The sequence below is a fragment of the Frondihabitans sp. PAMC 28766 genome (genome assembly GCF_001577365.1).
Classification (GTDB): Bacteria; Actinomycetota; Actinomycetes; order Actinomycetales; family Microbacteriaceae; genus Frondihabitans.
The window spans coordinates 2028595-2084718 of the sequence record NZ_CP014513.1 but is presented as its reverse complement, the minus strand read 5'-3'; the positions used below and the strand labels follow the sequence as shown (position 1 = coordinate 2084718).

At 69.1% G+C, this 56124-nt stretch carries 54 protein-coding genes, 2 tRNA genes and 1 pseudogene (2 of these 57 cut by a window edge); 29 read left to right on the top strand and 28 right to left on the bottom strand.

What is annotated here, in order from left to right; all coding sequences use genetic code 11:
* From AX769_RS10125 to AX769_RS10110, 4 genes are all read left to right on the top strand, one after another.
* Window positions 1–1125 carry the 3' portion of an ABC transporter substrate-binding protein gene (locus AX769_RS10125; protein WP_066278807.1) on the top strand. Its footprint begins 525 nt before the window's first position, so only the last 1125 of its 1650 coding nucleotides appear in the window; the start codon falls outside the window, past its left edge; its stop codon occupies window positions 1123–1125.
* The gene (locus AX769_RS10120; RefSeq protein WP_369824086.1) at window positions 1122–2111 is read left to right on the top strand and encodes an ABC transporter permease; all 990 of its coding nucleotides are present in this window, start codon (window positions 1122–1124) and stop codon (window positions 2109–2111) included. The genes AX769_RS10125 and AX769_RS10120 overlap by 4 nt, the downstream gene beginning before the upstream one ends.
* Window positions 2108–3004: an ABC transporter permease gene (locus tag AX769_RS10115; RefSeq protein WP_082763670.1), complete on the top strand. Its 897-nt coding sequence runs from the start codon at window positions 2108–2110 to the stop codon at window positions 3002–3004. Before AX769_RS10120 ends, AX769_RS10115 begins: the two co-directional genes overlap by 4 nt.
* Before the next feature lie 219 nt (window positions 3005–3223).
* On the top strand, window positions 3224–4879 hold the full coding sequence (locus AX769_RS10110; protein ID WP_239452004.1) for an ABC transporter ATP-binding protein: 1656 nt from the start codon (window positions 3224–3226) through the stop codon (window positions 4877–4879).
* On the opposite strand, the gene AX769_RS10105 is transcribed toward AX769_RS10110, so the two are convergent.
* On the bottom strand, window positions 4840–6357 hold the full coding sequence (locus tag AX769_RS10105) for an MFS transporter (RefSeq protein ID WP_066278804.1): 1518 nt from the start codon (window positions 6355–6357) through the stop codon (window positions 4840–4842). The two genes, AX769_RS10110 and AX769_RS10105, sit on opposite strands and share 40 nt — an antisense overlap.
* Before the next feature lie 185 nt (window positions 6358–6542).
* On the opposite strand from AX769_RS10105, the gene AX769_RS10100 reads away from it, so the two are divergent.
* Genes AX769_RS10100 through AX769_RS10080 form a run of 6 tightly spaced genes read left to right on the top strand, consistent with a single transcriptional unit; the run spans window position 6543 to window position 13263 of the window.
* On the top strand, window positions 6543–8204 hold the full coding sequence (locus AX769_RS10100; protein ID WP_066278801.1) for an ABC transporter substrate-binding protein: 1662 nt from the start codon (window positions 6543–6545) through the stop codon (window positions 8202–8204).
* Window positions 8201–9982, top strand: coding sequence for an ABC transporter ATP-binding protein (locus AX769_RS10095; RefSeq protein WP_082763669.1), 1782 nt, complete (start codon window positions 8201–8203; stop codon window positions 9980–9982). Before AX769_RS10100 ends, AX769_RS10095 begins: the two co-directional genes overlap by 4 nt.
* Window positions 9979–10920: an ABC transporter permease gene (locus AX769_RS10090; protein ID WP_066278796.1), complete on the top strand. Its 942-nt coding sequence runs from the start codon at window positions 9979–9981 to the stop codon at window positions 10918–10920. The genes AX769_RS10095 and AX769_RS10090 overlap by 4 nt, the downstream gene beginning before the upstream one ends.
* Window positions 10917–11525, top strand: coding sequence for an ABC transporter permease (locus AX769_RS26000; RefSeq protein WP_239452003.1), 609 nt, complete (start codon window positions 10917–10919; stop codon window positions 11523–11525). The genes AX769_RS10090 and AX769_RS26000 overlap by 4 nt, the downstream gene beginning before the upstream one ends.
* Window positions 11420–11914 carry an ABC transporter permease gene (locus AX769_RS25995; protein ID WP_239452027.1) on the top strand — a complete coding sequence of 165 codons (495 nt, stop codon included), beginning with the start codon at window positions 11420–11422 and terminating at the stop codon, window positions 11912–11914. The genes AX769_RS26000 and AX769_RS25995 overlap by 106 nt, the downstream gene beginning before the upstream one ends.
* 2 nt (window positions 11915–11916) lie before the next feature.
* Window positions 11917–13263: an MFS transporter gene (locus AX769_RS10080; protein WP_066278793.1), complete on the top strand. Its 1347-nt coding sequence runs from the start codon at window positions 11917–11919 to the stop codon at window positions 13261–13263.
* A 124-nt stretch (window positions 13264–13387) separates the two neighbouring features.
* On the opposite strand, the gene AX769_RS10075 is transcribed toward AX769_RS10080, so the two are convergent.
* Window positions 13388–13693: a hypothetical protein gene (locus AX769_RS10075; RefSeq protein WP_157887557.1), complete on the bottom strand. Its 306-nt coding sequence runs from the start codon at window positions 13691–13693 to the stop codon at window positions 13388–13390.
* A 121-nt stretch (window positions 13694–13814) separates the two neighbouring features.
* Here AX769_RS10075 and AX769_RS10070 point away from each other — a divergent pair, with 121 nt between their 5' ends.
* Complete coding sequence (locus AX769_RS10070) at window positions 13815–14273, top strand: hypothetical protein (RefSeq protein ID WP_066278789.1); 459 nt, start codon at window positions 13815–13817, stop codon at window positions 14271–14273.
* A 106-nt stretch (window positions 14274–14379) separates the two neighbouring features.
* Here AX769_RS10070 and AX769_RS10065 read toward each other — a convergent pair whose 3' ends face one another.
* Together AX769_RS10065 and AX769_RS10060 are read right to left on the bottom strand one after the other, a co-directional pair.
* A complete protein-coding gene (locus tag AX769_RS10065) occupies window positions 14380–14835 on the bottom strand; it encodes an SRPBCC family protein (RefSeq protein WP_066278786.1) in 456 nt (151 codons plus the stop codon).
* A gap of 165 nt (window positions 14836–15000) precedes the next feature.
* Window positions 15001–16260 carry an MFS transporter gene (locus AX769_RS10060; RefSeq protein WP_066278785.1) on the bottom strand — a complete coding sequence of 420 codons (1260 nt, stop codon included), beginning with the start codon at window positions 16258–16260 and terminating at the stop codon, window positions 15001–15003.
* 64 nt (window positions 16261–16324) lie between these two features.
* On the opposite strand from AX769_RS10060, the gene AX769_RS10055 reads away from it, so the two are divergent.
* The gene (locus AX769_RS10055; RefSeq protein WP_066278783.1) at window positions 16325–17323 is read left to right on the top strand and encodes a DUF5937 family protein; all 999 of its coding nucleotides are present in this window, start codon (window positions 16325–16327) and stop codon (window positions 17321–17323) included.
* Between the two features lie 50 nt (window positions 17324–17373).
* On the opposite strand, the gene AX769_RS10050 is transcribed toward AX769_RS10055, so the two are convergent.
* A complete protein-coding gene (locus AX769_RS10050; RefSeq protein ID WP_239452002.1) occupies window positions 17374–18105 on the bottom strand; it encodes an NAD(P)-dependent oxidoreductase in 732 nt (243 codons plus the stop codon).
* A 142-nt stretch (window positions 18106–18247) separates the two neighbouring features.
* Between AX769_RS10050 and AX769_RS10045 the strand changes: the two genes are divergently transcribed.
* The gene (locus tag AX769_RS10045; protein ID WP_066278776.1) at window positions 18248–18802 is read left to right on the top strand and encodes an HAD family acid phosphatase; all 555 of its coding nucleotides are present in this window, start codon (window positions 18248–18250) and stop codon (window positions 18800–18802) included.
* Window positions 18803–18857: 55 nt separating this feature from the next.
* Here AX769_RS10045 and AX769_RS10040 read toward each other — a convergent pair whose 3' ends face one another.
* On the bottom strand, window positions 18858–19739 hold the full coding sequence (locus tag AX769_RS10040; protein ID WP_066278774.1) for an oxidoreductase: 882 nt from the start codon (window positions 19737–19739) through the stop codon (window positions 18858–18860).
* A gap of 141 nt (window positions 19740–19880) precedes the next feature.
* Between AX769_RS10040 and AX769_RS10035 the strand changes: the two genes are divergently transcribed.
* Together AX769_RS10035 and AX769_RS23885 are read left to right on the top strand one after the other, a co-directional pair.
* The gene (locus AX769_RS10035; RefSeq protein WP_066278772.1) at window positions 19881–20288 is read left to right on the top strand and encodes a helix-turn-helix domain-containing protein; all 408 of its coding nucleotides are present in this window, start codon (window positions 19881–19883) and stop codon (window positions 20286–20288) included.
* A 567-nt stretch (window positions 20289–20855) separates the two neighbouring features.
* Entirely contained in the window at window positions 20856–21014 is a 159-nt protein-coding gene (locus tag AX769_RS23885) for a hypothetical protein (protein WP_157887555.1), read from the top strand.
* Window positions 21015–21032: 18 nt separating this feature from the next.
* Here AX769_RS23885 and AX769_RS10030 read toward each other — a convergent pair whose 3' ends face one another.
* From AX769_RS10030 to AX769_RS10020, 3 genes are all read right to left on the bottom strand, one after another.
* Window positions 21033–22532 (bottom strand): SulP family inorganic anion transporter, encoded by a 1500-nt coding sequence (locus AX769_RS10030; RefSeq protein ID WP_066278770.1) that lies wholly within the window; start codon window positions 22530–22532, stop codon window positions 21033–21035.
* Window positions 22533–22672: 140 nt separating this feature from the next.
* Entirely contained in the window at window positions 22673–23200 is a 528-nt protein-coding gene (locus AX769_RS10025; RefSeq protein WP_369824085.1) for a GNAT family N-acetyltransferase, read from the bottom strand.
* A gap of 27 nt (window positions 23201–23227) precedes the next feature.
* Complete coding sequence (locus AX769_RS10020; RefSeq protein WP_066278765.1) at window positions 23228–23950, bottom strand: MgtC/SapB family protein; 723 nt, start codon at window positions 23948–23950, stop codon at window positions 23228–23230.
* Window positions 23951–24056: 106 nt separating this feature from the next.
* Between AX769_RS10020 and AX769_RS10015 the strand changes: the two genes are divergently transcribed.
* Window positions 24057–24611 (top strand): histidine phosphatase family protein, encoded by a 555-nt coding sequence (locus tag AX769_RS10015; RefSeq protein WP_066278762.1) that lies wholly within the window; start codon window positions 24057–24059, stop codon window positions 24609–24611.
* On the opposite strand, the gene AX769_RS10010 is transcribed toward AX769_RS10015, so the two are convergent.
* Window positions 24577–25290, bottom strand: coding sequence for a TetR/AcrR family transcriptional regulator (locus tag AX769_RS10010; protein ID WP_204249358.1), 714 nt, complete (start codon window positions 25288–25290; stop codon window positions 24577–24579). The genes AX769_RS10015 and AX769_RS10010 overlap by 35 nt on opposite strands.
* A gap of 87 nt (window positions 25291–25377) precedes the next feature.
* Between AX769_RS10010 and AX769_RS10005 the strand changes: the two genes are divergently transcribed.
* The 4 genes and pseudogenes from AX769_RS10005 to AX769_RS09990 all read left to right on the top strand — a co-directional run bounded on the left by AX769_RS10005 (window position 25378) and on the right by AX769_RS09990 (window position 30076).
* Window positions 25378–26529 carry an NAD(P)/FAD-dependent oxidoreductase gene (locus AX769_RS10005; RefSeq protein WP_066278761.1) on the top strand — a complete coding sequence of 384 codons (1152 nt, stop codon included), beginning with the start codon at window positions 25378–25380 and terminating at the stop codon, window positions 26527–26529.
* A gap of 63 nt (window positions 26530–26592) precedes the next feature.
* Window positions 26593–27057: a GNAT family N-acetyltransferase gene (locus AX769_RS10000; protein WP_066278756.1), complete on the top strand. Its 465-nt coding sequence runs from the start codon at window positions 26593–26595 to the stop codon at window positions 27055–27057.
* 132 nt (window positions 27058–27189) lie between these two features.
* Window positions 27190–29813: pseudogene (gene valS / locus AX769_RS09995) on the top strand (valine--tRNA ligase).
* The gene (locus tag AX769_RS09990) at window positions 29813–30076 is read left to right on the top strand and encodes a hypothetical protein (protein WP_066278754.1); all 264 of its coding nucleotides are present in this window, start codon (window positions 29813–29815) and stop codon (window positions 30074–30076) included. Before valS ends, AX769_RS09990 begins: the two are co-directional and overlap by 1 nt.
* A gap of 120 nt (window positions 30077–30196) precedes the next feature.
* Here the strand turns inward: AX769_RS09990 and AX769_RS09985 are convergent, their stop codons facing one another.
* Genes AX769_RS09985 through AX769_RS09980 form a run of 3 tightly spaced genes read right to left on the bottom strand, consistent with a single transcriptional unit; the run spans window position 30197 to window position 31859 of the window.
* Window positions 30197–31006: a methyltransferase domain-containing protein gene (locus AX769_RS09985; RefSeq protein ID WP_066278752.1), complete on the bottom strand. Its 810-nt coding sequence runs from the start codon at window positions 31004–31006 to the stop codon at window positions 30197–30199.
* A 53-nt stretch (window positions 31007–31059) separates the two neighbouring features.
* Window positions 31060–31236 carry a hypothetical protein gene (locus AX769_RS23880; RefSeq protein ID WP_157887554.1) on the bottom strand — a complete coding sequence of 59 codons (177 nt, stop codon included), beginning with the start codon at window positions 31234–31236 and terminating at the stop codon, window positions 31060–31062.
* On the bottom strand, window positions 31233–31859 hold the full coding sequence (locus AX769_RS09980; RefSeq protein WP_082763666.1) for a helix-turn-helix domain-containing protein: 627 nt from the start codon (window positions 31857–31859) through the stop codon (window positions 31233–31235). Before AX769_RS09980 ends, AX769_RS23880 begins: the two co-directional genes overlap by 4 nt.
* A gap of 114 nt (window positions 31860–31973) precedes the next feature.
* On the opposite strand from AX769_RS09980, the gene AX769_RS09975 reads away from it, so the two are divergent.
* A complete protein-coding gene (locus tag AX769_RS09975; protein ID WP_082763665.1) occupies window positions 31974–34037 on the top strand; it encodes a M3 family metallopeptidase in 2064 nt (687 codons plus the stop codon).
* 196 nt (window positions 34038–34233) lie between these two features.
* Here AX769_RS09975 and AX769_RS09970 read toward each other — a convergent pair whose 3' ends face one another.
* The 3 genes from AX769_RS09970 to AX769_RS09960 are packed head-to-tail and all read right to left on the bottom strand — an operon-like array spanning window position 34234 to window position 39289.
* The gene (locus tag AX769_RS09970; RefSeq protein WP_066278745.1) at window positions 34234–36624 is read right to left on the bottom strand and encodes a M60 family metallopeptidase; all 2391 of its coding nucleotides are present in this window, start codon (window positions 36622–36624) and stop codon (window positions 34234–34236) included.
* 9 nt (window positions 36625–36633) lie between these two features.
* Window positions 36634–37335 (bottom strand): lytic polysaccharide monooxygenase, encoded by a 702-nt coding sequence (locus AX769_RS09965; RefSeq protein WP_066278743.1) that lies wholly within the window; start codon window positions 37333–37335, stop codon window positions 36634–36636.
* A 31-nt stretch (window positions 37336–37366) separates the two neighbouring features.
* A complete protein-coding gene (locus AX769_RS09960; RefSeq protein WP_066278742.1) occupies window positions 37367–39289 on the bottom strand; it encodes a fibronectin type III domain-containing protein in 1923 nt (640 codons plus the stop codon).
* 99 nt (window positions 39290–39388) lie between these two features.
* On the opposite strand from AX769_RS09960, the gene AX769_RS09955 reads away from it, so the two are divergent.
* Window positions 39389–40549: a sensor histidine kinase gene (locus AX769_RS09955; protein WP_066278740.1), complete on the top strand. Its 1161-nt coding sequence runs from the start codon at window positions 39389–39391 to the stop codon at window positions 40547–40549.
* 8 nt (window positions 40550–40557) lie between these two features.
* Entirely contained in the window at window positions 40558–41202 is a 645-nt protein-coding gene (locus AX769_RS09950; RefSeq protein ID WP_239452001.1) for a response regulator transcription factor, read from the top strand.
* 74 nt (window positions 41203–41276) lie between these two features.
* Here the strand turns inward: AX769_RS09950 and AX769_RS09945 are convergent, their stop codons facing one another.
* The 6 genes from AX769_RS09945 to AX769_RS09920 form a co-directional block, all read right to left on the bottom strand.
* Complete coding sequence (locus tag AX769_RS09945) at window positions 41277–44189, bottom strand: DUF5979 domain-containing protein (protein WP_157887553.1); 2913 nt, start codon at window positions 44187–44189, stop codon at window positions 41277–41279.
* 164 nt (window positions 44190–44353) lie between these two features.
* Entirely contained in the window at window positions 44354–45634 is a 1281-nt protein-coding gene (gene clpX, locus AX769_RS09940; protein ID WP_066278734.1) for an ATP-dependent Clp protease ATP-binding subunit ClpX, read from the bottom strand.
* Window positions 45635–45850: 216 nt separating this feature from the next.
* Window positions 45851–46528, bottom strand: a complete 678-nt coding sequence (locus tag AX769_RS09935; RefSeq protein ID WP_066278731.1) for an ATP-dependent Clp protease proteolytic subunit — start codon at window positions 46526–46528, stop codon at window positions 45851–45853.
* A 36-nt stretch (window positions 46529–46564) separates the two neighbouring features.
* A complete protein-coding gene (locus AX769_RS09930; protein ID WP_066278729.1) occupies window positions 46565–47152 on the bottom strand; it encodes an ATP-dependent Clp protease proteolytic subunit in 588 nt (195 codons plus the stop codon).
* A gap of 166 nt (window positions 47153–47318) precedes the next feature.
* The gene (gene tig / locus AX769_RS09925) at window positions 47319–48674 is read right to left on the bottom strand and encodes a trigger factor (RefSeq protein WP_066278727.1); all 1356 of its coding nucleotides are present in this window, start codon (window positions 48672–48674) and stop codon (window positions 47319–47321) included.
* A gap of 45 nt (window positions 48675–48719) precedes the next feature.
* Window positions 48720–48792 (bottom strand) — tRNA-Pro (locus AX769_RS09920).
* Window positions 48793–48965: 173 nt separating this feature from the next.
* Here AX769_RS09920 and AX769_RS09915 point away from each other — a divergent pair.
* Together AX769_RS09915 and AX769_RS23875 are read left to right on the top strand one after the other, a co-directional pair.
* Window positions 48966–49036, top strand: a tRNA-Gly gene (locus AX769_RS09915).
* 211 nt (window positions 49037–49247) lie between these two features.
* Window positions 49248–49394, top strand: coding sequence for a hypothetical protein (locus AX769_RS23875; protein WP_157887552.1), 147 nt, complete (start codon window positions 49248–49250; stop codon window positions 49392–49394).
* 3 nt (window positions 49395–49397) lie between these two features.
* On the opposite strand, the gene AX769_RS25700 is transcribed toward AX769_RS23875, so the two are convergent.
* The 3 genes from AX769_RS25700 to AX769_RS09900 form a co-directional block, all read right to left on the bottom strand.
* A complete protein-coding gene (locus AX769_RS25700) occupies window positions 49398–49787 on the bottom strand; it encodes a tyrosine-type recombinase/integrase (RefSeq protein WP_066278725.1) in 390 nt (129 codons plus the stop codon).
* On the bottom strand, window positions 49775–50002 hold the full coding sequence (locus AX769_RS25990) for a hypothetical protein (RefSeq protein ID WP_369824096.1): 228 nt from the start codon (window positions 50000–50002) through the stop codon (window positions 49775–49777). Before AX769_RS25990 ends, AX769_RS25700 begins: the two co-directional genes overlap by 13 nt.
* Window positions 50003–50480: 478 nt before the next feature.
* Window positions 50481–50819, bottom strand: coding sequence for a hypothetical protein (locus tag AX769_RS09900; protein WP_157887550.1), 339 nt, complete (start codon window positions 50817–50819; stop codon window positions 50481–50483).
* Window positions 50820–51782: 963 nt separating this feature from the next.
* Here AX769_RS09900 and AX769_RS09895 point away from each other — a divergent pair.
* Entirely contained in the window at window positions 51783–52262 is a 480-nt protein-coding gene (locus AX769_RS09895; RefSeq protein ID WP_157887549.1) for a hypothetical protein, read from the top strand.
* Window positions 52262–52507 carry a hypothetical protein gene (locus AX769_RS09890; RefSeq protein WP_066278710.1) on the top strand — a complete coding sequence of 82 codons (246 nt, stop codon included), beginning with the start codon at window positions 52262–52264 and terminating at the stop codon, window positions 52505–52507. The genes AX769_RS09895 and AX769_RS09890 overlap by 1 nt, the downstream gene beginning before the upstream one ends.
* A gap of 43 nt (window positions 52508–52550) precedes the next feature.
* On the opposite strand, the gene AX769_RS09885 is transcribed toward AX769_RS09890, so the two are convergent.
* Entirely contained in the window at window positions 52551–53042 is a 492-nt protein-coding gene (locus AX769_RS09885; RefSeq protein WP_066278708.1) for a Dps family protein, read from the bottom strand.
* Between the two features lie 105 nt (window positions 53043–53147).
* Window positions 53148–53894 (bottom strand): SGNH/GDSL hydrolase family protein, encoded by a 747-nt coding sequence (locus AX769_RS09880; RefSeq protein ID WP_157887548.1) that lies wholly within the window; start codon window positions 53892–53894, stop codon window positions 53148–53150.
* Between the two features lie 73 nt (window positions 53895–53967).
* Here AX769_RS09880 and AX769_RS09875 point away from each other — a divergent pair, with 73 nt between their 5' ends.
* Complete coding sequence (locus AX769_RS09875; RefSeq protein WP_066278702.1) at window positions 53968–55149, top strand: low temperature requirement protein A; 1182 nt, start codon at window positions 53968–53970, stop codon at window positions 55147–55149.
* 9 nt (window positions 55150–55158) lie between these two features.
* Window positions 55159–55431, top strand: coding sequence for a hypothetical protein (locus tag AX769_RS09870; RefSeq protein WP_066278700.1), 273 nt, complete (start codon window positions 55159–55161; stop codon window positions 55429–55431).
* A gap of 23 nt (window positions 55432–55454) precedes the next feature.
* Here AX769_RS09870 and AX769_RS09865 read toward each other — a convergent pair whose 3' ends face one another.
* On the bottom strand, window positions 55455–56124 hold the 3' portion of the coding sequence (locus AX769_RS09865) for an acyltransferase (protein ID WP_066278697.1). Its footprint extends 602 nt past the window's final position; the window shows 670 of its 1272 coding nt (coding positions 603–1272); its start codon lies off the right edge, out of view; the stop codon is at window positions 55455–55457.

Sequence of the window (56124 nt, the reverse complement as noted above, 5' to 3'; positions counted from 1 at the left end):
CAGCCGTGGCTCGCGATCGAGTCGCCGACGGCGCTCAAGCGGTCGATGGCCGTCAACTGCGACTCCCCCGTCGGCACCGGCCCGTTCGAGGTGACGAAGTGGGTCAAGCAGCAGGCCATCACGATGGTGCGGAACCCGCACTACACGTCGTCCGTGCACGACGCCGCCCACACCGGCGAGCCCTACCTGTCGAAGATCGTCTGGCGCTTCATCCCCGACTCCGCCACCCGCTATGCCGCCCTCCAGTCGGGCGAGGTCGACGTGATCGACAACGCCCAACCCGACTCGCTCGTCGCCGCCGCCAAGAGCTCGACGATCAAGGCGATCGACGCCCCGCGCCCCGGCGCCTCCGACCGCATCGAGCTGAATTCGTCCCAGGCCCCGTTCAACGACGAGAAGGTGCGCCAGGCGTTCATCACCGGCGTCGACGTCGACGCCGGCATCAAGAGCCTCTTCTTCGGCACCGCCAAGCGCTCGTACTCGCTGCTGTCGAGCGTCGAGCAGGACGGCTACTCCGACAAGTCGCTCTTCACGGTGAACACGACGAAGGCGAACAAGCTGCTCGACGAGGCTGGTTGGACGAAGCGCGACGCCGCGGGCTACCGCGAGAAGGACGGCAAGCAGCTCACGGTCCGCTTCCCGGTCAGCACCAACCAGTCCATCCCCGCCGAGATCTCGGTCTTCACGCAGATCCAGGAGGAGGCGAAGAAGCTCGGCTTCGACGTCGAGATCAGCCAGCTCGACCTCGCCTCCTGGTACGGCGCTCTCGCCGCGCACAAGTACGAGCTCGTCGACGCGCCGTACACGAAGGTCGGGCCGGGCGTGCTCGACATCCTGTACAACTCGTCGGGCATCACCCCGGCGCCGAGTGGCTACTTCGCCAACAACGCGCAGGTCGACGACCCGAAGCTCGACGCGATCCTGACCAAGGCGGGCGAGGAGTCGAACGCTTCGACCCGGCAGGATCTCTACGACCAGGCCCAGAAGATCGTGCTCGGCGGCTATTACGTGCTGCCGCTCTACGACCAGCAGAACCACTTCCTCTACCGCACGAGCGTGCACGGTCTCCGGGCCTTCCCGTCGGTATCGACGCCGAGCCTGTACGACGCCTGGCTGCAGAAGTGACCGCGGCCGGGCTGCCGGCCTCCTCTGCCGGGTCGCGCAGTGGCGCCCGGTGGGTCGGCGTGGCCCGGTGGCTCGGCGTGCGAGTGCTCGGGGCGATCGTCGTGCTCTGGGCCGTCGCCACGCTGATCTTCTTCGCCATCCGGCTTGTGCCGGGCGACCCGGCGCAGGCCATCCTCGGCGGCCCCGGGTCGCAGGCGTCCGCGGCCTCCCTCCGGCTGGTGCGCGAGCAGTACGGCCTCGACAAGCCGCTCGTCGTCCAGTACTTCCTGCAGCTCGGGCACCTCGCGGGCGGCGACCTCGGCACCTCCTATTCGCTGAAGCAGAGCGTGGCGAGCGTGCTGGCGGCCCAGGTGCCGCCGACACTCACGCTGGCCGCCGTCTCGCTGGCGGTCGCCTGGCTGCTGGCGCTCCTGCTCGCGTGGTGGTCGTCGCGCGGCGGCCGAGTCGCCGCGGCCGTCGGCTCGAGCCTCGGCGTGATCGCGTCGGCGGTGCCGCAGTTCTTGCTGGCGAGCGTGCTGATCGTGATCTTCTCGACGCAGCTGGGCTGGCTGCCGCCGGTCAGCACCGGCGGGGTGGCCGGCATCGTCCTGCCGGTCGTGACGCTGGCGATCCCCGTGGCCGGATTCCTCGGGCAGGTCACCCGCGACTCGCTGCTCGATGCCGCTGCGGCGCCGTTCGCCCTGTCGGCTCGGGCGCGCGGCGAAAGCGACACCGGAGTCTTCGGTCGCCACCTCCTCCGTCATGCCGCACTGCCGGGCCTGGCGCTGTCCGGCTGGGCGTTCGGCTCGCTGCTGAGCGGCGCCGTCGTCGTCGAATCCGTGTTCGCGCGGCCCGGTCTCGGCCGCACCCTCCTCCAGGCGGTCACCCTCCGCGACATCCCTCTGGTGACCGGGGTCGCTCTCGTGTCCGCCCTCGCCTACGTGGTGGTGGTCGCCCTGGGCGACCTGGCCGAGAAGGCCGTCGACCCGCGGGGGCGCGCGGCATGACGGTGCTGCCCACGCTGCCGACGACCGACGCCCGCGCAGCTCGGCCCGGTGCCCCCGATCCTGACGGCCGCAGGATCTCGTCGGCGAGGCGACGCTGGCCACTGACGGTCGTCGAGACGGTCGCCGCCGCGACCGTGCTGCTCATCGTCGTCGCGGCGCTGGCCCCGGGGCTGCTCGCGCCGCGGGACCCGCTCGCGATCGACCCCGCCTCCGCCTTCCAGGCCCCGTCGCTCGCTCACGTCTTCGGCACCGACGACTCGGGGCGCGACCTCTACACGCGAGTGGTGCACGGAGCCGGGGCGTCGCTGCTGATCGGCATCGCAGCCACCGTCATCGGAACGGCGCTCGGGCTGCTGCTCGGCACGGCGGCCGGCATCGGGCGTCGGGTCACCGACGTCGCCGTGGGGCGCCTGCTCGAGGTGCTGTTCGCGCTGCCGGGGCTGTTGCTCGCGCTCGTGATCATCGCATTCACCGGGCCGGGGCCGATCCCGGCCACGATCGCCGTGGGGCTGGCGACGGCGCCGGGCTACGCGCGCATCTTTCGCACACAGATCCGTCGCGTGCGCTCGTCGGAGATGGTCGAGGCGGCCAGGGTGCTCGGGCGGTCGCCGCGCGTGCTGCTGTTCCGTCACATCCTGCCGAACGCGCTCGCGCCGGTGCTCGTGCTCGCCACGCTCGGGGTCGGCCAGGCCGTCGTCTGGGCGTCGTCGCTGAGCTACCTCGGGCTCGGGTCGCCGCCGCCGGCGCCCGAATGGGGTGCGATGCTCGAGGCCGGGCGAACGTATCTCGGGGTGGCGTGGTGGATGACGGTCTTCCCCGGCATCGCCATCGTGCTCACCGCCGCCTCGACCACTGTGCTCGGCCGCGCCCTCACCCGGCGGGCTCCCCGATGACCGCGGTACGCCCCGCGGTACGCCCCGCGGTACGCCCCGCGGAGGCCGGTGAGTGGCACTTTCGTGCGGCTTTTCGGCGCTCATCCCGCACGAACATGCCACTCACCTCGCTCGGGCCGGAGGGTGGGCGATGAGCGCGCGCGGTGAGTGGGCACAAACGGCAAAGAATCGGGGCGGAAGCCTCGCTTTCTGCCCACTCGGCAGCCGGGGAGGAGCCCTGTGATCGGCAGCAGCAGCAGCAGCAGCAGCAGCAGCAGCAGGATCGTCGTGGAAGGGCTAAGCGTGGCGTTCGGCGGCGTCAGCGCGGTGCGCGACGTGTCGTTCACGCTGGGCGCGGGCGAGTGCGTGGCGCTCGTCGGCGAGTCGGGGTCGGGCAAGAGCGTCACCGCGCGGGCACTGCTGGGGCTCGCCGGCGGCAGCGTCACCGCAGCGGCGCTGAGGCTCGACGACGACGACCTGCTGCAGCTGTCCGGCCGTGCGTGGCGGCGCATCCGCGGGCCCCGCATCGGCCTCGTGCTGCAGGACGCCCTCGTGTCGCTCGATCCGCTGCGGCCCATCGGGCGGGAGATCGACGACGCTCTGCGCCTTCACACCCGCCTCACGGCAGCGGAGCGCCGCGCCCGCGTGCTCGACGTGCTCGCCGAGGTGGGCATGCCGGATCCTGCGACCCGTCGGGGCCAGCGCTCGGGCGAGCTCTCGGGAGGCCTGCGTCAGCGCGCCCTCATCGCCGCCGCTCTGGCCCTTCGGCCCGGCGTGATCATCGCCGACGAGCCGACCACGGCCCTCGACGCCGAGGTGCAGCGGCAGGTCGTCGACCGGCTCGCCACCCTGCGCGACGAGGGCGCCGCCGTGCTCGCCATCAGCCACGATCTCGGCGCGGTGCGGCGCCTGGCCGACCGCGTGGTGGTGATGCGTGACGGGCGGGTCGTCGAACAGGGGCCGACCGCGGCGATCCTCGATTCGCCCGCCGACCCGTACACGCGGGGGCTCGTCGCGGCCCTGCCCGCGGGCAAGCCTCGTGGTACGCGCCTCTCGGCCGTCGGCAATTCAGGTCAGAGGGTGGTCGCGAGGTCGAATTCGGATGCGAATCGGGCGCCGAGCCTGAATAACCAACCGCCCGTCCTCCGAGCGCGAGGCCTCACCCGCCGGTTCGCAGGACGCGGCAACACGACGCTCGCGGTCGACGACGTCTCGCTCGACCTGCACCCCGGCGAGACGCTCGGCCTCGTCGGGGCCTCCGGCTCGGGCAAGACCACCGTGGCCCGGCTGCTGCTCGGCCTCGACACCCCCGACGCGGGCACCGTCGAGCTGCGCGGCGAGCCGTGGAACCCCCTACCCGAGCGAGAACGCCGGGCGAGACGACACCACCTCGGCGCGATCTACCAGGATGCCCTCAGCTCGTTCGACCCCCGCATGACGGTGGGCAGGATCCTGGTCGATGCGCTCAGCGACGGGCGCGCCACGCGGGTGGGCGGCCGGGCCGCAGACGTGCGGCAGCTGCTCGCCGACGTCGGTCTCTCGGCCGACATCGCCGAGCGCTACCCGCGGACGCTCTCGGGCGGTCAGCGCCAGCGCGTGGCGATCGCCCGCGCCCTCGCGCCGCGCCCCGACGTGATCGTGTGCGACGAGCCGGTGTCGTCACTGGACGTGACGGTGCAGGCGCAGGTGCTCGACCTGCTCGACGAGCTGCAGCGCGAGCACGGGCTCGCCTATCTCTTCATCACGCACGACCTCGACGTGGTGCGGCACCAGAGCGACCGGGTCGCTGTGATGCGCGCCGGGCGGATCGTCGAGCAGGCGCCGGCCGAGCAGCTCTTCACGGCACCGCAGCACGACTACACGCGGGCGCTGCTCGCCGCCTCTGCGGGCTCCTGACCGTCGACCGACGGCTGCACGATGTCGATCGGCCCCGACTGTGCGAACTCCACCGCCCAGTCCGACTGCGCGACCTCGCTCGACTCGTCGGCGTAGGCCTCGATGAGCTCCTGCGCCTCCTCGTCGGTCGCGACCGACGGCCCCGACCCGAGCAGCGGCACGTTCGCCGTCTCCTTCGTGAACCACACCGACACGAGCCCGATCACGGCGGCGATCATCAGATAGAACGCCGGGATGTCATTCGCCCACGCGAACCCGCTGCGATGCGCCCACGCGACGAGCGCCTCGGTGGCGAGCGGCGTCGTGCCGCCGAAGAGCGACACCGACACGTTGAACGCGATCGCCAGGGCTCCGTAGCGGATGATCGTCGGGAAGAGCGCCGGCAGCGTCGAGGGCATCGTCGACGTGAACGTGACGAGCACCAGGCCCAGGATCAAGAGGCCCACGAACACGAGGAAGGTCGAGTCGGTCTGCACCAGCTTGAGCGCCGGCCAGGACAGGAACAGGAAACCGAGGCACCCCGCGAACAGCACCGGACGTCGGCCGAAACGGTCGGACAGTCGGCCGCCGAGCGAGATGACGGCCATCATCAGCACCATGACCACGATCACCAGGATCAGCCCGTTGGTCGCGTCACGCCCGAGGGTGGTCGTGAGGTAGGTCGGCATGTACGACAGCAGCATGTAGTCGGTCACGTTGAAGACGAGCACCAGCCCGATGCAGATCAGCAGCGCGCGCCAGTTCTCGGCGAAGAGGCGGACGAGGGGCAGCTTGACCGCTTCGCGTGACGCGGCCAGCTCTTGCTGCCGGGCGAACGCGGGGGTCTCTTCGAGCTTCAGGCGAAGGTACAGCCCGACGATGCCGAGCGGGCCTGCGACGAGGAAGGGAATGCGCCAGCCCCAGGAGAGCAGGGTGTCTTCGGGCATCGCGAACTGCAGGATCGTGACGAGCGACGCCCCGAGCACATAGCCGCCGAGGGTGCCGAACTCGAGGAAGGAGCCCATGAAGCCGCGGCGCTTGTCGGGTGAGTACTCGGCGATGAAGGTCGCCGCCCCGCCGTACTCCCCGCCGGTCGAGAAGCCCTGCACGAGGCGGGCGAGCAGCAGGAGCATCGGCGACCAGATGCCGATCGTGTTGAAGTCGGGCAGGAACCCGATGGCGAAGGTGCCGGCGGCCATCATGATCATCGTGACGGCGAGCACCTTCTGGCGGCCGATGCGGTCGCCGAGTGGCCCGAAGACGGCGCCGCCGATGGGACGGACGACGAACGCCGCCGTGAACGTGGCGAAGGTCAGGATCACGCTCAGGGTCGGGTTCAGGTCGGGGTAGAAGACCTTCGCCAAGGTCGTGGTGAGGTAGGCGAAGACACCGAAGTCGAACCACTCCATCCCGTTTCCCAGTGCGGCCGCAGCGACCGCTCGTTTCAACAGGGACTCTTCGACGACCGTCACGTCGTCGCTCGTCAGACTTCTGCGCATAAAAAATTCACTCCGGTTTCGTGACAAAAAACTCCACGAGCTTACCAGATGGCCAAAATGTCAGTGGACCCGTACCGTAGAGCAAGCCTGGGGAATGCCACGGGGCGTCATCTGATTTGGCTCTGAGTGTCGTCTCGTGAAGCATGGTCGACCGATCCGCACAGCACTTGAGTCAGGGGCTCCACATGAATAGATTCGTCCGCGCCGGGGCAGTGGCAGTCGCCGCCGCACTCCTCATCACCGGGTGCACGTCGCACTCGACCACCTCGAGCAGCACCGGGTCGTCGAAAGGCGGCACGCTCACGATCCTGTCCGACCAGAACCAGATCAGCCTCGACCCGGCCAAGAGCCAGGGTCTCGCGATCACCTCGCTCGGCCTGGTCTTCCGCCGCCTGACCACGTGGAAGATCGTTCCAGGCAAAGACCCGAAGGTCGTGCCCGACCTCGCGACGAACACCGGCACCCCGAGCGACGGCGGCAAGACCTGGACATACACGCTGAAGAGCGGCGTGAAGTACGCCGACGGCGACCCCATCACCACGGCCGACATCAAGTACGGCATCGAGCGCTCGTTCGCCCCGGCTCTCGCCGGCGGCCTGAGCTACCACAAGACGCTCCTCGTCGGCGGCTCGGCCTACACCGGCCCCTACTCGGGCAAAGACCTCTCGTCGATCGAGACCCCGAACGCCAAGACGATCGTCTTCCATCTGAACAGCGCCTACGGCGACTGGCCGTGGATCGCCTCGATGCCCGCGTTCTCGCCGGTGCCGAAGGCCAAGGACACCGACCCCGCGACCTACGGCAACGACCCGGAGGCGTCCGGGCCGTACCAGGTCGCCTCCTTCCAGCAGGGCACCGCGATCACGCTGAAGCGCAACCCGAACTGGAGCGCGAAGACCGACTCGATCCGCACCGCCGGCCCCGACAAGATCGTGCTCGGCATGAACGACAGCACGTCGACCACCACGCAGAGCCTCATCGCCGACTCCGGCTCGGCGAAGGACAGCTTCGGCGCCAGCTATCTCGGCGCCGCCGACCTCGCCCAGGTGAAGGCCAACCCGGACGCCGCGAAGCGCCTCTCGACAAGCAAGGCCGGCCCGCTCACCTATCTCGCGATCAACACTCAGAAGGGCGCGCTGAAAGACCTGAAGGTGCGCCAGGCTCTCGAATACGCGGTCGACCGCAAGTCGTACCTGATCGCATCCGGCGGCCCCCAGGCGGGCGAAGACGCGTCGACCCTCATCACGCCCGGCATCGCCGGCCGCAAGGCGTACAACCTCTACCCCGCAGGAGCCGACGGCGACGTCACCAAGGCCAAGTCGCTCCTCAAGTCGGCGGGTCAGTCGAGCGGACTCTCGCTCACGCTGCTCACGCAGAACGACACCTCGTCGCTCGCCCAGGCCCAGGCCCTCCAGCAGGGCATCGAGCGCGCCGGCATCAAGGTGACGCTGAAGCCCGAAGACCCGACGTCGTTCTACACCGACGCCACGGCGAACACGGCGAACTACGACCTGGCCCTGTACAGCTGGCAGCCCGACTTCCCCAGCGCGAACTCGAGCATCCAGCCGCTGTTCGCGTCCAGCGAGATCGGCAACGGCGGCAACAACGTGTCGCGCTACTCGAGCCCGGCCGTCGACAAGCTGATCGACCAGGCCACGGCGACGGTCGACGAGACCGACGCCCAGGCGCTCTGGGCCCAGGCCGACAAGCGCATCATGCAAGACGCGCCGGTCGTTCCGCTCACCTACGCCAAGCAGTCGTTCTTGCGCGGCTCGGGCGTGCAGAACTTCGGCATCGCGTCGTTCCCGGCCTACCCGAACTACCTCACCCTCTCGCTCCAGCAGTGACGACAGCACCAGCCCCGACCGGCGACGCCCCCGTCGTCCTGACCGCGCGTGATCTCGAGATCTCGTTCGCGGCAGCGTCCGGGGGCGTTCGCCCGGTCGTCCACGGCATCGGCTTCGAGCTGCGTCGCGGCCGCACGCTGGCCCTGGTCGGCGAGTCGGGGTCGGGCAAGAGCGTCACGGCCATGTCGCTGCTCGGGCTGCTGCCGCCGTCGGCTTCGGTGTCGGGCAGCATCCGGCTCGGCGACGACGAGCTCGTGGGTGCGCCGACGGCCCTGCTGCGGCAGGTGCGGGGCGGGCGGATCGGGACGATCTTCCAAGAGCCGATGAGCGCGTTCAACCCGGTGCTGCCGATCGGCTGGCAGATCACCGAGGCCCTCAGGGCACACGGCCGCGGCGGCTCGCACGACGCAGCTCGAGACCGGGTGACGGCGTTGCTCGAGAGCGTCGGCCTGCCCGACCCCGAGCGGGTACGCCGCGCCTTCCCGCACGAGCTCTCGGGCGGCCAGCTGCAGCGCGCCATGATCGCGATGGCGCTCTCGGGCGACCCCGAGATCCTGATCGCCGACGAGCCGACGACCGCGCTCGACGTGACCGTGCAGGCGGGCATCCTCGACCTGCTGCGGAGCGTCCGCGAGCGCTTCGGCACCGCCATCCTCCTGATCACCCACGACATGGGTGTCGTCGCCGACCTCGCCGACGACGTCATCGTCATGCGAGAGGGCTCGATCGTCGAGCGCGCGGACGTCATCGGCCTCTTCGCGAGCCCGCAGGCCGACTACACGCGAGCCCTGCTCGACGCCGTGCCGACCCTCGCCCCGCTCGACCTCGAGGGGGCGAGCACCAGCCGCACCACCGCCGAGGGGGCGCAGGATCCGCGCGGCCTCTCCCCCCGTGAGGCCTCGACGGCGACCCCCGCCGCCCTCCTCGACGCCGTCGACATCTCGTACGGCTCGAGGCGGGGCTCCTCGGCCAACGCCGTCGACGGAGTGTCGCTCACCGTTCCGGCCGGCCGGATCGTCGGGCTCGTCGGCGAATCCGGTTCGGGCAAGTCGACCATCGGCCGGGCCCTTGCCGGGCTCGTCTCGCCGCACGCCGGGCGAGTGCTCGTCGGCGGCACCGACCTCACGCGAGCATCGAGGCGGGATCTGCGGAAGGTGCGGGCCTCGATCGGCTACGTCTTCCAAGATCCTGCGTCGTCTCTCAACCCCCGCTCGTCGATCGGCGACAGCATCGCCGAGCCGCTGCGCCTGCACTCCCCCCTCGACGCGGCTGGCCGCAGCGCCCGCGTGCGCGAGCTGCTCGACGCCGTGCAGCTGCCCCGCGACGTCGAGGGCCGCTTCCAGCACGAGCTCTCGGGCGGCCAACGGCAGCGCGTCGCGATCGCCCGCGCCATCGCACTGCAGCCCGCGCTGCTGATCGCCGACGAGCCGACGAGCGCCCTCGACGTCTCGGTGCAGGCGCGCGTGCTCGACCTCTTGCGCGAGCTGCAGCGCGACCTCGGCTTCGCCTGCCTCTTCATCAGCCACGACCTCGCCGTCGTCGGCGACCTCGCCGACGAGGTCGCGGTCATGCACCGCGGGCGCATCGTCGAGCGCGGGCCGACGGACGACGTGCTGCGCCGACCGCAGGACGCCTACACGCGGCGACTGCTGGCGGCGGCCCCGGTCGCAGACCCTGACGCCCAGCGCGTTCGGCGCGAAGCGTGGCGCGAGCTGACCCCTGATCCTGCCGTCGCAGACGCCGCTCTGCCGGGCACCGCCCCGGGGGCCGCCGCATGAGCACCGACATCACCGTGCAGGACACCCCGGTCGACTCGTCGCGCGGATTCCGCGGCCTGGCCCGCCGTGTCGGGCGCGACCACTGGGCGGCGGCGGGCGCCATCATCATCGTGGTCATCGTGCTCGCGGCGATCCTGGCGAATGTGCTCTCGTCGATCACCGGGCAGGACCCCTACAAGTACCACCTGTCGACGCTCAGCGACTCCGGCGTGCCGCTCGGCGCGTTCGGCGGCATCTCGCCCACGCACTGGTTCGGCGTCGAGCCGTCGACCGGGCGCGACCTCTTCGCCATCGTCGTCTACGGCGCGCGCACCTCGCTGCTCGTCAGCATCTCGGCGACCGTGCTGGCCGTCGTGGTCGGGGTCGTCGTCGGCGTCACCACCGGGTTCTTCGGCGGCTGGTACGACCGCGTGATGAGCCGCTTCGTCGACGTGCTGTTCGGCTTCCCCAGCCTCGTCTTCATGATCTCGCTCACCGCCATCGTGCCGACCGCCTTCCCCAAGACCCTCCTCTTGGTGCTGGTGATCGGCTTCTTCGGCTGGCCGTCGATCGCGCGCGTGGTGCGCGGGCAGGTGCTGTCGCTCCGCGAACGCACCTTCGTCGTGGCCTCCACCGCGATGGGGGCCGGGCCCTGGCACGTGATCCTGCGCCAGGTCGTGCCCAACGTGTCGGCGACGATCGTGGTGTTCGCGACGATCTCGATCCCAAGCATGATCGGCGTCGAGGCCGCGCTCTCCTTCCTCGGCGTCGGGGTGCCGCCGCCCACGCCGTCGTGGGGCCGCACCATCGGGAACGCCATCCAGTGGGTGCAGACCGACCCGATGTACCTCGTCTTCCCCGGCCTTGCGCTCTTCCTCGTGACGCTGGCCTTCAACGTGCTGGGCGACGGGCTGCGCGACGCCCTCGACCCCCGCCGCCGTCAGGGAGGCCAGAGATGAGAACCGCTCGCTTCATCGCCTTCCGGCTGCTCGCCATGATCGTCGTGCTGCTCGTCATCGCCGCGATCACGTACGCGATCTTCTACCTGCTTCCGACCAACCCCGCGCGCCTCAGCTGCGGCAAGCCCTGCACCCCCGAGAACCTCGCCCGGGTCAAGGCGTACCTCGGCTACGACCTGCCCTGGTGGCAGCAGTTCGGCGAATACCTGCGCGGGGTCGTCGCCGGGCGCACCTACGGCTCGGGGGCGTCGGCCGTCGTCTGCGGGGCGCCGTGCTTCGGCTACTCGTTCCAGCTGAACGACACCGTCACCGACCTCATCGTGCAGCGGCTGCCCGTCACCGCGTCGATCGCCATCGGGGCGGCCATCGTCTGGCTCGTCTTCGGCGTCGCCGGCGGCGTCGTGTCGGCCCTCCGCCGCGGCACCCTGCTCGACCGCGGCATCATGACCATCGCCATCGCGGGGTGTCGGCGCCGGCATACCTGGTGGGCCTCCTCGCGATCCTGCTGTTCGGGTTCACCTGGAAGATCCTGCCCACCAGCGGCTACATCGCGTTCGGCGACGACCCCGTCGGCTGGTTCTCGCACCTCGTGCTGCCGTGGCTGACGCTGGCGTTCATCAGCGGCGCGATCTACGCGCGACTCACTCGCGGGCAGATGCTCGAGGTGATGAGCGAGGACTACATCCGCACCGCGCGCGCGAAGGGCCTCGGCGAGACGCGCGTCGTCGTGCGGCACGGGCTGCGCAACGCGCTGATCCCCGTGGTGACGATCTTCGGGCTCGACCTGGGGTCGCTGCTCGGCGGCGCCGTCATCACCGAGAAGGTCTTCTCGATGCAAGGCCTCGGCTCGCTGTTGATCAACGCGGTCGAGACGCTCGATCTGCAGGTCGTCGTCGGTTTCACCCTCTTCGCAGCCTTCCTCATCGTGCTCGCCAACTTCGTCGTCGACCTGGTCTACGGGCTGATCGACCCGCGCGTGACGGCTCGGGTGTGAGCATGGCGTCTCTCGGGGGCCCGGAGGCTCTCGCCCTCGGTCGGCGCGCCTGGCGGCTGACGCTCGTCGGCACGATGGTGTCGTCGCTCGGCTCGGGCCTCACGCTGCCCTTCCTCTTCGTCTACCTGCACGGGGTGCGAGACCTGACCCTGCCGCTGGCCGGCACGATCGTGGCGGTGGGCGCGGTCGCCGCGTTCGCGCTGGCGCCGGTGAGCGGCGCACTGGGCGACAGGATCGGGCTGGGTCGGCTACTGCTCATCGGCCTCCTGATGCAGGCGCTCGGCACCGCCCTTCTCGCCGTGCCGAGCGGCGCCCCGGAGGCGTTCGTCGCCGTGGCGCTCGAGTCGGGCGGCGCGGCCGTCACCTACCCGACGCTGAACGGTCTCGTCGCGCACCAGCTGCCACCGGCCGAGCGGCCGCACGCGTTCGCGCTGCGGTTCGGGGTGCTGAACGCCGGCATCGGGCTCGGCGGGCTCATCTCGGGGCTGTTCGTGTCGGTGCAGCACCCGGCGACGTTCCAGGTCGTCTATCTGCTCGACGCCGTGTCGACGCTGGTGGTGGTCGGGATCGTGTTCTTCGGGATGCGGCACAGCCCGGGGTATCGGGCCGATCGCCCTGCCGCCGCTGCTGCTTCGGCCGCCGCCGGCGAGGGCGCCAGCGCGGGGTCGGGGTCGGGGTCGGGCGACCGTGCTCGTCGGCGCGGTTACGGTGCCGTGCTCACCGACCGGGTCTTCGTGGCCTTCCTGGCCCTCAACTTCCTGCTCTACCTGTTCGGCTACGCGCAGCTCAACGGGCCGTGGGCCTCCTACGCGACCGGCGTTGTCGGTGCGAGCCCCCGCGTCGTCGGCATCGGCTTCGCGGCCAACACCGCCGTGATCGTCGTGTGTCAGCTCTTCGTCTCGCGGCTCACGAAGCGGTGGCGCCGCAGCCGGCTGCTGCTGATCGCGGGGCTGATCTGGACGGCCGCGTGGGGCATCTCGCTGCTCGCCCACCTGCCGATCCTGCACGGGTTCGGCGCCGCGGTCGCTCTGGCTCTGTCGCTCGGAGTCTTCGGCCTCGGCGAGACCCTCTTCGCCCCGCTCGAGGGCGGCCTGCCGAACGAGCTCGCGCCCGAAGACCTGCGCAGCCGGTACAACGCCCTCGCCTTCACGATGTCGTCGGTCGCCGGCTTCGTCGGGCCGCCGCTCGCCGGCGTGCTGCTCGGCAGTCGGGTGCCCGCGTCGTGGGCGCTCGTGATGACGCTCGGCATGGGCGTCACCGCGCTCGGGGCGATCGTGCTGGGGCGGGTGTTGCCGACGGCGGTCGATCGGCCCACGGTCGCCGTCGCGTCGGGCGAGCCTGCGGCCTGAGCCGCGCCCGCGGCGCCTTCCGTTGCGCCGCGCACCGCGGTGCCCGTGCCCGAGTGCCGGACTAGCCGCCGCGACGCGTCGCGGAGCGCCGTCCGATCCGGGGGCAAACCGGCGCCCGGCTCCGCTACTGCGCGGGCAAAGCGGCCTCGACGCTCGCCGACTGGGCTTCAGCGCGTCGCGTGACCAACCAGGTGCCGCACGCGACACTCACGACGACGATGGCCGCGAGCAGGATGCCATACGGCACGACTGCCACGAGCACCGCCCCGAGCGCTATGGAGACCGTCTGCGGCACACTCGTCGCCGTGTCGAAGGCCGCGAAGACACGCCCCTGCAACGCCGCCGGGGTGAGCCGCTTCGCGCGGGTCGAGGTGCCGGGCGGCTGCCCGGAGCCGCCGCGTCGCCGCCCTGCCGCTTCTGAAAGCGACAAGCGCACGCGGTTGTCGCGCCGCACTTGTCGCTTTCGGGAGCCACGAGTCGGGAGCAGCGATAGTTTTGACCGAACGGCTCCACGGTGATCAGACCGGGCCGCCGAGTGGACCGGGGGACACATGTCACGCCAGAGAAGTCTCGTCACGTCGAGCGCCGTCGTCGCTGCATCCCTCGCCCTCGCCTTGGCATCCTGCAGCACCCACTCCGACCCTCCCGGCCCCGTCCGCAGTGACGCGGTGAGCATCTCGACTCCGACCACGCCGTCGCAGGTGCGCACCCCGGCGGCGACGCCCACGCCGGCGCCCTCCTTCGACGTCGCCCACGATCGCGGGCCGGCCTCTGGGGCGACAGGCACGGTCGTCACGAACGCCGAGGGCGTCCCCACCAGCTACACCGTCGCCAGCGGCGACACGCAGGGCGATATCTGCCACCGTCTCGGCGTGCGCTGGTGGCAGCTGAAATCGGGAGGCCAGTTCCTCGGCACCTACCCCGACCTGACCGTCGGCGAGGTGATCGACGTCGTCGACATGCCCGAGTCGGCTGCCGGCGACGTCTCGTCGAACAATGCGCTCTGCTGAGCCTGGCTGCGTCGCGGCAACACCCTGCGCTTCGGCCGAGGTCCCAGCGCCGCGGCGCTGGGAGGTCGCCCGAAAGATAGGGTGTCGCAGATGCCGGGCCGACCGCTCAGGCCGAGACGTCGCCGCGGTAGGCTCCGTCGGCTGTGCCCTTCGACTCGATGTACTCCTTGAAGTTCTGCAGGTCTTTCTTGATGGCGTGGTTGTCGGCGCCGAGAGTCGAGCCGACCTTCTCGAGGAAGCCCTGGGGCTCCCAGTCGAGCTGCACGGTGAGACGCGTCTCGGTGTCGGAGAGCTTGTGGAAGGTGATGACGCCGGCGTGGTCGACCTCGCCGCCGGTGGAATTCCACGCGACGCGCTCGTCGGGGTGCTGCTCGGTGATCTGCGCCTCGAACGTCTTCTCGACCGGGCCCACCTTGACCGTCCACACGGTGAGGATCTCGGTGACCTGCTTGATCGACTCGACCTCGTCGAGGAATTTCGGGAACTCTTCGAACTGAGTCCACTGGTTGTAGGCGACGGATACGGGGACGTTCACGTCGATGGTCTCGATGGCCTGTGCCATGGGGTGCTCCTTCGCTCTTCACGCGAGCGCGAGAACCGCGCTTCGCGACCGGCGCGAAACGCGCCGGAGTCGCACGGTAGGTCGATGCGACCGTGCGTGCGCGGTCTCGTCGGCATGCACGGGCAGTTGGCAGGAGGCCGTCCCCCGTCGTGCGCGCTCGACCCTCTACGCCTCGAAGGCTGACGGGTCGCTCAGCCTGAACGGCCGCTCGGCCCGACGCACCATCGGCCTGAAGACGAGCGCGGCGACGAGCACCAGCGCACCCATCACCGCCATCGTCGGCCCGACGCCGAACCCGGTGGCGAGTGGGCCGGCGATGAGCGGCCCGATGCCCTGACCCGTCATCATGCCGACGCCGAGCAGGCCGAAGCCGAGCCCCTCCCTCCCGGCGGGCAGCGCGTCGCGGAAGGCGGTCTGACGGCCCAGCTCGTAGGCGAGCCCCATCGAGGCGACGCCGAGCAGCACGGCCGCGACCGGCACCGGCGGGTTCAGCGCGAGCGGCAGCACCGCCACGCCCAGCAGCCCGAGCAGCGGAAAGACGAGCCGCTCACGGGTCGCCGGGCTGCAGAGCCGACCGACGATCAGCTCGCCGACCAGCGCGCCCAGAGGCACCGACCCGATCAGGATCGCGGTGGTCGCCCCGTTCGCGTGCGCTTCGCCCGCGTAGGCCACGGCCAGCGACTCCGCGCCGACCATCAGGGCGAGCGGCGTCCACCACAGCAGCAGCAGCGTGCGGACGATGGGCACGCGCATCAGGGTCGCGTAGCCAATCAGGGTGTCGCCGAGGTGCCAGCGGGACGCAGCGGCGGGCCCGACCGCCGAAGCCGAGGCCGCGAGCCGCGGCAGCCCGACGATGCCGACGACGACGCCGGCCAACTGCAGCCCCGCGACGATGGCGAAGGCCTCCCGCGTCGAGAGGATCTGCAGGACGACCCCGCCCGCCGCGATCCCGACCAGCTGCGAGATCATGCTGGTGATCGTGAAGAGCGAGCGCCCGAGCACATAGCGGTCGCCGTCGAGCAGCCGCGAGACCAGCCCCGAGTTCGCCGCGCTGAACAGCGGCGCCACCATCGCGGCCGCGGCCACCACGGCGACCGACCCGACGAGGCCGAGCGCGCCCGTCGCCAGCAGCACCGCCACCACGAAACGCACGACGGCGCCCGTCACGATCAGCAACCGCGGAGGGAACCGGTCGGCCAGCGACGTGAGGAGCGCCCCGCCCACCACCTGCGGTAGGAACCCCGCGGCGAAGGCGATCGACGAGGCGGCCGGCGAGTGCGTGGCGGCGAACACGGACACCGAGAAGACCAGCATCTGGAAGGAGGCGCCCAGCATGGCCAGCGTCGTCGACAGGTAGACACCCGTGTAGCCGGTCGCGGCGAAGACCGACCCGTAGGTCGTGCGCGGCGGCGTGGTCGTGGTCATGAGGCAAGCATCCGGGCTGGACGCCGCGCAGAGTACTGTTTCGTTCACGAACGAAAGGTGAGGTGTGCTGCACTTCGAGACGGGCCCCGGCGACGTCGCGGCGTCGCGCTTCGCGGTCTCCCCTGCCGGCGAGACCGTGCGGCTCATCGGCTTGCTCGACCGGGCCCCGCGGCGCCTCCTCCCCTCGCTCATGCCTCGCTTCCAGGAGGCCTTCGCCCCGCTCGCAGCCCTGCCCGACGTGCGCCTGGTCGCCTGGCTGAGCGGCCCGTCGTACGGCGCCGACTTCGCGTCGCCGCCCCCGACGAGCATGGCGCAGACCATCGAGCAGGATGCCGAGGCGGTCCGGACGACCCCGCCCGCGAACGTCCGAGCCGAGGTCGCCGAGATCCGCAGCCGCCGTGCCGCCCCGCCCGACCTGGCCACGGCCCTCGACGACCCCGCTCTCGCCGACCGCGTGGCGTCGGCGATCCTGCTCGTGTGGCACGCCGTGCTCGCACCCGAGTGGCCGCAGCTCTTCGCCGTGCTGCAACGAGACGTGCGGTATCGCGCCGAGCGCCTGGCCGAGTCGGGCTGGGGCGCGGCCCTCGGCGGCCTGCACGAGCGCCTGCACTGGCGAGACGGCGAGATCACGATCGAGCGAGTGCCCGACGCGTGGATCCACCTCGACGGCAGGGGCCTGCTGCTCGTGCCGTCGGCATTCGTCTCGCCCGGCATCGCCGTCAACTACGACGAGCCGTGGCAGCCGAGCATCGTGTACGCGGCGCGCGGCGTCGGGCTGCTGGGCGAGCGGGTGGGGGCGAATTCGGGCGCCGGGGATGCGGCCCTGGCGGGCCTCCTGGGGCCGTCGCGCGCGCGGATCCTGCAGCTTCTCGCCGACCCGGGGTCGACGACGCAGCTGGCCACCCTCACCGGCTTCTCGGTGGGCGGCGTCGGCGACCACCTCGCGACGCTGCTCGCCGCGGGGTTGCTCACCCGCGAGCGGGCCGGGCGCTCGGTGCTCTACCGCCGGTCGCCTCTGGGCGACGCCCTCGTGGCCCCTCGTGAGGAGATGCCGACCCCTTAGGGGCCTGCGGCGGCGCTACGGTGCACTTTCTTTTCCCGACCGCACCGGGCTCAGCGCTGGTTGCCGGACCGGAGCCACGCGATGTAGTCGACCGCAACGCGCTCGGTGTCGTACTCGGGCTCGTACCCCGTGTCGTCGTGGATGCGCGTGATGTCGAGCCACTGCCGCGGGCGGGCGTCACCCTCGAGCAGATCGACCCGGAAGTCGGGCACGACCTGCGTGATCGCCGCGATGATCTCGGTGTTCGAGGTCGCGCGGCCCGAAGCGACGTTGTACGTGCGGTGGTTCAGCCTCTGGGCCGTCTGCAGCAGGGCGATGGCGCGGCCCGTTTCTTTCACGTAGGTCAGGTCGAGTGCGTCGCCGGCGTGGACGGGCACCAGGATGCCACTCAGGTCGGGCGCCGTGCCGGCAGCAGCCCCGTGGATCAGGGCCGGCGCCGCAAAAAACGGGTCCTCGTGCCCGAGCGGTCCCCACGTCCCCGAGATCCGCAGGTTGACGATCTCGACGCCGCTGGCCTCGGCGAGCTGCTCGCCGAGCAGCTCATCGATCTTCTTGTAGCGAGGGATGGGGTGGGGCGCCGAGAGCAGCACGGGGACGTCCTCACGAAGAGCGCCCGCGGTCGTCAGGCCACCGTAAACGCCGATCGTGCTGGCCATGGCGATGCGCTTCACGCCCCACTCCTCGGCCACCTGCACCACGTTGAAGAGCCCGTCAAGCGCCCTGCGCGCGTCGTCGACGGCGGAGCCGAGCCTGGCCGCGCGGTGTGAAAAGCCCCGTGGCATGGACGCGAGTGGCGAAAACTTCCTGCGTTCGCAAGCCGATCGCCCGTTTTTAGAGCGCCGGAATCGCAGCCGAGGAAGCGCTATCGCGCGTCCGCGCGGGGCAACGACGTCACCGAGCCGCCGACGGGATAGCGTCGAGGCGATGAGCGACGCAGGATCGACGACGGGGCCGGGCCGCCGCGACGCCGTCGTCTTCGACATCGACGGCACGCTGTGCGACGTGCGCGGCATCCGCCACTACGTCGAGGGGCCGGCGGGCGCGCGGCGGTTCCGGCCGAACTTCGACCGCTTCCATGCGGCGTCCATCTGGTGCCCGCCGCACCCCGACGTCGAGCGTCTCGCTCACGCTGCCCGCGAGGCGGGCCTCGCGATCGTCGTCGTGACCGGCCGGGGCGCCAAGTGGGCCGACCTCACCCGAGCGTGGCTGAGCAAACACGACATCCCGTTCGACGAGCTCTGGACTCGCGGGGCGACCGACCAACGACCGGATCACGTCGTCAAGACCGGGATCGAGCGCAAACTCTCGAAGCGGTTCCACGCGCTCCTGGCGCTCGACGACCGCATGGACATCATCGACGTGTGGCAGGCGGCCGGCATCCCGACGGTCCTGGTGGGCCCGGAGGGGAAGCTCGCCGAGCCGAGGCTGCCGCCGGGCGTGCCACTCGACCCGCGGGTGGCGGGGCTGCTGGCCGGCTGAAGCGCGACGCCGTGATCCTGCACCCCGCGGTCTCCGGCCCCGACAGTCCCGGCGACTACTGGTCGACCGTCGACCCCGCGATAGCGCTCAGCTCGGTGAAGTCGGCGTCCGAGAGCTGGAGCGCCGCGCCCGCGACGTTTTCGCGCAGGTGCGCCACCGACGACGTGCCCGGGATCAGCAGGATGTTGGGCGAGCGCCGCAGCAGCCACGCCAGCGCGACCGACATCGGCGTCGCGCCCAGCCGCGCCGACACGGCCGTCAGGGCATCGGTCTGCACCGGGCTGAAGCCGCCGAGCGGGAAGAACGGCACGTACGCGATGCCCTCCGCCGCCAGCTCGTCGATCAGCGCGTCGTCTCCTCGGTTGGCGAGGTTGTAGAAGTTCTGCACGCCGACGATCGGCGCGATCGCCTTCGCCTCGGCGACCTGCTCAGGTGTGACGTTGCTGACGCCCAGGTGCCGGATCAGCCCCTGCTGCTGCAACTCGACGAGCGTCGCGAACGCCTCCTCGATGGGCTCGGGCACGGGGCCCATCGGCCCGCCGGCGCGCAGGTTGACGACGTCGAGCACGTCGACTCCGAGCGTCTCGAGGTTGGCGTGGACGGCGTCGCGCAGCTGGTGCGGCGCTCGGGCGGGAGGCCAGCCGCCCTCGGCGTCGCGCAGGGCGCCGACCTTCGTCACGACGTGCAGCGACTCCGGGTACGGGTGCAGGGCCTCGCGGATCAGCTCGTTGACCACCCGGGGGCCGTAGGCGTCGGCGGTGTCGATGTGCGTGATGCCGAGGTCGACCGCGGCACGGAGCACCCGGATCGCCTCGTCGTGATCCTGTGGCGGGCCCATCACCCCGGGGCCGGCCAGCTGCATCGCGCCGTAGCCGACGCGGGTGACGCTCAGGTCGCCCAGGGTCCAGGTGCCGCCGGGAAGTGTCGTGTCGCTCATGTGCGTGCCTCTCGAGATATCAGGATGCGATGGGCCGGGTGGCGCCCTCGGCCCTCTTGCTCCACTATGGAGGGGTAGCTTCCTGCAGGGAAGCACGCACTCGCGAGTGCGTAGGTCACCCCGAAGTGCGAGGAGCAGGCCATGACGACCATGACGGCGGCAGCGAAGAAGGCCGAGGCCGCGGCGAAGTACAACGCGTTCTTGGCGGTGTGCCCGAGCCGCAAGCTGCTCGACAGGCTGTCCGACAAGTGGGTGACCCTGGCGCTGTGCGCACTGCGCGGCGACGACGGCGAGACGCTCTCGCTGCGGTACTCGGAGCTGTCGCGACGCCTGGTCGGCGTGAGCCAGAAGATGCTCACCCAGACACTCCGGTCGCTCGAACGCGACGGTCTCGTGACTCGCACCGTGGTCGCGACCGTGCCGGTCACCGTCTCGTACGAGCTGACCCCGCTCGGCGTCTCGCTGCACGAGACCGTCCGCGGCGTGAGGGCCTGGGCCGAGAACAATATGGACGAGGTCGTCGCCCACCGCGAGTCGTACGACGCCTGACCGCGTCGGAGTAGCGTGCCGGCATGGCCGACGGCGACGACGACGAGACCCGGGCGCCCGACGACCTCGGCGAGTTCGACGACGCGACCGGCTTCGGTGACGAGAGTCTCCTTTCGTTCGCTCCGACCCGGATCCTGCCGGTGCTGGGCACGGCGCTGCTGCTCGTCGCCCTGGGGGCTGCGGGGTTCGCCGCGACCGCCCTCGTTCTGCGAGTGGACGTCGCGTATCTGAGTGTCGTCATCCCGACACTGTCAGGCCTCACCGTGGCGGCAGGGCTCGCGCACGGTGTCTTCGGGTGGCGGGCCTACCGGACGTTCACCGAACCGGACGTGGCGCAGTTCATGCGCGTCCAGGTCGTCGGCCTCTGGGTCGTCTCCACGTGCTTCGTCGTCGCGGGGATCGTGGGAGGGGTGTTGGGGGCTGATCGGGGTCGGCTACGGCCTCGCCTCCTCGCTGCGCTTCGTCTTCGCGCGCCGGCGCGGCAAGCGCCCAGGCACCGTCGAACGCCTCTTCGCGACACTGTGGCCGTGGTTCGTCGGCGAATGCCTGTTCTGCATCGTCGCGCCGTTGGTCGCCGCCGTCATTTCGCTGCGGCTGACGCTCCCGCAGGCCATCGCCGATCGCTTCGTGAGCGACGCGCTGATCCTGCCGATCGCGGCGATCGTCGTGCTGGTGCTGTTGGCGCGTCGGCGGCCCCGCAAGGCCGTGGTGGACGCCTCGCGGTGAATCGCCGTACCGCAGGCGTCAGCCGTCGAAGTGCCCCGTCAGCCGCCGGTGGAAGCCCCGACTGCGCTCGTCGAGACCCTCGATCGTGACAGTGGCGCCGTGATCGCGGTACTTCGTCTCGATGGCGTCGAGGGCGGCCACGGTCGAGGCGTCCCAGATCTGGGCTCGGGTGAGGTCGATGGTGACGATCGTCGGATCCTGCGCGTAGTCGAACCGGTCGACGAGGTCGTTGCTGCTGCCGAAGAAGAGCGGCCCCGTGACGGTGTAGGTCACGGCGGCGGCGCCCGCCGCGAGTGCCCGGTCGACGCTGATCACGTGGGCGACCCGCCGAGCGAACAGCACCATCGCCAGCACGACTCCGACGATGACGCCGTAGGCGAGGTTGCTCGTGATCACGACCACGGCGATCGTGACGCCCATGACGATCGTTTCGGGCACCGGCATCCGGCGCAGGGTCGACGGCTTCACGCTGTGCCAGTCGACCGTCGTGACCGCGACGACCATCATCACGGCGGCGAGCGCCACCATCGGGATCTGCCCCATGATCGGGCTCAGCCCCGTGACGAGCGCGAGGAGGAAGACGCCGGCGACCGTGGTCGAGATCCTGGTGCGCGCCCCACCGGTCTTGACGTTGAGCAACGTCTGGCCGATCATCGCGCAGCCCGCGATGCCGCCGTAGAAGCCGGCGAGCAGGTTCGAGATGCCAAGCGCCCACGACTCGCGGCCCTTGTGCGACGGAGTGTCGGTGATCTCGTCGACGAGCTTCGCCGTGAGGAGGGTCTCCATGAGGCCGACGAAGGCGACGCTGAGCGCGGTCGGCCAGATCAACCGCAGAGTGGTGAGGTCGAGCGGCACGAGCAGGGGTGTGATGCCCGGCAGCTTGCCGGTCAACGGGCCCTCGTCGGCGACGTTCGGCACCACGAGGTGCGCCACGATCACGATGGCGGTGACGACGACGATCGCGATCAGCGGCGACGGCACGGCCTTCGTGAACCGAGGCACGACGAAGATGATGGCGAACGTCAGGGCGAAGAGCACGTAGGCGAGCCACGGCACGTTCAGCACGTGCGGCACTTGGGCGGTGAAGATCAGCACGCCCAGCGCGTTGACGAACCCCGTCATCACCGACCGCGGGATGAAGCGCATCAGCCGCGCGAGACCCGCGAAGCCGAAGACGATCTGGACGACCCCGGCCAGGATCACGGCCGGCAGCACGTACTGCACGCCGTGCTGGTGCACCAGCGGCGCGATCACGAGTGCCACCGACCCGGCCGCGGCCGTGATCACCCCGGGGCGACCACCGAGGATCGACATGGTGATGGCCAGCACGATCGACGCCACGAGGCTGACCATCGGGTCGACCCCGGCGACGATCGAGAACGAGATGACTTCGGGCACCAGGGCCAGCGTCGTGACCAGCCCGGCGAGCACTTCGCGCGAGAACTGCCGCGGCTCGCGCAGGGCGGTCCGCACCGTGACGGTTCGGCCGAGCGCGGTCGACGGTTCGGCTGCACTCACCTCGGCAACACTAGTCGTCTGGCGGCGGCCGCCTCACGCCCGCTGCGACCGATGGGTCGTCGGGTATTCAGGCTCAGCGCCCGATCCGGCCGCCATTGCGTCGCGAATCGGGCGTAGGGCCTGAATCGCCGACCGGATGCCTAGCGCACCGAGTATTTGAACCCGACGTGCGACCCGACGAAGCCCAGCCTCTCGTAGAACCGGTGCGCGTCGGTCCGCGCAGCATCCGACGTCAGCTGCACGAGCGAGGCGCCCAGCTCGCGCGCCGCGACGTCGGTCACCCATCGCATCATCGCCGACCCGATGCCCGCCGACCGCGCGGCGCTCGACACCCGCACCGCCTCGACGAGCAGCCGGGTGCTGCCCCGTCGCGCCATCCCGGGGATTCTCGTCAGCTGCATCGTGCCGAGCGCCCGCCCGTCGGCGCCCACGACCATCAGCAGCTCGTTGGACGGCTCGGCGACGATGGCCTCGAGAGCGGCGTGATAAGCGGGTCGGTCGTCGTCGGCGGCCGTGTCTCCGCGGCCGGCGCTGATCGGGTCGTCCGACAGCAGGGCCATCAGAGCGTCGAGGTCGGCAAGGACGGCACGGCGCAGGATCACGTCGCCGCCCGGGTCGACAAGGTTACGGGCAGAGTCGGGTCGTCGAGCATCCGACCACTGTGCCACGGCCCCGTCGACACTCGCAGCCGCGGGTCAGTCCAGATCCTCCTGCGTCGCCAGGTCGACGCTTCGCACGCCGCGGGCCTCACTGATCGCGGTCAGCAGCTCGCCCGGGTCGCCCGACCCCGACACCTCGATCGTCAGGTGCACGATGTTCTTGATCTCCTCGTCGTGCGGCTCGCCCACCGCCAGACGTCGCACGCTCCACGAGGCGTCGGTCACGCGCGACAGCACCTCACGGAGAGCGCCTTTACCGTCTTTGTAGGTGAGCTCGAGCTGGAGCGCCGTCTCGGGTGACCCGGCGACCCGTCTCGTCACGATCGAGTAGCCGTACGTGATGATGAAGTGCAGCGCCGTCACGATGACCGCCAGCAGCCAGAGCCCGGCGCCGGCTGCCATGCCGATGGCGGCGGTCTCCCACACCGCCGCCGCCGTCGTCAGCCCGCGCACGGCCCCGCGCCGCGTGAGAATGAGCCCCGCTCCGAGAAACCCAACGCCCGACACGATCTGCGCGGCCACCCGCGACGGGTCGAGCACGATGTGCCCGGCGACGAGCACGTCGGTGAATCCGTACTTGCTGACCAGGATCAAGAGGGCGGACGTCGTGCCGACGATGGCCTGGGTGCGGAGACCTGCGGCCTTGTGCCTCAGCTGCCGTTCGAACCCGATGAACGACGACAGCAGGAAGGCCAGCAGCAGCTCGCCGACCTGCTCGAGCCCCTGGCCGTTGAGGGAGGCGAGGGTCGGGTCGGTCACGGGCCCCAGGGTAGTCCCCACTGCTTGCCAGGGCGACGCGCCTAGGGTGAAGCGGTGCGAGAGCTTGGCGTGATGATCCCCCTGACGTCTGACCGGGCGGGCGACGTTGCCGACTGACGGGGCCGGAGCGGTCTGGCTCATCCGGCACGCCAAGCAGTCGGAGGAGCGCGACCCCGGGCTCAGCCCTGTCGGCGTCGAGCAGGCGCGCGAGATGGCGGCGGGGATGCGAGCGCACTCCGTCGAACGGATCGTCAGCAGCCCGGCCAGGCGCGCGCGTCAGACGGCCGAGGCGCTGCGGGCCGAGCAGCCCGACGCGACCGTGACCGTCGACGCCCGGGCGCGAGAGCGGATCGAGTTCGATCCTGAAGGCGTCGACTGGACGTGGGATGAGTTCACCGCCGAGTGGGCACGATGCGCCGCCGACGCGGATTTCGAGCCACGACAGGGCGACTCGTCACGCCGCACCGGTCAGCGGATGCGTGAGCTGCTGCGCGAGATGCTCCGCGAGCTGACGCCGCGAGCCGGCTCGCTGGCGCTGGTGACGCACGAGGGCGCCATCCTCGATCTGCTGCGGCTCGTCTCGCCGCAGGGCGTGGTTGTGCCGAAGCACGTGCGGCACGCGAGCGTCACTCCGCTCGATGTCGCGTGGCTGAACGACTAGCGAGCGTGCCGCCGAGGTCGTGTCTCTCGGTCAGGCTCTCGATGCCGACGAGGATCAGCTCGAAGCCCGCGATGAACTGAGCGCGATCGTCGTGATCGGGCAGCTGCGCGGCCACCTCGCGCATGAAGGGGTACCGGTCGCCGTCGAGCCCGGCCCACTGGCCGGCGATGCGTTTGAGGAAGGCCGCACGGTCGGTCTCGTCGGAGCCGAGCCTGGAACCGGCCGCGTACTGGGCGGCGAGCCCCAACAGGTAGTTCAGCAGTGCCGTCGCGGCGTTGAACCGGGCCTGCCGAGGCACACCGAGCGCAGTGAGGCTGGTGCCGAAGCCGTCGAAGATCTGCACGACGGGCAACTGCCAGGGCTCACGCGAGAGCTCGGCGCCGACCCACGGGTGCACTTCGATCGCGTCGAAGACCCCGAGGGCGAGGGCCCGGATGCGATCAGTCGGGGCGGCGGTCGAGTCGGCGTCGGCGACGACGCGCCCGATCACAGTGTCGGTGGCCGCGGCGAGCAGCGCTGCCTTGCTCTCGACGTGGTGATAGATGGCGCCGGCGCCCGTGCCGAGGATCGCCGCGAGCGCGCGAAAGGTCAGCCCGTTCTCGCCGCCGTCGTCGAGCACGTCGATGGCGATCTCGACGATTCGCTCTTTCGAGAGCGGATCCGTTCGTCTCGGGGTCATCGGCACGAAACCCATCTTGACATAGCTGGAACCGTGTTCCAAGATGGCTGGGTGGAACGACGTTCCAACGTTTTCGAAAGGGACCCCATGGCAATTCCAGTCACGATCATCGGCGCCGGTCTCGGCGGCCTGACTCTCGCTCGCATCCTGCACATCCACGACGTGCCGGTGACGGTCTACGACGCCGACGCGTCGGCCGAGGCGCGCACGCAGGGCGGCCAACTCGACATCCATCCGGACAACGGTCAGGTCGCCCTCGAGGCTGCGGGCCTGGTCGACGAGTTCCACGCGATCATCCACGAGGGCGGTGAGGCGGCCAGGGCTCTCGACCCGCAGGGCGCCGTCCTGCTCGACGACCCCGACGACGGCTCGGGCCGCCGACCCGAGGTGCTGCGCGGCGACCTGCGTCGCATCCTGCTCGAGTCGCTGCCCGCGGGCACAGTCCGCTGGGGCAAGAAGCTCGTCAGGGCGACATCCCTCGGTGACGGCCGGCACGAGCTCGCCTTCGCCGACGGCACGGCGGTCGAGACGAGTGTGCTGGTCGGTGCCGACGGGGCCTGGTCGCGCGTCCGCCCCCTGCTCTCCGACGCGACGCCCGACTACGCCGGTGCGGTCTTCGTCGAGACGTATCTGCACGACGTCGACTTTCGCCACACAGCGACGGCCGAGGCCGTCGGGGCCGGCGCGATGTACGCGCTGACCCCCGGCAAGGGCATCGCCGCGCACCGCGAGGCCGGTGACGTCATCCACACCTACGTCGAGCTGATGCGCAGCGAAGAGTGGATCGCAGGCATCGATTTCAGCGACGCCGCGGCCGCCAAGGCAGCCGTCGCGGCCGAGTTCGACGGGTGGGCGCCCGAGCTCACCGCGCTCATCACCGACGGTGAGACGGCTCCGGTGTCGCGCCCGATCTACACGCTCCCCCCGCAGCACCGCTGGGCTCGAGTGCCCGGCGTGACGCTGGTGGGCGACGCCGGCCACCTCATGCCCCCGTCAGGCGAGGGTGCCAACCTCGCGATGCTCGACGGCGCCGAGCTGGGCCTCGCCATCGCGGCCCACCCCGACGACATCGAGCTCGCGCTCACCGACTACGAGGTGGCGATGTTCCCGCGCAGCGAGGCCGAGGCCGTCGACGCTCACGAGATGCTCGACCTTCTGCTGGGCGACACCGCCCCGCACGGGCTCATCGCGCTCTTCACCGGTGCGTCGTCCGATCCTGAGGAGAAACCAGCGCACTAGCCGTGCCCTCGGCCGCTCGGCACGCGATTCTGCTCGCGAAGGGCACGCGCCTAGGGTCGACGCATGGAGATCACCGTCGACGAGGCCACGGCCGACGAGCGCGACGTGCTCGGCCGCCTCCTCGAGCTCTACTTGCACGACCTGTCCGAGTTCACCGGGCGCGACGTCGACGAGCACGGTCTCTTCGGCTACCCCTATCTCGACGCCTACTGGGCCGAGGCGGGCCGCCACCCCTATTTCGTCCGCACCGACGGCATCCTGGTCGGCTTCGCCCTGGTGCGAGAGCGCGTGGGCGACCCGCAGACCACCGAGATGGCCGAGTTCTTCGTGCTCCGCAGCTCACGCGGTCAGGGCGCAGGATCAGGGGCCGCACGCACCCTGCTGAATCTCTTCCCCGGCCCCTGGCGCCTCACCCAGGTCGCGGGCAACACCGCAGCCACCGCCTTCTGGCGACGGCTGCTGCCCGACACCGCCGTCGAGCGAGTGCTCGGCGACGGCACCGTCGAGCACCGCTTCACGGTCACCTGAGGCCGCGCCTCCGCGGAGGCCACCCGTGGAGACGACAGCGCCCGTCGGCTAAACTCGACGCAGAACAACCAGGCACCTCCCCACCGACACGGTGCCGCCCATATCGACAGGAGACTCGCCATGACTCGACCCATGCCCGACAAGCCGGCCCTCGAAGGGCTCGAAAGCGTCTGGGGCCCCCAGTGGGAGTCGGACGGCACCTACCTGTTCGATCGCACCACCGCCAGCAAGGCGAACACGTTCTCGATCGACACCCGCCGCCCACGGCGTCGGGCTCGCTGCACATCGGCCACGTGTTCAGCTACACGCACACCGACGTCAAGGCTCGGTTCGAGCGCATGCGCGGCAAGAGCGTGTTCTACCCGATGGGCTGGGACGACAACGGGCTGCCGACCGAGCGCCGCGTGCAGAACTTCTATGGGGTCCGCTGCGACCCGTCCCTCCCCTACGACAAAGACTTCGAGCCGCCGTTCGAGGGCGGCGACAACAAGTCGTCGAAGGCCGCCGACCAGATCCCGATCTCGCGCCGCAACTTCGTCGAGCTCTGCGAGCGTCTCACCGTCGAAGACGAGAAGCAGTTCGAAGACGTGTGGCGGAAGCTCGGTCTCAGTGTCGACTGGACCCAGTCGTACCGCACGATCGGCGACGACTCGCAGGCCATCGCGCAGAAGGCCTTCCTCCGCAACGTCGCTCGCGGCGAGGCCTACCAGGCGCAGGCGCCGACCCTGTGGGACGTCACCTTCCGCACCGCTGTGGCCCAGGCCGAGCTCGAAGACAAAGACATGCCCGGCGCGTACCACACGCTCGCCTTCCACGGCCCCGAGGGCGACGTGCTGATCAAGACCACGCGGCCCGAGCTGCTGCCGGCCTGCGTGGCTTTGGTGGCGCACCCCGACGACGAGCGCTACCAGTCGCTGTTCGGCACGACCGTCCAGACGCCGTTCTTCGACGTGCCGGTGACTGTCTACCCGCACCACCTCGCCCAGAAAGACAAGGGCTCGGGCATCGCCATGGTCTGCACCTTCGGCGACACGACCGACGTGGTGTGGTGGCGCGAGCTGGATCTGCTCAACCGCTCCATCATCGGCTTCGACGGCCGCCTGGTCAGCGCTGCCCCCGACGGCATCGAGTCGGGCGAGGCGATCGCGTTCTACGAGGGCGAGCTGGCCGGCAAGACCGTCTTCAGCGCCAAAGCCGCGATCGTGGCCAAGCTGCAAGAGACCGGCGAGCTCGTCGGCGAGATCGAGAAGATCACGCACCCCGTCAAGTTCTTCGAGAAGGGCGACAAGCCGCTCGAGATCGTGTCGACGCGTCAGTGGTACATCGTCAACGGCGCTCGCGACGACGACCTCAAGGCGACCCTCCTGAAGCGCGGCGAAGAGGTCGCGTTCCACCCCGACTTCATGCGCGTGCGCTACGAGAACTGGGTCAAAGGCCTCTCGGGCGACTGGCTCATCTCGCGCCAGCGCTTCTTCGGCGTGCCGATCCCGGTCTGGTACCCGCTCGACGCCGACGGCAACCCGGTGTTCGACGAGCCGATCCTCCCGGCCGAAGACCAGCTGCCCGTCGATCCGTCGAGCGACTCCGCGCCCGGCTACGACGCGTCGCAGCGCGGCGTGCCCGGCGGCTTCCAGGGCGAGGTCGACGTGATGGACACCTGGGCGACTTCCTCCCTCACCCCGCAGCTCGCGGGCAATTGGGAGCAGGACCCTGCGCTCTTCGACCTCGTGTTCCCCTACTCGCTGCGCCCCCAGGGCCAGGACATCATCCGCACGTGGCTCTTCTCGACGATGCTGCGGGCGCAGCTCGAGGGCGACACGGTGCCGTGGCAGAACGCCTCGATCTCGGGCTTCATCGTCGACCCCGACCGCAAGAAGATGTCGAAGTCGAAGGGCAACGTGGTGACACCGGCCGCGATGCTCGACGACCACGGCTCCGACGCGGTGCGCTACTGGGCCGCCTCGTCGCGCCTCGGCACCGACGCGGCTTTCGACCCGCAGAACCCGAAACAGATCAAGGTTGGCCGCCGCCTGGCGATCAAGGTGCTCAACGCCGCGAAGTTCGTCTACTCGTTCCCGCTGCCGGCCGGCGCCGCGACCGCGACCGAGCCGCTCGACCGCGACCTGCTCGCGAACTTCGCCGTGGTCATCCGACAGGCGACCGACGCTCTCGAAGGCTACGACCACGCCAAGGCGCTCGAGACCACCGAGAAGTTCTTCTGGACCTTCTGCGACGACTACCTCGAGCTCGTCAAAGAGCGGGCCTACGGCGCCGGCTCTTCTGGTGTCGAGGGCGCAGGATCCGACGCGATCGCGTCAGAGGCCGGCCAGGCCTCCGCGGTGGTCACCCTCCGCACCACGATCGACGGTCTGCTGCGCCTCCTCGCCCCCTACCTCCCGTTCGCCACCGAAGAGGTCTGGTCGTGGACGCACGACTCGTCGGTGCACACGTCGGCGTGGCCGACCATCGACGAGCTGGGCGACGTGGCTGCACCGAGCGGGCTCCTCGAGCTGGTCGGCGAGGCGCTCGTCTCGATCCGCCGCGCCAAGACCGATGCCAAGGCGTCGCAGAAGACCCCGGTGACGTCGGCCGTGGTCGCCGCTCCCGCGGCGTCGCTCGCGCTGCTCGAGTCGGCCGGCGCCGACCTCGCCGCGGTGGGCCGCATCGAGCAGCTCACGTTCGCGGCCGCCGACGAGCTCGCCGTCACGGACATCGTGCTGGCCGAGCAGCCGGCCGAGCAACCCGCGGGCGCCTGATGCAGCTGGGGACGCGCTGGTCGGTCGGGAGCGAGACCCCCGACCGCCTGCCCGCAACGGTCGTCGAGGCAGTCCGCCGCGTCGAGCAGGAGCTCGTCGATCAGAAGGTCGACGCTTCATCCTGGCGCTGGACCCTGACGTGGCTCGAGCGGAAGCCCGTCGTCGAGCTCGACGACGGCACCGTCATCCGCTACGATCCCTCGACCGACACGGCTCACGTGCACGAGCCGGTCGAGGGCGAGCCCGACGACGACGACTACTGACCCGAACAACCTCTCGAGGCGTTGCCGGAGGCGTGAGATGCAAGGCGGAGCCCGGTCGATAATGGCGGAGCCATATCGACCGGGCGACAACGCAGCAGATTGCGGCCCCGGGAGCGCCGACTACACGCGGGCCAGGAGCTCGCCGTGCGGCATCGCGAGCCACCCGTCGGGAGCATCGCGCCACGACGTCCACGCACGGGCGATCGCCTGCAGCTCGAGGTCGGTGGCCGCCTGCTTTTCGAGTGCGTCGCTGTAGAAGCGGCTTTCGAGCACCCGTGTCGCCCAGCTGTCGCCCCACCAGATGCGCTCCTCGTCGGAGGCGAAGCACCAGACGGAGGCCGACGACTGGATGTCGGTGAGGCCGGCTTCGCGTGCCCACCCCTTGAGGTGGCGCCCGGCGTCGGGCTCGCCGCCGTTGCCGCGGGCGACGAGCTGGTAGACGGTCATCCAGTGGTCGAGGCCCGGGTTCTCGGGCGCCCAGATCGTGCCGCGGTAGTCGACGTCACGCACCGCGAGCAGGCCGCCGGGCTTCGCGACGCGCTTCATCTCGCGAAGAGCGGAGACGGGGTCGCCGAGGTGTTGCAGCACCTGGTGCGCGTGCACGATGTCGAACGACTCGTCGGGGTACGGGAGGGCGTAGACGTCGGCCGTCTCGAAACGGACGTTATCGAGATCCTGCGACTCGGCCAGGGCGGTGGCCTGCGCCACGATCTCGGACGACGCGTCGATGCCGACGACGCTGCCCGGGGCCAAGCGGGCTGCGAAGTCGACAGTGATGGTGCCGGGGCCGGCCCCGACGTCGAGAAGCGAGAGCCCTGGCGAGAGATGCGGCACGAGGTAGGCCGCCGAGTTGTCGACGGTGCGCCAGGTGTGGCTGCGCAGCACGCTCTCGTGGTGGCCGTGGGTGTAACGCTCCTCGTTCGTGGTCATGTCTCGACCGTAGCGTGTCGACGACTGTCGCCGACACGCCTCGGCCGGATGGATCAGTGGAAGCGGGTGGTCGAGAGCGACTCGCTCTGCCACGCGGCGGAGCTCTGGCGCCCCTCGGAGACGAGGGTGCCGTCGACCTGGCGGTGCGGTCGCTTCGACCAGTCGACGAGAGCGAGGCCGGTGCGGAGGGCGAGGCGGTCGAAGAGGGATTCGGGGCGGGGCGTGGTCATGAGTGTTCTCCTGAAGATGATGTGGGTGCGGTGGTGCGGCTGTCGCGATCGGGCAGCGGGAATGCGTTGAAGTGGACCTGTGCGTGGCGTGCGCCGGGCACGTCGTCACGGTTTCGAAGGGGGTCGATGTGCTGCTTTTCGAACTGCTCGATGGCCCGACCCAGCGCCTCGAGCTCAGGAAGCGTGGCAGTGATGTTGAGGGTGTCGATGGTCGCCGCTGCGTACCAGTCGCGACCGATCTCGTCCGGGTCGCTCAGGAAGTCGGTGAGCAAGGCTGAGCGCGCACGCTCCCACTCGAGACCGACCATCTGCGCCGCGGTGCGCCCCGACGCGTCGTCGTAGTCGTAGTACGACACCCCGATGCCGCCAGGAACCCGCTCCCACCAGCGCTCGCGTGAGGTGCCCCGCTCTTCGACCTCGCGGACGAGACCGTGGCGCTCGAGCTGGCGCAGGTGGTAGCTGGTCGAGCCGCTCGACTCCCCCAGCCGCTCGCCCAACCCGCTGGCCGTCGCGCACCCGTAGGTGGTCAGCGCCTCGAAGAGCTTGACGCGCAGCGGATGCGCCAGGGCTCGCAAGGCGCCCGCGTCGAGATCGCGGGACGGAGGGATCGGAGTGTCGCTCATGTCCCCAACCCTACCTGTGCAAAGAAATCTTTGCAAGCAATTCTTTGCAACGAAGCCTTTGCACAATCCGCCCGCGGCGAAAACGGGGTGAACCGCGCGGAATAGGCTGACGGGATGACGAACCCGTTCTTCGACGAGAGCCCCCTGCCGTACGAGCTGCCGCCGTTCGCAGACATCCGCGACGAGCACTTCCGCGAGGCGTTCGAGGCCGGCTTCGCCGAGCAGCTGGCCGAGATCGCGACCATCACGTCGGATCCTGCGCCTGCGTCGTTCGACAACACGATTGCCCCGCTCGAAGCGAGCGGTCAGACGCTCAGCCGCGTCGAGCACGTCTTCTGGAACAAGCAGTCGAGCGACTCGAACGACACCACGAACGCGCTCGAACTCGAATTCGCGCTGAGGTTCGCCGCGCATGCCGACGCGATCCGCCTGGATCCTGCCCTCGCCGCCCGCATCGAGGGCGTCTACGAGACCCTCGGCACGGCATCGGCGGCCGAGCTCTCGCCGGAGGAGATCTATCTCGTCGAGCGCTACCACGACGAGTTCGGGCGCGCGGGCGCCGGGCTCGCCGACGACGACAAGCAGCGCCTGCGCGAGCTGAACGCCGAGCTCTCGACGCTGCAGACGCGGTTCGAAAAAAACCTGCTCGCCGACACGAACGACCTCGCCGTCGTGGTCGACGACGTGGCCGAGCTCGACGGGCTCAGCGACGACGAGATCGCCGGGCTGGCGAGCGCAGCGGCCGACCGCGGTCTCGACGGCAAGTACCTCATCACCCTCGTTCTGTTCACCGGCCACCCGCTGCTCGCGTCACTGACGAATCGCGACCTGCGGGCCCGCGTCATGTCTGCCTCGAGGGCGCGCGGCAGCCGCGGCGGCGACAACGACAACCGCCAGGTGCTGCTCGACATCGTGCGCCTGCGGGCCGAGCGCGCGGCCCTCCTCGGGTTCCCGTCGCACGCCGCTTACGTGACCGCCGGTGAGACCGCAGGATCACCGGATGCCGTCGACGCCCTGTTGTCCCGTCTCGCTCCTCCCGCGGCCCGCAACGCCCGCGCCGAGCAAGCCGATCTCGAGGCCCTGGCCGGTCAGGATCCTGCGTTCTCAGGCCCCGTCGAGGCCCACGACTGGGCCTTCTACACCGAGAAGGTGCGCACCTCCACCTACGCCTTCGACGCGACGCAGATGCGGCCCTACTTCGAGGCCGAGCGCGTGCTGCGCGATGGCGTGTTCTTCGCCGCGGGCTCGCTCTACGGCCTGCAGTTCGCCGAGCGCCCCGACCTCGTCGGCTACCACCCCGAGGCCCGCGTCTTCGAGGTGACCTCCTCGAGCGGCGAGCCGGTCGGCCTCTACCTCCTCGACCTCTACACCCGCGACTCGAAGCGCGGCGGCGCGTGGATGAACCCCCTCGTCTCGCAGTCGGCCCTGCTGCACCCGTACCCGGTGGTGGTCAACAACCTGAACGTCTCGAAACCGCCGGCAGGATCACCGACGCTCTTGACGCTCGACGAGGTCACCACCCTCTTCCACGAGTTCGGCCACGCCTTGCACGGCCTGGTCGCGCGCGTCGCCTACCCGCACTTTTCGGGCACGAACGTCTTCCGCGACTTCGTCGAATTCCCGAGCCAGGTCAATGAGATGTGGATGATGTGGCCGGAGGTGCTGGCGAACTACGCCAAGCACTACGAGACCGGCACCCCGATGCCGTCCGAGCTGGTGGCGAAGCTGACCGCCGCCGAAGGATTCAACCAGGGCTTCGAGACGTCGGAGTATCTCGCCGCCGCTCTCCTCGACCAGAAGTGGCACGCGCTCTCGGCCGACGAGGCCGACGGGCTCACGTCCGTCGATGATGTCGCCGCCTTCGAGGCCGCAGCCCTCGCCTCCGTCGGCCTCGACAACCCGGCCGTGCCGACGCGTTACTCGAGCGCCTACTTCGCGCACACGTTCTCGGGCGGCTATGACGCCGGCTACTACTCGTACATCTGGAGCGAGGTGCTCGACGCCGACACCGTGCAGTGGTTCGAAGAGAACGGCGGGCTGACCCGCGAGGGCGGCGGCCGCTTCCGGCAGCGGCTGCTCGGCGTCGGTGGCTCGAAGGACCCGCTCGAGGCCTACCGCGACTTCCGCGGCCGCGACGCCGAAGTCGCGCCCCTGCTCGCTCGCCGCCGCCTGCAGTAGCCCGCGCCGCCCCGCCGTTGTTCCTCCCGACCAGGTGTTTGTCGCGAAATCGCGACCAACGAGTGCGAAAAACCACCCGGCGGAAGTGACGGGTGTGACTCGGGGCCGGAATCGGTCGCGATTTCGCGACCCCACCCCGTAGCCGGCGCCACGAACGGCCCCGGTTCCGTCGAACCGGGGCCGTCCTCGTGCGGTGCTACCGCATCGCGTCGGCGGGAATGACCCCGCACTCGCCACCGGGGGGCGACACCTCCTCGTCTTTCTCGAGCACAGTCACCGTAGTCGTCGCGCTGGCCTTCGACGACGGGCCGGTGAGCGTCAACTCGTACGTGCCCGGTTTCACCTCGCCGGTCAGCCAGTCGAAGACCTCGACCGTGCCGTCCTTCTGCACGACGGCCTCGCCGGCGATGCCTCCGGGCTCCGAGGTCAGCGAGACGGTCTCGCCCGGCACGAAGTTCACGCCCGTGACGGTGACGGAGGTGCCTTCGACGACGTCTCCCTCGACCGATGCGGCGGGCCGGCAGTCGCCGCTGCACTTCGGCACATCAGCGACCGCGACCGGCACGAGCCGATCGTCGGCGATGCGGAACGCCTGCATCTTGCCGGTGTTCTTCGGCTGCTGCGCGCTGTCGGCGAACCGGATGAGACGGTTGGTCGGCTCCGCGTGACGCACCACGAGGTACTGGCCGTCCTGGTAGGCGTAGCCGTCGAGAGCCTTCGCGAAGGCGGCTGCGGTCTGCTGGCCCTGGACCGACGCGCCGGTCACGACGCGGCCGTTCGGCGCGACCACGTCGACGCCGAAGTACTCCTCGTTCGGGAAGTAGTCGTGCGCCACGGGGCCCCGAGAGAACGCGCGCAGGGTCGACGACTTCTCGTCGAGGGCGAGGTCGGCGACCGTCGTCGCCTCCTTGTTGCGGTCGATGCCGTTGAAGCGCAGCAGGTTGCCCGTCGTCACGTCGATCGACGAGGTCAGCACCTCGCGGATGCCGTTCTCGTTGACGAGTATCGCGTTCAGGGTCCCGGCGCCCGTGCCTTCTTTCAGTGCGGTCACCGACGAGGAGGCGAGCCTTGCCCCGGCCGAGCCGTCCGAGTTGCCGAGACCGTCGACGCGGAACGACTCCTCGTCGGCCTTCTGCTGACCGATCGTGGCGGTCACGCCGCTCTCGGCCGTCAGCGTGCCCACGGGCACCACGTAGTCGGCGACGCGGTTCTCGACGACATCGGTGGCACGATCGTGGTAGTTCCAGATCTCGTACTGAAGGGCGGGGAGCTTCGCGAGCTCGGCCCTGGTGTCGGCCGTGAGCGGGATGCCCCACTGCTCGTAGAACGGCGTGAGGTCGCGGTCGGCGACCTTCGACGTCGTGAGCGCAAAGTGCTGCTTGAGGCCGAGGTCGTCCGACGGCAGCTGCTCGCCGAGCGCCTTCTCGACGCGCCACTCCTGTGCCAGCTTCGGGTAGAAGCCGTCGCCGAAGCTGCGGCGCAGCTGGTCGAACATCAGCACCTGTACGAACAGGTCGCCGATCTTGTTGTGATCGCGCTCGGCCACCGGCGTTTCGCGGAACTTCGCGAGCCTCTGGCGGGTGCCCTCCTCGTCGAGTCGGTTGGGGATGCCAAGCGCCTCCTGCACGGCGAGCGCCGACACGTTGACCGTGACCTCGGTCATGCCGCTCCAGCGCATCTCTGGCGGCTGGTAGGTGTGGCCGACCTCGTGATAGAAGCCCCAGTGGTTTTTCTTCGCGAGACCGTATTCGATGAGCTCCTTAGCGGCGTTGGTGTCGTTCTGGAACGTGATGCGGTCATTGGTCGCGCTGGCGTACCCGGCCCCCGTGTCGGGGTTCGAGATGTACATGCGCTGGCCGTGCTTGTGGGCCCGCCCGGTGGCATTTTCGGTGAGCCCGTAGGTGTCGTTCGATACCTCGACGGCGGTGTCCCAGCGGTCGATCAGCGCGTCGACGCTCTTCGTCGCGCCGGAGAGACCCGGCCGACCGACGCTCGCTTGGAAGTCGACTAGGATCCGATCGCTCACGACCTCGACATAGGGTGCGGTCTTCCACGCCTCCAGCTGACGGTCGAAGTCGGCGCGGGTCGTCTCGTCCTCGACCCAGGTCGGAACGGGCTGGCCGCCGGCGATCTCGACGACGGCATCCGTGGCACCGGCACGGTTCTCGAGGTAGACCATGCCGTCTACGGCGGCTGTGACCTGTGTGACTCCCGGCTTGAGTGCCGTCGTCTTCATGCCGACGTCCTTACCCGCGTTCTGGCTGGAGTGAACGCCGTACAGCCCGATGGCCATCTCGAGGCCCTCCGATCCTGCCGGGACATCGACGGTGAGCTTCTGGCCGGCCTTGACGAAGCGGCCGGTCGGCTGCAGGTCGGTGTGGCGGAACCAGCGGTTCTCGGCGGTGACGGCACGAGCCGCATCACCGGTCGCCTCGACCAGGGCCACCGACGACGACCCGCCGACCTGGAGGCTCTTGCCGGACGCCAGCGCGGGGCCTGCGGTCGCGATCGAGGGGACACTGACGACTGCCGCGCCGGCGAGGACCGCCGTTGCGAGCACGCCGCACATCAACTTCTTCGGAATCATGGCCGGCCCCTACTCGAAGTCCACGTCGGAACAGCCCACGAAGGCCTCGTTCGACTGGACGGCGCCGTCGGCCTTGATGTTGCCTTGCCAGATCGTGTAGATCACGTGGTGACCCTTCTTGTCGGGCAGGACGGTGGGCAGTTTGGTGCCCTGATCGAGGTTCGTGCCGAGCGACTCGAGGCTGTCGGCGACGAGGAAGGGCGTCTCTTCGAGGTCGGCCCAGGTCAGCGGCTTCGACGCGTCGTAGCCGTCTTTCGTCACGAAGTACGAGAACGTGTACGGGTTGTGGTTGACCGTGTTGTGGAAGGTCAGCTCGGTCTCCGCACCACCCTTCAGGGTCGTGGTCGGCCAATCCTTGCCGGCGACGTCGAGACCGGCGTAGCTGTCGTTGCCGCCGGAGCACAACTGCCCGTCCGGGAAGACGGTCTGCCACTGCGGGTCTTTCTCACCCAGGCGCGTGTCGCCCTGGACGACACCCTGCCAGTTGGAGAACGGCGCCTCGCCCGAGATCGCGGCGGCCTCGTTGCAGGTCTCGTAGGTCTTCGCGCCCGCCCAAGTGCCGGCCCCGTCGAGCTTGCAGCCGAGCTGGCGGCTCATCGGGGTCTGGCTCGCGCCGTGGGCGAATGCCGGAGCCGCGACCGCCGTGAGGCTGAGGGCGGTCAGGCCGAGGGCGATCCCGCCCAGGGTGGTCTTCTTCTTCGTGATCTTCATGATCGTTCTCTCGTGCTCTGTGATCGACGGGTTACTTGGTGAAGTGGACGGTTTTGCTGTCGGAGTAGTCGCTCCACTGGCCGTTCGACAGCTGCGCGCGGATGGCTACGGTGTGCGTGCCGGCCTGGTGCTCGCCGAGCAGCAGGTAGCGCTTCTGTGACTTCTGCTGGTCGGCGCCCACGAGCAGGGTCTGCGCGCGCTTGCCGTCGAGCGAGATCTCGTAGCGCTTCGTCGCGGCGTCCGGCGTCCAGGTCATCTCGACGCGGTCCATGGTGCGGTGGCCGTCCTTGTACGACGACGCCTTGGCGGTGAAATCGTCGGGCGCGGGGGTGCCGGTGCCCGGCGTCTCCTCCTGCTTGGGCGTGTGCACGCCCTTCATGACGGAGATGCCGTGATTGCCTGCCGCGTCGTAGGCGTAGACGCTGATCGTGTACGAGGTGTCCGCCTTCAGCCCGGTCAGGGTCGCCGAGGTCGTGTCGCCATCGACGGTGAGGCCGGTCTGCCCGCTGCCGTTGTGGATCACGTACTTGGTCACACCGACGTTGTCGGTGGCCGGCGTCCAGGTGACGTCGACGGTCGTCGGGCTGGTGGCGACCGCCTCGATGCAGGTGATGTCGGACGGTCGCTCGGAGTCGGCATCCTGCGCCTTCTCGGTCTTGCCCGTCACGACGTCGGTCTTGGCCGACTCGTTGCCGGCGGCGTCGTAGGCCAGCACCTGGAATCGGTACTCGGTGTCGGCTTCCAGACCGTCGATGTCGGTCATGCGCATGCCGTTCTTCAGGTCTTTGACCATGCGGTCGTCCTGGTAGACCTTGTAGCCGGCGACCCCGATGTTGTCGGCCGAGTGGCTCCACATCACGTGGATCGTGTCGGAGTCGACGGTGTGGGCGGTCAAGTCGGTCGGCACGGTAGGAGCTGCGGTGTCCTTCGCGGGCAGGGTCACCACGCCGACGATGGTCGATCCGCCGTGGTTGCCGGCGGCATCGAAGGCGTAGACGTGGAAGCCGTAGGGGGTCTCCGGAGCGAGGCCGTCGATCTCGGCGTGGAGGGTCGAGCCGTCGACGGTCTTGACGAACTCGTGGCCGTCCCAGACGCGGTACTCGGTGACACCCACGTTGTCGGTGGCGGCCGCCCAGTCGAGTTCGACCGTCGTCGGGCCGGTCGCCTTCGCGTCGATCCTCGACACCAGGCTCGGCGCCTCGGTGTCGAGCTCCTCGCCCGGCTCGGCCGGGGTGATGACCTCGACGATGGTGGAGCCCGAGTGGTTGCCCGCCTTGTCGTAGGCGTAGACCTGGAACGCGTAAGGCGAATCGGCCGTGAGACCCGTGACGGTCGACTCCAGGGTGTCTCCGTCGACGACGGCGAGCGGTTTCTGGCTGTGGCCGTCGTAGACCCGGTACTCCGTGACGCCGACGTTGTCGGACGCCGCGGACCACGAGACATGGACCGTGTTCGGGTCGGTGGCCGTGGCGCGGATGTCGTCCATGAACGACGGCGGCTCGGTGTCGCCCTGCTCCTCGCCTCCGCCGACCGAGCACCCCTGGACGCCGTGGCCGTCGAGGTCGCAGCCCTCGATGCTGAGCTCGCCCGTGCCCTGGCCGTTGATGCCGAAGCCGATGTTCGTGGTGCCACCCGCGGCGAGTTTCTCCTTCGGTGTGATCGTGACGAGGTCGCCGTCGATCGTCGTGTTCATGTTCCACGTCGAGTTGTTCTGGAAGTCACCCGACGGCACGCGGAACGTCAGCGACCAGTCGCGAGCCTCGGCCGACGAGTTCTTCACGATGAACTCACCACCCGCGTACCAGGTGCTCGAGTCGTTCATCTTGAGGGTGCCGGTCACGGGAGCGTCGGCGAGAGCCGCCGATGTCGCGCAGATGGCGGGCACGCCGATAGCGACGGCGACGACGCCGGCGATGATGCTGCGGCGGAGGAGCTGGGGGCGGGAGGAGATCACAGGAGACCCTTTCGAGGTGACGGTGAGGGGTGGTCAAGTTCGTACTGAAATGTTAAATTGGAACTCGAACCTGATCATGTCTCCGAAAGAGGACAATCCGTGCAGGCCTCTCGACCCTCCCTTCCGCTCCGCCTTCTTCTAGCCCCTCCCCCATGGGCGCAGCGTCTCCATCGAGCGCTCCTCCTCGCTCTTCCTGTTCTCGTCACGACTTACGGCATCTGGTACGACGCGCTGGCTGCGAGGGAGGCACCGGACTCGCTGCAGGTCCTGGTCTTCGTCGGTGCCGGCGCGACTCTCTGGATCGGTCGTCGGTGGCCGTTCGTCACCGTGGCGGCGGCACTCGCCTGCTGGTCGCTGACGGAGTCCTGCGTCTTCGTCATCGCCGCCGCCTACCTTCTGGGGCGGTGGCAGCCCCGCGGCTCCTGGCTCCTCCTCGGTCTCCTCGCGACCGTGCATCCTCTCGGGCTCGTGCCCGACCCGTGCGCCTATCGAGCGGGCCATACGGCTCTTCCTCCCGAGACCACCCCCGTGTTCGCCGTGGCCCTCCCCGCGCTCGTCGGCGCCGTCATCCTGACGACGACCCGGCTGGCCGGCCTCCGCGAGGATCACGTCCGGTCCGAGGCACTCGCCGCCGAGGAACGCGCCCTCGCGCGGGTCACAGAGGATCGCCTGCGGCTCAGCGAAGAGATGCACGATCTCCTCGGCCAGCGGGTCAGCCGGATGGTGCTGCATGCGACTGCTATCTCGGCGACGACCGGCGACGAGCGTGCGCGAGAGCTCGCGGGGCGGATCGCCGACACCGGAGCGAGCACCGTCGACGACCTGCAGTACATCGTCGGGCACCTTCGGGCGACACCTGCAGCCACGGCCCTCAGCCACCCCTCGGGCCGGCGAGCGCATGAGTCGATCGCGGAGGCACGACGAGACGGCACCTGCGTCACGACATCCGGGCTCGATCGGGTCGAAGCCCTGAAGGGGCCTCTCCGCGACCTGTGCGACGCCGTCGTCGGCGAAGCACTTCACAATGCGGCCAAGTACGCATGCGGCGCGGCCGTCACCGTGCACGCAGAGGTGTGGTCGGATCGCGTGTTCCTCCGCGTCGAGAACGACGAGTGCGGCGCCCCTGCCTCCGCGGCGATCGTCGCAGGCGGTCACGGGCTCGACCTTCTGTGCGAGCGCGCACGTGGGCTGGCCGGGACCGTCACGCACGGATTCACGCCCGACGGGGGCTACGCCGTCAGCCTCGAGGTGGCTCGATGATCCGCGTCATGCTGATCGACGATGACCACGACATCCGGGAGAGCCTGCGATTGATCCTCGACTCGGTCGGCGACGTGGCGGTCGTCGCCGATGTCGACTGCGGCGAGCGCGGCGTCGCGGTCGCTCGCCAGCTGCGAGTCGATGTCGCGGTCGTCGATCTCCGCATGCCCGACATGGACGGCGTCGAGACGACGCGCCTCCTGCGCCTGCTGCCCGAGCCTCCGGCCGTGCTCGTCCTGACGGCATTCAGCACCGACGACAGTGTCCTCGATGCGCTGGCGGCGGGAGCAAGCGGCTTCCTGTTGAAGAACTTCCGCCCGGAAGAGCTACCGGCTGCGGTGCGAGACATCGCGGCCGGTCGAGGTGCCCTCGCGCCGAGTGTCGCCGCGACCGTGATCCGCGAAGCGGTCCGCCCGCTGGCAATGCCGACGCCGGATCGTTCGGGCCCGGACGATCTCTCCGACCTGACCGAACGCGAGCGCGATCTGGCTCGCGCCGTCGGGCACGGCATGTCCAATGCCCGGATCGCCACCCATCTCGGCATCAGCGCTGCCTCGGCGAAGACCTACGTCTCGCGGCTGCTCGAGAAGCTCGGCCTGCAGAACCGCACCCAGCTGGCGATCGCCGCCCATCGCGCAGGCCTGCTCTCGTGATGAGCCACGCGACCACGTCAGGCCGTCTGACACGCCGACCACGCGACACGCCGGGCCGCCAGGCCCGACGAGACTCACCCCGCGCGATGCCGGCGTTGCGGTCGACGCCGGCCCACCATCAACGCTCCCCCGATAGCGATAGACGCCACGGCGGCGACCAGGGCCATCACCGGGAACGTGTCGCCGGTGTACGCGAGTTCGGCCGTCGTCGCAGCCGAGCCGCCCGAGCCTGGATCGACGACGCCCGAATCGCCCCCGTCACCGGGGCCGCCGTCACCGGGGCCGCCGTCACCCGGGCCGCCCTCCTCGGGCGGAGTCGTCGCCAGAGCGGTGTTCGTGACGGTGACGGTCACGGGGAAGTCGGCGTACGCGGTGAACGAGGAAGGAGAAGTGACGCTCGGAGCCCATTCAGTTCCGTCCGCCGCGGGCGGCGGGTCTTCCGTCACAGTGCAGACGCTGCCGTCGGGAATGCCGCCGAGCAGCGGCTGAGGTGTCTCACCCGCTCGGATCGACCATGATCGGCTGAGGGGCGCGGCTCCGTCGCCCGGCACGCAGGTGATCTCGCCGGAGTACGTCTCGTCGCCCGACAGGACCCCGTCGGGATCCTGCGCCACCTTGACGATCGAGGCGCTGGCCGAAACCGCCTGCACGATGTTGGTGATGGAGATGACCCCGGGCGCGGTTCCGGCGAGCACCGTGGATCCGGCTTCGAGCCCGGTCGGCGACCACTGGTAGGCGACGCTGCCCGTGGCCGGCGGCGTGACCTGGAGGTCTTCGTTCGCGATGCAACTCGTGCCGACGGGCAGGCTCACGGCGACGGTCTGCGGTCCTGAGTTCGCCGTGACACTCCACCGGCCGCCGTCGATCTCGCGGCCCACGAACGTGCACGCCCAGACTCCCGAGTATCGGCGATCGGGGTCGACGACCAGTCGCGGCCCGAGCAGCAGCTTCTGGACGGCAAAACTCGTTGTGCGACGAACCAGTTCGTCGGTGTAAGCGACCTGCACGAGGGGCGACGTCGTCGGCGGCACGATGAACGTGGCACTGCGGCCCGAGACGATGGCACGCGGGTCGGTCACGCTGACGCTGGGCGCAAGCCACGTATAAGAGGGGTCGGTGGTGCCGGGTGACTTGCCCTCGGTCACGGTGCACGAGCTGCCGACCGGCACTCCGGAGACGACGGTCTGCCCACCGTCGCGCAGAGCGACCGCAACGGTCTGCCCGGCCGAACCCCCGGGCGGCGTGCAGACGTAGTCGAAGGCGAACTGCGAGGCAGGATCGAACCCGGCCGGGTCACCCGAGACCGACTTGCTGAGAGAGAACGACCCGGTGAGAGCGGCCGTCGAGTTGCTGACCGTGACGAGATCCGCCCCGCCCTGACGCACCACGACTCGGCTGGGCGAGATGAGGGTCGGCCCCCAGCCGACACCGGGCGCCCCCGACTGCGGCGGCCCGCCCAGACGCTCCTGCACTCGGCACTCCGAGCCGATGGGGACGGGCCCGAGTGCGATGGGCGACGCCCCGGCCGTCGTCGACCAGGTGTCGTCGGCAGGGGTCACGTCTCGACCGTCGAACTGGCAGCCGTACGTGCCCGAGAAGACTCGCGCGGGGTCGACCACGCCTGAAGCCTCGGTCAGCCTCTTGACGAGGGCGAAGGTGCCGAGCTGACGGGTCACCGTATTGGTCACCGTGACCACGGACGCAGACCCGGCGGCGATCATGACCGGCGAGGGCGAGATGACGGCGGGCTGCCAGACGTAGCTCGGGTCGCTCGGGTCGGGCGTCGGCGGTGGAGTCTCGGTGAGACTGCAGGTGGAGCCGACAGGGAGGTTGTCGGCGATCACCGTGGGGGCGGACTCCGGCCGGACACCCCACGAGCCGCCGGGGATCGCCGACCCGGTCGGGCTCTGGCACTCGTACGTGCCGGTGTACAGGCGGCCCGAATCGACGAAGCCGGCAGGATCGTCGACGACTTTCTGCACCGCAAGCGCACCGGTCTCGGGGATGGGCGTGATCGTCGGCTTGCACTCGAATTCAGGATCAGGGAAGGGGTACGAATGCGCCTCGTTGCCATCTCCGGCGAAGTGCAGGTCGCCTCCTACTAGCAGGCGCCCGTTGGTGCTGGCCGTCACCGTGGTGACGGAGCCCTTCGCCGGGACGAGCACGCTGCCGAGCAGCTGGTCGCCGGTGCCGAGAGTCACGGAGTCGGCGGATGCGAAGTTCCACAGCGTGTGCGAAGCGACCTCGACGAATCGCGGATCACCGAAGTCGATCTGCGTGTTCGAGTCCCCCTCGAAGAATCCGGCCGGGTACACGTCAGCTGTCGCGCCCGTAACGTTGATCACGACGGAGGCGCCCGTCGGGATGCCCCGGAAGCGGAACGCCATCGACTGAGAGGTCGACCCGAGCGCGGCACCCGAGACGTCGAACACCTGCCTCGCGCTGGTGCCGTCGCCCTGGAAGGTCCGGACGCCGTAGAGGACGCTCGTCGTCCCCGTGGGCGCGAGCCCGGCGTAATCGCGCGACTTGTCGGTCACGACGGAGGAGAACCCCGCAAACGGACCCAGCGCATCTGCGCTGTTCGGCGTCACGGAGCCGCCCGAGGTCTCGAAGCGGTCGACCGAGTCGATGGTGGACCCACCGACGACGTTCCCGCCGATGCCGTGCCCGACGTCGACGACCGTGCGGCCTCCTACGGTCACTGCTCCTGCAGCGAGCAGCATGTCGCTGCCCGCGGGAGGCGTCACCTGCGACCCGACGCCGACCACCCCGACGTTGAAGGTGCCCCCGGGGTCCTTGTCGAACGTGGCGGTGCCTCCGACGGCGAGCACCCCCTCCGACTCGGCGGCACCGGCCCCGGCGACGTAGTCGCCACCGGCGAAGACCGTGACGTTTGCGTCGGTGCCGCGAGGGGCTCCGCCGGGCGACGGCGACGAGTAGGTGGGGCACGCGGGGAGGTCGGCGGCGACAGCGGGGGCAGAGCTCATCGCGATGCCCACCCCCGCGACGCCGAGCGGAACGAGCAGTAACGGCGCTATCACCCCGCTCAGGGCTCGCCGAACGGCTCCCCTACCTCGTTGTGCGCCCCCGGTGAAACGCCGATGAACCGCCCCTGCGCGCGTCGTAAGGCCACGCTACAGCGCTACGAAGGCTAGGCGCTCTTCTCGGTGCGCTCGGTGATCGAGCGCGGCACGATGGTGGGCGCGGCGTTCTCCAAGACGGAGGCCTTCGTGACGACGACACGCCCGACGGTCTCGTCGGAGGGGACGTCGAACATGATCGGCCCGAGCACTTCCTCCATGATGGCGCGGAGGCCGCGGGCACCGGTCTGGCGCAGGACCGCGAGGTCGGCGATCGCCTCGAGTGCCGGCTGCTCGAAGTCGAGCTCGACGCCGTCGATCTCGAACATGCGCTGGTATTGGCGCACGAGGGCGTTCTTCGGCTTGGTCAGGATCTCCATCAGGGCCACCTGGTCGAGCTGCGTGACCGTCGTGACGACGGGCAGGCGACCGATGAACTCGGGGATCAGGCCGAACTTGTGAAGGTCTTCAGGGAGGACCTCGCTGAAGAGGTTGGCGTCGTTGCCCTTGTTGTAGAGCGGCGAGCCGAAGCCGATGCCGCGCTTGCCTGCCCGAGAGGAGATGATTTCTTCCAGCCCGGCGAAGGCGCCGGCGACGATGAAGAGGACGTTCGTCGTGTCGATCTGGATGAACTCTTGATGCGGGTGCTTGCGGCCGCCCTGCGGCGGAACCGAGGCGACGGTGCCCTCGAGGATCTTGAGGAGGGCCTGCTGCACACCCTCGCCTGAGACGTCGCGCGTGATCGAGGGGTTCTCGGCCTTGCGGGCGATCTTGTCGACCTCGTCGATGTAGATGATGCCCGTCTCGGCCCGCTTGACGTCGTAGTCGGCGGCCTGGATGAGCTTGAGCAGGATGTTCTCGACGTCTTCGCCGACGTAGCCCGCCTCGGTCAGGGCGGTGGCGTCGGCGACGGCGAACGGGACGTTGAGGCGCTTGGCGAGCGTCTGGGCGAGATACGTCTTGCCGCAGCCGGTCGGGCCGATGAGGAGGATGTTCGACTTGGCGATCTCGATGTCGTCGCCGAGCGAGTCGGCCGAGGCGAGAGTCGCCATCGACCGGATCCGCTTGTAGTGGTTGTAGACGGCCACCGACAGGGCGCGCTTCGCCGGGGCCTGGCCGATCACGTACTCCTCCAGGAAGTCGTAGATCTCGCGCGGCTTGGGGAGGTCGAATTCGCTCGAGGGCTCTTCGCCGGCCTCAGCCAGGCGCTCCTCGATGATCTCGTTGCACAGCTCGACGCACTCGTCGCAGATGTACACGCCGGGGCCGGCGATGAGCTGCTGAACCTGCTTCTGGCTCTTCCCGCAGAACGAGCACTTGAGCAGGTCGGCGCTTTCACCGATGCGTGCCATGCCGTGCCTCCCTATAGCGAAGTGTGATGATCGTGAACGAGCCTAACCCGAACCGCAGACACTGCGAGCATCGTGGCCGCCCGAATCGCCGGGATCGGCGTCGACACCTGTGGTTCGTACCCGACGCGATGCTCGTTTGGCGTCGGATCCTGATGCCTTGCAGACGAAGGGCCTCGGAACCATCAGGATCCGAGGCCCTCTGTCGGTGCGACCGCCCTACTTGGCGAGCGCCAGGTTCTTGCGGCTCGTGAGCACCTGGTCGATCAGGCCGTACTCGAGGGCCTGCTGCGTGCCGAGGATGTTGTCTCGCTCGATGTCGCGGTTGACCTGCTCGGGCGTGCGGTTGGAGTGCTTCGACAGCGTCTCTTCGAGCCAGGTGCGCATGCGCAGCACCTCGGCCGCCTGGATCTCGATGTCGGAGGCCTGGCCGCCGGCACCCTCGGTCGCGGGCTGGTGGATCAGCACGCGGGCGTTGGGCAGGGCGAGGCGCTTGCCGGGGGTGCCGGCGGCGAGCAGCACGGCCGCGGCCGAGGCAGCCTGACCGAGGCACACGGTCTGGATGTCGGGGCGGATGTACTGCATGGTGTCGTAGATCGCCGTCATGGCCGTGAACGAGCCACCGGGCGAGTTGATGTAGAGCGTGATGTCGCGGTCGGGGTCCATCGACTCGAGCACGAGCAGCTGCGCCATCACGTCGTCGGCGGATGCGTCGTCGACCTGCACCCCCATGAAGATGATGCGGTCTTCGAAGAGTTTGGCGTAGGGGTCCTGGCGCTTGTAGCCGTAGGCCGTGCGCTCTTCGAACGTCGGGAGCACGTAGCGGGCGCTAGGGCTCTCGGTCAGCGAGCCGGGGGCCGCGAACTTGGGGGCTCCACCCATCATTGGCAGTTCCATTTTCGTTCCTTCTTCTGAGTCTCTGAGTAGGTGGAGTCAGGCCTGGTCGGTGCCGGCGCCGCCGATGACGTCGCTGGCGGACGAGCGGATGTGATCGACGAAGCCGTACTCGAGGGCCTCTTCAGCGGTGAACCAGCGGTCGCGGTCGCCGTCTTCGTTGATCTGCTCGACGGTCTTGCCGGTCTGCGACGCGGTGATCTCGGCGAGGCGCTTCTTCATCGAGAGGATGATCTGAGCCTGCGTCTGGATGTCGGACGAGGTGCCGCCGAACCCGCCGGACGGCTGGTGCAGCAGCACTCGCGCGTTCGGGGTGATGTAGCGCTTGCCTTTGGTGCCCGCCGTCAGGAGCAGCTGGCCCATGGACGCCGCCATGCCGATGGCGACGGTGACGATGTCGTTCGGAACGAACTCCATCGCGTCGTAGATCGCCATTCCGGCGGTGACGGACCCGCCCGGAGAGTTGATGTAGAGGTAGATGTCTTTCTCTGAGTCCTCGGCGGCAAGAAGGAGAAGCTTGGCAGCGATCTCGTTCGCGTTGTCGTCGCGCACCTCGGACCCGAGCCAGATGATGCGGTCTTGGAGAAGTCGGTCAAAAACACTGTTGGGCAGTGTTACGTCGGCCATGTGGTGCTCCCATTCAGTTGTCGCTTGCATACGAACTTAGAGGGTGCAACGCGCGGTTTCCGGGCTGTTCGCCCACGGCTGTATTCATTGCGCTGATTCGTGCCGGAAACGACGAGAGGGCAGGATGCCATGGCATCCTGCCCTCTCGGACTCGCGTCAGGTGTCGCTACGCGTGGTCGTGACCCTCGTGGTCGCTGTGGTCGTGACCGGTGTGGTCCTCTCCGTCTTCGTAACCACCAGCGCCGGAGACAGCGGTGAACGCCGAGATGTCGACGTCGGCACCCTTGTCGTCTTTCACCGTGGCCTGCGACAACACGACGGCCAGAGCCTTCGAGCGTGCGACCTCGCCGACCATGGCCGGGATCTGGCCGTTCTGGTCGAGCACCTTGATGAACTCGCCGGGCTCCATGCCGTACTGAGCGGCGCCCTGGATGAGGTACTGGGTGAGCTCGTCCTGCTCGACCTTGACCTCTTCTTTCTCGGCGATGGCGTCGAGGAGGATCTGGTTGCGGAAGGCGACCTCGCTGCTCTCTTTCACCTCGGCGCGGTGCACGTCGTCTTCGAGGCGGTTCTCTTGCTCGAGGTGACGGTGAACTTCGTCTTCGACGAGCTTCTCGGGGACGGGGATCTCGACCTTCTCGAGCAGCTTCTCGACGACCTGGTCGCGCGCCTGAGCGCCCTGACCGAAGGTCTTCGAGCGGCCGAGCTGCTCTTTGAGGTCGGCCTTCAGCTCGTCGATGGTGTCGAACTGGCTGGCGATCTGAGCGAAGTCGTCGTCGGCCTCGGGCAGCTCGCGCTCTTTGACGGCGGTCACCGTGACCGCGATGAGAGCGGTCTCGCCCTCGCGGTCGCCACCGAGCAGCGTCGACTCGAACGTGGTGTTCTCACCCGCGGTGAGCGAGTCGAGGGCCTCGTCGATGCCCTCGATCAGGTCGCCCGAGCCGATCTCGTACGAGATGCCCTTGGCGTTGTCGACCTCGTCGTCGCCGATGGTGGCGGTGAGGTCGATCTGAGCGAAGTCGCCCGTCTTGGCCGGGCGGTCGACGGTGATGAGCGTGCCGAAGCGCGTGCGCAGGTTCGTCAGCTCTTCGTCGACCTCGTCGTCGGTGATGTCGACCGAGTCGACGGTGAGCTCGAGGTTCTTGTAGTCGGGCAGGTCGAACTGGGGGCGCACGTCGACCTCGATGGCGAGGAGGAGGTCGCCGGTGAAGTCCTTGGCGTTCGGCCACTCGACGACGTCTGCCTCGGGGCGGCCCAGCGGGCGCAGCTCGACCTCTTCGACGGCGGCGCGGTAGAAGGTGTCCATGCTCTCGTTGACTGCGTGGTTCAGCACCTCTTCACGGCCGACGCGCTGGTCGATGATGGGCGGCGGAACCTTGCCCTTGCGGAACCCGGGGATCTGCACCTGCTCGGCGATGTGGCCGTAGGCGTGGGTGATGCCGGGCTTGAGGTCGTCGGGGCTCACCGCGATGTTGAGCTTGACGCGCGTGGGGCTGAGCTGCTCAACCGTGGTCTTGACCAATGTGGTGTTTCTCCTGTGTCGATACGGATCTCGGAACGATTGCAGTCGGGGCGACAGGACTCGAACCTGCGATCTTCCGCCCCCAAAACGGACGCGCTAGCCACTACGCTACGCCCCGGTCGAACTGGCGCTGTGCCTCGAAAGGCGTGCCGGCCGTATCGCTGCATCCCCGTTGAGGTCGAGGTCGAAATGGCCTCGTGAAGTCTAGCCCGTCCAAGGCCCGCGAAACTGAGCGGCCGCGAGAATGCCCTATGCTGGACTCCGCACACTGGGCTTCTGGCCCGGTGCTGCGGGGATGTAGCTCAATGGTAGAGCCTCAGTCTTCCAAACTGATCACGCGGGTTCGATTCCCGTCATCCCCTCTCACTAGTTACGCGGATCGAGGCCGATTCAGGCTCACCATCCAATTGCGTCGCCCTCCAAGACCCCTCCATCGGGGTTCCTGTATGTCAGCAGGACAACTGATGACTTCTCGTATAACCACCGAGGAGATACCTAGGCCCGCCGAGTTTCCAAAGTCCACTCTTGAGCAGTCGATGAAGCTGCCCGAGGCTCTTCAAAAAAACGGCGGCCATGTTCAAAGAGGAATCGATCAAACTGGCTAGTAACTTCAGCGGCACCGGTTACATCTCATTCGAGAAAGACAAGTTGGACGCAAAAACCAACGAGCTGCTTCGCGAACTGATCGCTATGAAAATCCTTCGCCTGGCAGTCGATTGACGATCACGCCTCCGCGACGTAGGCCTCGAACCGGGCAATTTGCTCGTTGTAGTCGCTTGGGTCCAGGTGGGCGTAGATGCCGTCGGTGGTGCTGACGGAGGCGTGCCCCATCCACCGGCTGACCTCGTAAGGCTTGAACCCAGCGGCGAGCATCATCGACGCGTACGTGTGCCGCAAGTCGTGGAAGCGCATCTCCGACATGCCCAGCGCCGTCACCGCGGGCGACACGAAGTACCTCCGCACCGCTCCAACGTCGACGGGTCGAGTCCAATCCAGCGCGTGGGAGCCGTGAGCGATGGCCGGCCAGAAAAGCGCGTCCGGGTCGCCGGAGTTCGGGTGTGTCAGGAGGAGCTTGCGGAGCTCCAAGGTCGTCGCCCGGTTCAGCAAGGGCACGTTGCGGGTGGAGCGCTTCGACTTCGGGGTGCCGTAGGTCCAGTCCCCGCAATGCGCTTCAAGGTTTGGCGGACCTCCACGTGGCCCGCCGCGAGGTTCATGTCGCGGATGTGGAGCCCAGCAATCTCCGCCGCTCGGAGCCCCGTCTGCGCCGCAAACCGCACCAGGAGCCCCAGCGGGTGGGTGTCGTCGAGCTCGGTGGCGAGGGCTTCCACCTGCGCCGCCGTGAGGAACACCGGCGCCAACTTCTCCGCGCTGCCCGCCTTAGGCGACTCGACCCAAGAGCATTAGGGTCCGCAACGCCGACAACCTCGAATTTCGGGCTCCAGGCCGTGCCTCGCGAGCTCGACGGCGACGTGTGAGACTGACCGCATGTCGCGACAGCGGGGCTTGCTGCCTTGGAGGACTCACGCAGGTGCTCGGTGGTGTCTACACGTCGCTCTGGTTCCTCCGGCACCGTCGAAACGGCCGCAACCGGAGCAACTGACGCACCCCTCCGATCACGCCCGGCGCGTGTGGCGCTCTTCCACCTCTTCCGCCCCGCCGAACTGCCCCAGCAGATTCGGTACCCGTCGTCCCCTGCCTGACAGCCGTCGGCTCGCAAACACAGCGACTCCCTGCGAGAAGACGCAGGGAGTTGCTGTGTTTGCCGGTGGGCGGTGACCGCCGGTGAGTCGGGCAGGATCCTGCGGGCTAACCGGGCCTGTCCGGCCGATACGCAGTCCGCATCGACCTCGGCAGCCGGTAGTCGATGAGACCCGCGCTCACGAGCAGGATGATCATGATCGGCAATGCGACCGTGAAGAGAGGCAGGGGCCCCACGCGAAGATGGCTCGAGAAGATCACCAGACCCGCGATCTGAATGCACACCCCAACGGCCACCACCGCACACGCGAGCCAGATGAGAATGCGACTCGGCCCCATCTGGCGCGACTTCGGGAATGCACTGGCGACTTCGGCCGGCGGCGGCATCTCGTCTGCTGTAGCCAGATCACCCTCCAGAGCCGCAAGACGCGCGAGTTCATCGCTCACGAGGTCCTCAGAGGCCCCGCGTTGTCGGAGGTGAAAAGCGACCTGTCGAACGTAAGCCGCCTGCATCTCAGAAGAATCCCTTGAGGAGGTCGTAGAGCGTCGAGACGGAGAGGTCACCGGCGAGGAATCGGATGGGCGCGGGAACCTAGCGCCAGGCCGTATTAAAGGCTGAGTAGCCCTTCTTGATGGCCTTTCCCAGCGAGCTGAACAGACCGGGCACCCTCTTGATCGCCGCGACGATCACACTTGCGAGCCCTTTTCTCGTCTCAGGAACGGGCGTCGATGGGGAGGCTGGCTCGGAAGGGAGGACGGGACGGATCTCGGCGGAACTCGACCCGACATCCGCCGTGATGTTCGAGGTGGAGACACTTGCGTGTCCAACGGAAACGGACGGGGAGGCCGCTAGCGCGGGCGTCACCCCGACTCCCGAGATAAGAGAGCCCGCCACGATGGCGGTGAGAACAGATCGACGGATTCGCATGATGAAGGCCCTTCTCGAAAAGTGGCAGCCATTGCCCCGGCCTCATTCACCCATTAAGAACTCTTGATGTCAACCCGACATTTTTCTCCCATCAGCTCCTGACTGAGGGGGACGCGCCATCAGCGCACGGGCGAGCGCAAAAACGACAACTCCCTGCGAAAGACAGCAGGGAGTTGTCGTTTTTGCAAGCGCGAGCGCCAGCGGGGCTACTGCGAGACGTGCGCCGAGAGGAACCAGCGGTCCCTGTCGAGGCCGCGGGCGATCTCGATGGCGACGTCCTGCGACGGTGGCATCGATCTGCTCACTGAGCCTTCTGATCGGACGTGCGGAGGCCGGGTCGGCCGGGCGTGAGGAGCCGAGTGGACAAGTCTGTCGAGTGTCGCTACTCTGTGAATTCAACATCAGGAGCCTGATGTTTCACTTAAAGAGTAGAAACTCACATGACGATTAGTTTCACCCGCCGCACCGCCATGATCGCGACGATGGCCGTTCTCGCTGCGACCGTCCCGCTGTCGATGCCGACTACGGCCCAGGCAGCGTCCGCGACCTCCCACGCAGTCGTCTCGATCTCCGCATCCTCCCGGCTGACCGAGAACGACATGGACATGACGGCAGCACTTTCTCTGCTGGAGTCGATCCCCGATTCAGTTCTCCTCGCCGGCGATGAGGCCACCCGGCAGTGGACGAAGGAGAACCACCCGGAAAGCTTGAAAGAGACGCGAGGAAGCATCCTCGCCTGCACCGCAGCCATCGCAACCCTCATCGCTACGACCGCGATTCCAGCCGCGAAGATCCTCAAGATCAAGAAGCTGATCACTGCGGGCGGCGGAGTGGCCAAGGTGGTCAAGCTCTACTGGGGCGCCTCGTTCAACTACGAAAAGATTCGAGCCATCGGCGGCGCGGCCGGCGCGCTGGCACTTGAGATCGTGGGTGACACCGCCATCAAGAAGGGCTGTTTCTGATGGCGCGAGCGCTGCTCCTGATGGCGGGAGCGGGCGGGGCCGTCTACTACGGCCTGACGCTCGGGCTGTACGCGGCTGTACCCGTCCTACTGTGCAGCGTCCTCTTCGTGGCGCCACGGCGCAACCCGCGTCCCGTGCCCGAGGTGATGGGCGACCTCGACCCTCGCGCGATCAAGCGATACCGGGTCGAGCACCCAGGAGTCGGCATCCTCGAGGCCGCGGAGGCCCTGAGCCGGACAGGCTGACCGAACGAGGCCGGGCGCGAAGGCGCCGGGCGCGAGGCGCGTACTACTGCGAAACGTGCGCCGACAGGAACCAGCGGTCCTTGTCGAGGCCGCGCGCGATCTCGATCGCGACGTCCTGCGACGAGGCGTCGATCTCGCCGAGCTCGTCGATCGCGGTCTGCACCGAGGCGCGGGCCGAGTCGATCTGCGCGACGATGCCGGCGACGGTGGCGTCGATCTGCTGGAACCCCGGCTTGAGGGCTGGGTTGGTCGTGGTCGCGGCGACGGTCTCGAGGCGGCCGTCGACCGGGAGGCCGAGGGCCACGATCCGCTCGGCGGCGAGGTCGGCGTACTCCTGCGCGTGGTCGACGACCTCGTCGAGCAGCTCGTGCACGGCGATGAAGCTGATGCCGCGGACGTGCCAGTGCGCCTGCTTGCCGTTGACGGCGAGGGCGGTGAGGTTCGTGACGACGGGGGTGAGGAACTGGGCGGTTGCGGCTGCGACGTCGGGGTCGACGGAGCTCTGGGTGACGGTGACGTGCGTGGCGTCGGACATGGAGCCTCTTTCCCTTGCGATTTCGGTCTTGGTGCACCCAACGCTAGAGGTCTGAGAGAATTCCGCAAGCAAGCTGAGGCTCGGCTAACGAAGGCAAGGCTGGGCTCAGCCGGCTTCGGTCGACGAGACGATCTGCAGGATGGCGTCACGGTATTCGCGACCGACGATCTTGTAGCCGGCCGTCGTCGGGTGGATGCCGTCGTTCGAGATGCCGGCCTGGTAGACGAGGCCGTCGCGGGCGAAGCCCCACGGGTCGGTGAAGTTCCAGTGCTTGACGCGCACGAACTTCTCGAGCTGCCGTTCGTAGACGGCGGCGCCCTCGGGGTCGTGGTTGTAGGGCGGGATCGCCCCGATGATGACCTTCTTCGGCTTGATCGTGTCGACGATCTGCTCGTAATACTTCGCAGCCTGCGCGAAGGGGATGTGCAGGCGCACGTTGTTGGTGCCCGACATCAGCACGAGCACGTCGACGTCTTTGATGGGCGTGACGTGCGCGGCCTCGATCTGCGTGGTCGTGCCGCCCATGGCCCAGCCGCCGACCCACTTGATGCCGTCGCCTTCGGCGTAGGTCATCCAGGTGTCCTGGTCGAGGCCGTCCTGCGGGATGATGCGAGCGCCGCCGGCCGTCAACGAGTCGCCGACGATCGCGACGCGCACAGGATCCGAGGCCGTCCCGAGGGCGGACGCCGGATCGGTCACCGCCGTGCTGCCCGTCGGCGTCGGGGCCTTGATGTCGGGCGCCGTGGTCGACGACGTCGACTCGGCGCGGGGCTCGGAGGGCTGGGCGTTGGAGCAGCCGACGAGAGCGACGAGTGCGGCTGTCGCCAGAAGGCCGACGAGGGCAGTCTTCACGGGGCGCATCCGACCATTATCCCCTGCGCCGTCCGGAGGATCCTGACGCCTGTTGTTCAGTAGCGTGTGAGCCATGACGACGCCCACCCTGACGACGGCGCACCGCTCGGCCCTTCGGCGCATGACGATGCGCGACCCGTCGGAGCCACACCGCGCGGCGTCGTCGCTCGAACTGCTCTTCGACCTCGTCTTCGTGGTCGGCGTCTCGTTCGCGTCGCAGTCGCTGCACCACTCGATGCAGCAGGGGCACGTCGCGGCAGCGGTGCTGGCGTACGTCATGGCGTTCTTCGGCCTGTGGTGGGCGTGGATGAACTTCACCTGGTTCGCGACGTCGTTCGACACGGACGACTGGCTGTACCGCCTGGCGACGGGGGTGCAGATGGGCGGTGCGCTCACCTACGCCGCGGGGCTCCCGGCTTTGACGAACATCGACCACCCGAGCTACGTGCTCGGGGTGACCGGCTACATCATCATGCGGCTGCCGATGGCCTTCCAGTGGTTCCGCGCCGCGTACAGCTACCCGGCCACGCGCCGGACGACGTTGCGCTACGGCTTCGGCATCATCGTCGTGCAGTGCTACTGGGTGCTGCTGCTCGTCGCGCCCGCCGACCTCAAGGTGCCGACGTTCTTCTTCGGCATCGTGCTCGAGCTTCTGGTGCCGGTGTCCGCCGAGTCGGCGGGCCGCACCGCGTGGCACCTGCACCACATCACCGAGCGCTACGGCCTGTTCACGCTCATCGTGCTCGGCGAGTCGATCCTGGCTTCCAGCGACGCCGTGGTCGAGGTGGGGCAGTCGACGCGCCACCTGCCCGAGCTCGTGCTGCTCGGGGCGTCGTCGCTCGTGATCATCGTGTGCTTCTGGTGGATCTACTTCGCCTTCCCTCAGCACAGCCTTCTGACGAATATCCGCACGGCGCTCGGCTGGGGCTACGGCCACTACGTGGTGTTCGCGTCGGCGGCCGCCCTTTCGGCGGGGATCGAGATCGCCCTCAACGAGGAGGCGGGCGACGTGCACCTCTCCCCCGCCGGGGCCGCGGCGACGCTCGCCGTGCCGTGCGCGGTCTACCTCTTCTTCGTGTGGTTCCTGGTGCTGCGGCGCCAGTCGTCGCGCCTCGTCAACACCGTGGTGCCCGCTCTCGCCGTGTCGCTCGCGCTCGCGTCGTTCGCCCCGCACTCTCTGCAGGTGGTGGCCGCTCTGATGGTCGCAGCAGTCGTCGTGGTGGTGTCGGGGCGCGGGCGCAGGTCGGCGACGTAGCATCCGCTCATGACACACGAGCCGGGGGCGAAACGCGACGAGACCAGGATCCGGGTGCAGCCCTGGATCCTGCATCTCGCGCGACGCGAGGTCTGGCTCGCGATCATCGCCCCGACGTGGCCCCGCGGTTATCTGCGCCTCCTCGGCGCCGCCGGCATCGTCGAGGGTCTCTTCCTCATGCTGATGGACACGCAGGTGCCGATCCTCGCCGTCGCGCTGCCGTGTCTCGTGGCCGGCGTGCTCGTCTTCGCGCTGACCTTCGTGCGGCGCCGCGTTCGCTAGCAGCTTCCGTCCCCTCCTGATCCTTACCTTTCCGGCCCAGCCGGGCAGCCCCGGCGGTGAGGGTCTGCCGAAAAGGTAAGACCTCGCGCCGCGAGGGCTGGGGCAGCCGCCCGAGTGCCGGCGAAGCGGGCCTTGAGCCGGAGGGCAGGCCGCTCGACGGCGAGGTAGGTGGCCGTCGCGAGTGCCGTCGAGACGACGAGCACGATGCACGTCTGCAGCAGGTACACGCCCCACCCGCCGCCGAGAGGCCCGAACCAGTGCTGCATCGCCCGCACGACCGGCATGTGCCAGAGGTAGAGGCTGTACGACACGAGGCCGAGACCGCGCAGCACCGGCGACTCGAGCACGCGCCCGACCGGCCCGACGCTGCCGCGAGTCGATGGCAGCAGGATCGCGACGACGAGCGCTGCGAACCCGGCCCCGACGAGATCCGCGACGACCGTGCCCCGGTGATCGCCCACGAAGACCGTCAGTGCCGCGACCGCGACGAGCACGGCCGATGCTTCAGCCACGACGTATCCGCGCATTCCCCACTGCCCTCGGCGCGCGGCGATGATCACCAGTGCGGAGATCATGCCCAGAGCAAAGAGGTCGGCCTGCATCAGCAGGCTGCGGCTGACGACGGAAGGGATGTCGGCCGACCAGCCTCGCGCACCGCCGGGCACGTGCCTCATCGAGGCGGCCCAGAGGTGC

Bases quoted from the DNA above. Each gene is read 5' to 3' on its own strand.
- AX769_RS10005 (WP_066278761.1), top strand. From the start codon at position 25,378: ATGGCAATTCCAGTCACGATCATCGGCGCCGGTCTCGGCGGCCTGACT.
- AX769_RS10090 (WP_066278796.1), top strand. From the start codon at position 9,979: ATGAGCACCGACATCACCGTGCAGGACACCCCGGTCGACTCGTCGCGC.
- clpX (WP_066278734.1), bottom strand. From the start codon at position 45,634: ATGGCACGCATCGGTGAAAGCGCCGACCTGCTCAAGTGCTCGTTCTGC.
- AX769_RS26000 (WP_239452003.1), top strand. From the start codon at position 10,917: ATGAGAACCGCTCGCTTCATCGCCTTCCGGCTGCTCGCCATGATCGTC.
- AX769_RS09885 (WP_066278708.1), bottom strand. From the start codon at position 53,042: ATGTCCGACGCCACGCACGTCACCGTCACCCAGAGCTCCGTCGACCCC.
- AX769_RS09985 (WP_066278752.1), bottom strand. From the start codon at position 31,006: ATGACCACGAACGAGGAGCGTTACACCCACGGCCACCACGAGAGCGTG.
- AX769_RS10035 (WP_066278772.1), top strand. From the start codon at position 19,881: ATGACGACCATGACGGCGGCAGCGAAGAAGGCCGAGGCCGCGGCGAAG.
- AX769_RS09970 (WP_066278745.1), bottom strand. From the start codon at position 36,624: ATGATTCCGAAGAAGTTGATGTGCGGCGTGCTCGCAACGGCGGTCCTC.
- AX769_RS09890 (WP_066278710.1), top strand. From the start codon at position 52,262: ATGGCGCGAGCGCTGCTCCTGATGGCGGGAGCGGGCGGGGCCGTCTAC.
- AX769_RS10100 (WP_066278801.1), top strand. From the start codon at position 6,543: ATGAATAGATTCGTCCGCGCCGGGGCAGTGGCAGTCGCCGCCGCACTC.
- AX769_RS10060 (WP_066278785.1), bottom strand. From the start codon at position 16,260: ATGACCACGACCACGCCGCCGCGCACGACCTACGGGTCGGTCTTCGCC.
- AX769_RS10040 (WP_066278774.1), bottom strand. From the start codon at position 19,739: ATGAGCGACACGACACTTCCCGGCGGCACCTGGACCCTGGGCGACCTG.
- AX769_RS10080 (WP_066278793.1), top strand. From the start codon at position 11,917: ATGGCGTCTCTCGGGGGCCCGGAGGCTCTCGCCCTCGGTCGGCGCGCC.
- AX769_RS10070 (WP_066278789.1), top strand. From the start codon at position 13,815: ATGTCACGCCAGAGAAGTCTCGTCACGTCGAGCGCCGTCGTCGCTGCA.
- AX769_RS23880 (WP_157887554.1), bottom strand. From the start codon at position 31,236: ATGACCACGCCCCGCCCCGAATCCCTCTTCGACCGCCTCGCCCTCCGC.
- AX769_RS09875 (WP_066278702.1), top strand. From the start codon at position 53,968: ATGACGACGCCCACCCTGACGACGGCGCACCGCTCGGCCCTTCGGCGC.
- AX769_RS10050 (WP_239452002.1), bottom strand. From the start codon at position 18,105: ATGCCACGGGGCTTTTCACACCGCGCGGCCAGGCTCGGCTCCGCCGTC.
- AX769_RS10105 (WP_066278804.1), bottom strand. From the start codon at position 6,357: ATGCGCAGAAGTCTGACGAGCGACGACGTGACGGTCGTCGAAGAGTCC.
- AX769_RS09930 (WP_066278729.1), bottom strand. From the start codon at position 47,152: ATGGCCGACGTAACACTGCCCAACAGTGTTTTTGACCGACTTCTCCAA.
- AX769_RS09980 (WP_082763666.1), bottom strand. From the start codon at position 31,859: ATGAGCGACACTCCGATCCCTCCGTCCCGCGATCTCGACGCGGGCGCC.
- AX769_RS10115 (WP_082763670.1), top strand. From the start codon at position 2,108: ATGACGGTGCTGCCCACGCTGCCGACGACCGACGCCCGCGCAGCTCGG.
- AX769_RS09975 (WP_082763665.1), top strand. From the start codon at position 31,974: ATGACGAACCCGTTCTTCGACGAGAGCCCCCTGCCGTACGAGCTGCCG.
- AX769_RS09965 (WP_066278743.1), bottom strand. From the start codon at position 37,335: ATGAAGATCACGAAGAAGAAGACCACCCTGGGCGGGATCGCCCTCGGC.
- AX769_RS09990 (WP_066278754.1), top strand. From the start codon at position 29,813: ATGCAGCTGGGGACGCGCTGGTCGGTCGGGAGCGAGACCCCCGACCGC.
- AX769_RS10065 (WP_066278786.1), bottom strand. From the start codon at position 14,835: ATGGCACAGGCCATCGAGACCATCGACGTGAACGTCCCCGTATCCGTC.
- AX769_RS10010 (WP_204249358.1), bottom strand. From the start codon at position 25,290: ATGACCCCGAGACGAACGGATCCGCTCTCGAAAGAGCGAATCGTCGAG.
- AX769_RS23875 (WP_157887552.1), top strand. From the start codon at position 49,248: ATGTTCAAAGAGGAATCGATCAAACTGGCTAGTAACTTCAGCGGCACC.
- AX769_RS09870 (WP_066278700.1), top strand. From the start codon at position 55,159: ATGACACACGAGCCGGGGGCGAAACGCGACGAGACCAGGATCCGGGTG.
- AX769_RS10000 (WP_066278756.1), top strand. From the start codon at position 26,593: ATGGAGATCACCGTCGACGAGGCCACGGCCGACGAGCGCGACGTGCTC.
- AX769_RS09935 (WP_066278731.1), bottom strand. From the start codon at position 46,528: ATGGAACTGCCAATGATGGGTGGAGCCCCCAAGTTCGCGGCCCCCGGC.
- AX769_RS09945 (WP_157887553.1), bottom strand. From the start codon at position 44,189: ATGAGCTCTGCCCCCGCTGTCGCCGCCGACCTCCCCGCGTGCCCCACC.
- AX769_RS09895 (WP_157887549.1), top strand. From the start codon at position 51,783: ATGGCCGTTCTCGCTGCGACCGTCCCGCTGTCGATGCCGACTACGGCC.
- AX769_RS10045 (WP_066278776.1), top strand. From the start codon at position 18,248: ATGAGCGACGCAGGATCGACGACGGGGCCGGGCCGCCGCGACGCCGTC.
- AX769_RS09950 (WP_239452001.1), top strand. From the start codon at position 40,558: ATGCTGATCGACGATGACCACGACATCCGGGAGAGCCTGCGATTGATC.